Raw genomic sequence first — 57,671 nt, forward strand, 5'->3', positions numbered from 1 at the left:
GGTACATAAGCAGATCCCATGTAAAATTGTTTTATAAAGGAGCTTAATATCTCTTTTCTGTCTTCATTATAATTATCTTCTAAAATAAAATGTTCTCTACCAACTATTTTTCCGCCTCTAATAAAGAAAATCTGTATGCATACTTCTTCTATTCCTCTAGCCATACCTATTATATCCTGATCCACTAAATTAGTTGATACAATTTTTTGCTTCTCATGAAGCAGTTTTAAAGAATTTATTTGATCTCTATATTTAGCTGCACTTTCAAAGTCTAAGTTTTTGGAGGCCTCTTTCATTCTTTCTTCAATTACTTCAACTAACTTATCTTCTTTTCCATTTAAAAATAAAAGTATTTCATTTATCATATCCATATATTTTTTTTCATCTACATTACCTTGACAAGGTCCTAAACATCTACCTATATAGTAATTTAAACAAGGTCTAGTTTTTCCTATATTCTTCTCTAAATTTAGCTTACAAGTTCTTATAGGGTACAAATTCCTTATTATCTCTATAGCATCATTAACGGCATATCCACTAGGATAAGGTCCAAAATATTTCGCTCCATCTTTTAAAACCTGTCTAGTTTTTAATACTCTTGGATATTTTTCATTTGTAGTCACTTTAATATAGGGATATTGCTTATCATCCCTTAAGAGTATATTATATTTTGGCTTATGTTTCTTTATTAAATTGGCTTCAAGAATCAGTGCTTCTACTTCATTATCTACAATAATATATTCAAATTCATATATATTTTTAACCATAGCATTGACTTTAGGAGGATTATTTCTTGAAGACTGGAAGTATTGTCTTACCCTTTTTCTCAAAGAAATAGCTTTACCTATATATATGATTTCTCCTTTTTCATTCTTCATTATATATACACCTGGTTTATCAGGTAGTTTTTTTAGCTCTTCTTCTATGTTAAACACACTATCATATCACCTTTCAATTAATATTGTTAATATTATAATACCATAGTTTTATATCATATATTTAAAAATAAATAAAGTAGACATTTGTTTGTTTCAGAATATTTATAATTTATATTCTTTTGTACAAAAGTATGTTATTATATAACCAAAGAATTTATCCTAATTTCTGGGAATAGATTAAATTACAGGGGGTGATTTTGTGTTTTTTAGCAAAAAACTAAAAAATTTAGACATTTTAGTAGAAGATCTAAAAGATAATGAAATCTACTTGTGTATTTCTAAAAACAAAAAAGGGGAAGTATTAGATGAAGAACCAGTTGAAATTGTAGGTAAAGAATTAAAAGCATTAGTAGAGATGCAGGGTCAAAGAAGGGGACTAATACGATATGGCAGGGAACTTTTTTATGAAGTCATAGGTACAAAAGAGAAGGCTGAAATATAGCCTTCTCTTTTGTATAATTTGAAAAATCTATAAAGAAAGATTATTTATTTTGCTCTTCTGATCGAATTATATCTATTATTTCCTTCATTGCTTTTATACCATAATCTCCAAATTCTTCTTTTTGTATTTCTATATCTGGTATTGTACCTGTTTCATATTGAGAAGTTCCATCTTTATTCAATAACATTTCTGCTTCAAACCTTAACATTAATCCACTATTAGGAAGAATCATAAACATAGTATTATTTCCTCCTGAGCCTGTTGTTTTAGTTCCAGCCAAAGTAGCAAAATTACTTTGGTTACAGAACCTTGCAAATTCATCTGCTGCAGAATAAACATTTTCATCAACTATTAAAAATATTTTTCCATTGAATCCTATGGAATTTCTTTCTTCAAGTTCTTCTTGCATTCCTGTTTTGATATAGTATTTAAAATTATCCTTCACCTCTTTAGGTATAGAATTATAAAAATCTAGTTTTTCTATAGAATTTTGTTTTATTTCAGGAAAGTGATATTCAAAATATTTCATTGTATAATCTCCACCCCGAATAATATTTATAGCTTCATAATTAATATCTTTCATATCTTTATTTGATAATGGGCTTACTAAAGATTCTATCCAATATTTACTACTTCCGCCCCCATTTCCTGTAATATCTATGATTAGATATGGATAATCTTTTATATCATTAAGAAAATTTGTTATTTTATTTTTTTCTTTTTCATATCCTTTTTCATTATTACCATAATCTATAAAAAAAGATTGTATTTTTAGATAAGCTATTTTACCTTCTTCTATAACATGAGCTTTTATGTTATCTTTAGGTTTGTTTCGAGATGCTAAGTCTACATTTTTATTTATATAAATATCTGGGTATTCTTCTAGGAATAATTGATACCAACCTTCATACTTTTTTCCAGCTTTTTTAAACATTTTTTCAAAGGGCTTAAACGCTTCATATGCATCTTCATATACTTTCATGACATCTAAATAAGTATTATAATAACTTGGATCTAAAATAAGTGTATGATCATCATGAAGTTCTGTTATTAAAATTCTCTGCATACAATGATAAAATTCCATATTATCTTTTGTTTTCCTAATTTCCTTTTCAAATTCTTCTTTATGACTAAGCCAATCATATCCATATATCTTTTTTATCTCATAAAAGTGTGAATAATTATCCTTTAAAATTTCATACATATATTCGAAGTCTTCTATCTTTTCTTCTACTGTTAAATCTTTTAGCCCTTCTTTGTTGGCAAGTATATAGAATAGTATGGTAAATATCAACAATATGATAACTCCTGTTACGAACAGATATTTCTTGTTTTTCATTAACTACATACTCCTTTTATCTAAATAAGTTATGTAGATATTCTTATAGTAAATTATTATATCTAGTAAGCCTAAGATAATCTTTAAGTTTTTATGAATTTTATTTTTTACCTAAATACTTAAATTCACTTTTAATTTCATAGAAATATCCATACCTTTGCAACATTTCATATATAACTTGATTATTCATGAATAATTTAAGGACTTAATAGATGCTAATAATCGACATTTTTTCTACAAAATTACCCTTTTCAGTATCCTATCGCACTCTTAGCAACATACATTCAACTGTAAACAACTAAAATTGCAACAATTACAGTTATACTCATAATAAAATAAACCCTATCTAATTCACAAATCATAATTAATATGTTTAATAGTAATCCTGATAAAATATATTTTAATAAAGGGTTTGATATAAAAATTATTTAGGTATAGTAATAAAAAATAATCACTACATATATACAAAATAATGAACTAGGAGTGAAAAATATAACAATTAAATATATAATCTATTTTAAAGCCACGAACTACCTTTTGGGGTAAATACATCATTGTATTTAAAACAACCTTTTGTATTGCCATTTGTCTTCCCTATCCATACATAGTCTTCATAGCAACTTTTTTCACAACGAGATTCTTGTCCTTTAACATCTAAGTTGTTTATTTTATCTAAAATTTTTTGTATCCTAAAGTTAATTTTTCTTTTCACCTCCCTAAAATAAAATCTTTTTTACCACTCTAGCAATAATAATCTACCATATATTAATTATCCTTATTTCTTTCATTTACAAATAGTAACTCTGTAAATATAAGCTAATGAATATAATTTATCACTCCTAATTCAGAAAAGATACTTAACTATAACTTTTTCTTTCACTTTTTATCCTTCTTATCTAACTAGGAACTGTGCTAAGAAAAAAATTATGCTTTTTTCTATTCAGATTAATATTGCCTATTAACTATACTTCTTTGACAATTTGCAGCATTTATCTTTATTTGATCAATCATTTTTAAAATAATATTTTAAGTTTTATTATAGAGTTGAATTGTAGTCATTCTTCCTAAAAATATATATTTAAAATTCTCAGCTAACATTTTTCATATATAAGTTATAATATATATTTTTTAACTTCATTAACTCATCATGAGTACCTTTTTCGACAATTTTTCCATCTTTTAAAGTGTATATAATATCTGCATCTTCTACCGTTGAAAGTCTATGGGCGATTATAATTACTGTTTTGTTTCTAATAAAAGATTCTAAGTTATTTTTGACATGGAATTCAGAAATATTGTCTAAAGAAGATGTAGCTTCATCTAAAATGATAATAGGAGTATCTTTAAGTATAGCCCTTGCAATAGAAATTTTTTGTTTCTGTCCTCCTGACAATATTAACCCTCTTTGCCCTACTACAGTATCGAATTGTTCAGAAAGTGACATAATAAATTCATATATATCTGCCGCTTTTGTAGCTTGTATTACATCACTCATTTCTATATTTCTATTAGATAGTATTAAATTGTTTAATATTGTATCATTAAATATAAAAACATCTTGAGAAACAACACTAATATTCCTTCTTAGAAACTTTAAATTATATTCTTTAATATTCTTACCATCTAACAATATCTCTCCCTCGTCCACATCCCACAGCCTTAACATAAGATTAATCAAGGTTGTTTTACCTGAACCACTAACTCCTACAAGAGCAGTTGTCTTTTTTTCTTGAAAATTAATATTCATATCTTTGATTACGTAATTATCTTCAGTATATGAAAACTTTACATGTTTAAATTGAATGTTGCCAATTATGTAATTCGGTCTATATCCATGATTTACCTGTTTTATATCAATAGGCTCATCTAGTACTTTAAATATTCTTTCAATTGCTACAAACGCACGCCTTGTGTTAGTTTTCAAGTGTGCAATTCTAAATACTGGTCCCAATAGTCTTTGAGAATATGTATTAAATGCTATTAATGTCCCTAAGGTCATATCTCCAAGCATAACTTTGTATCCTCCATATCCCAAAACAGCTATTGTAATCAAAGAGCTTATTATATTTGCACTTGCCATACTAAGTGAAAAATTTAATTCAAGTTTAATTTCATTTTCCAACAATTTCCTAGATGTGGGAAAATATCTTATGAAAAAATGTTTTCTTGCATTTTGAACTACAAAGTTCATCATGGAAGATATAAATTCCTCTATTATTGATGTAAATTCTCCATATTTATCCCTCAAGTTAATAACTATTTTATTAATTTTTTTACTAAACTTATTTTGAAAATAAAACATAACAGGTTGTAATATTATGGCAACAATTAATAAATCAAATTGTAATCTACATAAAAATATAAACATTACTATTGATGTGCATATATCAGATATGATAGAAAATAACATTTTCGTAGAAAAATGTTCTATTGTATCTACATCACTATTAACTGTAGTAAGTAATTCTCCTGTGTCTACATTTGAATAATATGTCCCTGAGAATTTCTGTAAACGTCTAATCAATTTCAACCTCAAATCATAAACAATTTTCTTCCCTATAATCGAATACATATAATCTGATATTATTCTACTTCCATTTTCAAATAGCATTACCACCAGATATATAATCATAAATTTAATAAGAAGCTCTAAATTTTTATTAGGTATAGCATCATCTATTATTTTCATAATAATATAAGGTGATAGAATTGTTAATAGTGAGTTAACAAGCATAAAAAGTGCAGCTAAAAAATGCTGTTTTTTATATTTAAATATAATTTTAAAAAGCTTACGAATATTCTTTTTATCAGTTCTATCTATAATCATGGTTAACCCTCACATTTATAAAATCTAATAAAGAATATATAGATTCAAACGTACTAAAAGAGAGCAATTTGTAGTCTATCTTAATATTGAATTCTTTCTCAATATTCTTTATTATTTCATAAAAATCTTTAGACTTGTAATAAATCTTATCATTGGGAAGCATATATTTATATAATAATGGAATATCTTGTTGTGACAAATTTAAAACTTTAACAAAAATTTTTTCTAGCTTCATTAAATTCTTCTTAGAATAATTACTTTTCCAATCTGATATTTCGCAAAAACATGAATTTATATTATTAGTATCATCATCTTTCCAAAAATTTTTTACTGCTTTATATTCTAATAATTGATTTAATTCTTCAAAAGAAATATTATCATTTTTATCTAGCATATTTAATACTAACCCTGTAAATAACGATGTAGCTTTACTGTTTCCTCCAAACATTTTATACTTATTATCTAAAGTTGGAACTAAAACAGGTGTTATATCAGCCACACATTGTATTTTCTTTGCACTATTGTACCAGTAATTATATGAATTGGTGAACGGCATACCCCTGACCCCTATTACATTTTTAAAAACAGCTGGAAAACTATCGTTATTACTATTTTCTAAAGAGCATATTATTATTTTTCCTTGCTTATACAATTCATTACATACTTTATATAATTCATCTTTATATTCTTCATTTATAGTAGCAACACTTAAATTCACAACTCTTATATCTATATTTTTAACATACTTTAATGCTTCAATTAATGCTTTTGAATGCGTTTCCGCTTCTTTATTTAGTATTTTAACTACAAATATGTTTACACTAGAAGATACCCGCTGTATCACTGATGCACAAAAAGTACCATGCCCATTTTCATCATTATAACTATCTTTTTTAATCACTAGTTCTTTGTTATTATCATATTCAAAACTCAGTCCACCAATAATACATTCACTAAAATCTTTATTATTTATATCAATACCACTATCAATTATAATGACATTATTCTTAAATTTTTTTAATATATTATTCATTGTGTATTCACCCACTTCATCTTTATCCGTATTCTCCTATATTTTATAAGATACTACTATAAGTGTCTAAGCTACATATACTTTAAGTTGTTTTTTTAAGCAATACTCTTTTTAAAAAACATATTTGTCTTCTTTCTAATGGGCTCCTATTTACTATCCAACCATTAAGCACCATTAATACAATCATGAAACCAAGTAAAAATATCTTAGATCTGTCATAATCATGGCGATTTGAAAAAGAAAATATATTAAAGATTGATGATCTTCTCATATTAATATTCCAATAAACCCAATACATTAATGATACTATATAACCAGCTTGAACTATAGAAAACAAATTTGCTACAGTCATTGAAAATACTCCTAAGAAGATTGTTCCAGTAAATCCAATCCATAAAAATTCCCAATAAGAAAATAAATATCCTTCATATATATTTCCATAAGGTGTAAAACCAAGATAAACCAATAAAAAAGGTATAATCATGAAAAGCATCAGAAGAAAGCCAACAAATAAAAATCGCACCAAAAGAATTTTTGTCTTGTTCTCTCTCGTTAAAAAAAGTATTTCTGATGTATAACTATACTTATCTACCAGCATAATATCTGATACCATCACTATCCCTACAAAAGGCATGTATATTTCTGAAAGATTCATAAAGTCCAGCAATGTTGGACAGTAAAAAGCAATAGGAATAATTGCCATAAATAATGCACATAACAGCCACTTTATTGGTGAAAATAGAATTTTAGTATTATATTTTAAATAATCAATCATTTTATACAACCCTCCAAGACTTTTTATCCGACTTCTCCCATATTTTGCAGGATACTATAAGTAGCACAACAGTCAGTGCCATGTATATAATTCGATTTTGTATAATTACATCATTAATAGATTCTACAATCAAAGTACGGATTAAAAATTTATATAATGTAACAGAAAAATTCCCACGCCCTATAAAAACTCCTTCTGTAACATTAAATATAAAGTATAATATATATATAGGAATTACTGCCATACCATTCTTAAATACTAAAGATAATGTTACTATTAATGCACTTGCAAATAATAACGATGGTAAAACATAAATAAGTATTTGGACTATCATATCAAGAAATCTTGTGTTCCAACCAGCTCGTCCAAACTTAATACATATAATAGAGTCCACACATATTCCAAGAATAAATACACTTAAAAAAAATGATAGGAAACATCCAAAATATCTACCCAACACGTACTCATGAGATTTAACTTGCTTTGTATGTATTAGTTCATTCATTCTATATCTTCTATCCTTCGAAAATAAAAGTGCAAAAATGGGTAATATCAATATCCCCCCAACCAATTGAGCTAAATCTGCGTAATTCATAGAAACTTCATATGTATATGCCTTATCTCCTAACCAAGAACGTAAGTTTTTATTTACCTCTTTAACAGTACCTAATCTCTCTTTACCATTATCCATAAAAGCTTTTATCCATTCTTCTATCCATTCTGCTGTCTCAGTATCTTTTTCCTTTCTAACATAATTCATAATCTGTAAAATGCTGAGTCCTTCTTTATCCATTTTTTCACCAAGTTGTATCATGTACCCCTCGACATTTACACCTGCTTTTTCCATACTCTTAAGCCTATATATAACATATTCTCTAAGTTCTTCTTCAGTTCTATCTACATAAAGATATTCATGGTATCCTTTAATTGCTCTAATATCTGCATCACTTTTTACAGGAAGATAAAATATATATGACATTTCACTATAAGTAAACCCAACAAATAGTAATACACATAGCCAAAATATGATGCTCTTTACCTGCTGTTTCATTTCAAAACCTATAATGTCAAATATCATTATTTAGCTTCCTCCTTTGAGGACAATAGCATATATGCATCTTCAATAGAAGGTTCTACTTCTATACAATCAAGACTAGGTTGATCTTTAGATACAATTCTTGCTTCTATTTTCCCCTGCAAATGCTGACTTGAAATTACCGTGTAATTTTGTTTAAGCTCATCAAGTTCAGTAGTATTATATAAAGTACATTTCCATGCACTCCCTTTTGCCTGCTGGATTAAGTCTTCTACGGAGCCTTTATATATAACTTTTCCATAGTCCAGAACAGCTAACATTTCACATGTACTAGCTATATCTTCTACAATATGAGTAGAAAGCAGAACTATATTATTTTTCGAATATTCACTTAATATATTTCTTATTCTAACTCGTTCTTCTGGATCTACACCAGATGTTGGCTCATCAACAATTAATATCTTAGGTTCATTCAAAAGTGCCTGTGCAATGCCTAATCTTTTTTTCATTCCACCTGAAAGTTGTCGAAACCTTTTATGAGACTGTTGTTGTAAATTTAACTGTATTAGTACTTCCTCAATTCTTTCTTTTCTCTTTTTTGGCTTCATTTTATTTAACATTCCCATATAATCCATAGCTTCATAAACAGTTAAATTGTTATAAAAACCAAATTCCTGTGGTAAATAACCTAATAAAGATTTAATAGACAAAATATTTTTCTTTTTAAGAGGTATACCGCATATTTCAACTGAACCCCTAGTAGGCTCTAATAAGGCAGTAAGAATTCTCATCAAAGTAGTCTTTCCTGCACCATTCTTGCCAAGTAACCCAAACATACCTTGTGATATATGCAAATCAACATCATTGAGTGCAGTAGTTTCCTTACCATATATTTTGGTAAGTTCTTTTATTTTTATATCCATGCTTATTAATCATCCTTTCTCGCATAATCTTGAAAACTTTTAAGAATATTTCTATATGTCTGTCTAATTATATTCATATTTTTTAAATAAATATCTTTCAAAAACTATTTGTATGAAGGATTCTATGGAATCCTTCATACAATTAAAACAGACTAGTTATTTAAATACTCTTATTTTATCTCCATGGAATATTTAATATCTATGTGGGATTACATCCATGTTGATTTTTTAGGAGTGTACACATCTTCATATTTATAGCAGCCTTTTACATTACCATTGGTTTTTCCTACCCATACCATGTCTTCAAAACAATCAGCATCGCAAGGTAAGCCATCACCTTGTCCTTTTACATCCAAATTATCTATCTTGTCTGAAATCTTTTGTATTTTTAAATCCATCAAATTTCCCCCTTGTTTTTTATAATTACTAAAAGAAAGGATTGCCTCTAGCATTATATCCTTCATCATTGTACCAGCATGATGAACTCTCTTCTTTTGATCTCTTACCTTTCCAAACAGTAACTTTACAGTTAAATTTACAATCGCCACCCTGTCCTTTAACATCTAGGTTATCTACCTTATCTGAAATCTTTTGTACCTTTAAATTCATTAATATTCACCCCCTTATTCAAATAATTAATACTAGTCTGTTTTAGGCATTTATTAGCTTTTAATATATTAATAATTCATTGTGATCATTCCCATAAGAGTTCATTTAAATGAGGCTTCATATAATTACAACGCTCTTTGAATAAATCCGCATCATTTTGTAATCTATATAAATCATGCAAACATCGCCAACAGAAAAAATTAACATTACAATCACAACAAAGAGGATGTTGATCGGGTTCAAAATCAGATAAGCAACTATGTGTACATGCTATTTCATTTTTTCCTTCAAATAAAATGTGTAAATCTTTAACTTCATCTACATTGCCTAGCTTAAATTGTTCATCAGTAAACAAATCACATGGAAATATATCTCCATTATATTCAATGGTCAATTCATTAACCCCTGCCTTACAAGAACATCCTATTATTTCATGTTTATTTTTTAGTTCTGGAGGAGAAGAGATTTCTTGAGCATTTGAAACAAATTGAGTTAATATATCAGAGTTTCTTTCTGCTCGTCCTAAAAGCGCTAATTGTCTAAGCATAGGCTTAGTACCTAATTCCTCATTAAGCTTATAAAATTTATTAACTACATTTTGATTGTTTTTAGTGAGAACCATTGAAAGACTAATCTTTTTATAATCATTTTTATGTAATAGTTTAATGCTGTTAATTACTTGCTGGAAGACCCCTTTTCCTCTGATAATAGAACATGATTCTTCATCTGCCCCATCTATACTAATATCAATATTATGTGCTAAAGCAGCTAAGGGTTTAACATTATCAGTATTTATAAGTGTTCCATTTGTCATTACTGATATTTTCCCATCATAATTACTTGAAGTATGTTTTAAAATATCTATGAAGTCATCCCTAAGCATTGGTTCACCACCCGTCAAGGTTATATGGGAAGGTTCTAAAGCCTTTACTTTATCTATTATTTGAAAAATTTGGGAAGTAGTGTATTTATCGTGACTATTCACTTTATCTGCATCAACTATACAGTGTATACATTTCAAATTACACCTTTTGGTAATAGAAATGCTAACATCATTTATTTTATTGTATTCTTTCTCAGTTTCACTATTTAGCTTATGTAACTTGTCCAACAATTTTTTAAAATATAATTTATCTTCATCATCAGCTAAGCTATCTAATAATTCTTCTTCTGTATTTTGATTATCAATACTATTCTTTAATATATCATAACATTCTCTAGAAATTTTCATCCATGAGCCATTTTTACGATTAAAAACTATGACTCTATTATCATTAAAAAGAAACTTGATTGATGGTGATAAATATAAATCCATATTTATATCTCCTCTCATTTCAATTTCTAATTTATCTCTTTTTTTCTTTTACTAATACAAAATTCTTCTATTAATTTAACATTTATGAAACTTTTAAATTATATTTTGAAAATTTATACATTATATTCTCCATCGCACACATTACTGGTGAAGGTATATTAAAATTATTCGTTAATACTTTATTTATTAACTTACATCTTGTAGCTGAACAGTAATTATAGTAACTACAGTCATTGCATATTTCATTTTTGGTATTAAAAATACTATGAATTTTTTGAAGCTTTACTTTATTTATACCTGTATCAATATTTCCTATTCTATATTCCTCGTCTTCAACAACATAAGTACAAGGATATATGTCCCCATCTGGATCGATATTTAAAGTTGTTATTCCTCCTCCACAATTCCCTTTTTTATATATTTCTACATCAACAATGGAGATGCTAAGATTGCTATTTTTTTCTTTCTCTCGTTTAAACATTTCGAAAATCTTTTCTGCTTCTTTGTGCAGAATATCTATATGATGCTTATCCCATCTATCATCAAAATAGTCAGCAACTGGTATAATTGTATTAAATCCTATTTTCACTAAGTGTTTTACACTTTCATATAGATTATGTACTGTATCAGTATTAAATGTCATTCTAATTCGAACATCTTGCCTAATTTTTAATAAAGATACAAACTTGTCGATTATCAAGTCGTAAGTCCCTCTACCATTTTTAAGCATTCTATTTGTATCATTAATTAATTTATTTCCATCTAAGCTTGCAGAAAGAGAATAATAGAAATTCTTACACAAATATTCTTCTATTTTTTCATCTAACAGAATTCCATTTGTTGTTAACCCGAACATTAATCTTTTACTACTACTAGAAAAAATTTGTTTAAATTCCTCTGTTATATATTTTATTAAGTCAAATTGTAACAAAGGTTCTCCACCATGAAAATTAATAATAAGTGTATCCTCATTTAATTCATTAAAATGTTTCATAATATATTGTATTGATTTATCAGCAGTTTCTATACTCATCATCCTATTAGTCTTATCATGACCCTCATAACAGTACCTACATTTCATATTACATTGCGTGGTTACCCATAATGTAGCTAACATTTTAATTCCCCCTTATCCCATATATAAGAGTATTTAATTTATTGTTTTATTCTTAGAATTAGTGAACTTTTTACTTTCTTAAAAAATAGAAAATACATGAAAATATAAATAACTACATAATTATATTTATCATTAAAACAACTTCTTTTTCCAGATATTATCCTAATTGTATTTTTAATTTTAAAACTGAAACATGTTAAATTCATGAAAATATTTAAATTAAATCATATTTCTTTTTATAACTTAATCCTCTATTTTATTTACGCAATCAGATATAATTTTAATAAAACAAATAATAGCAACAACTTATCTGAAATAAATGATGATTAAATTTATTAGAGCCAATAATAATATGTTCAACAAAGAAAAACAACCTAATTACAAGATCTAATAATAACTATTAGGTCATAAGTTTCTAACTTGAAAAATTTTACATACTTTGAAATTAAAATATGCAATTGTTATACATAAAACATTAAAATAAAATATTTTCATCGATTAAATTATTAAAAGACAAATATTTATTAAGATACGAGTTTAAAAAATATATTAAAACTTACAAGGTAATTTCTAAGTACATTAAATTATATAATAGGACTATAAAATATAATAACTCCAAAGCAAGTACTAAGCCTTTAATATATATTCTTTATTCTTAAATGCTAGGATTTTAATATTTATCTTAAATCAATAGATCAATATACTATGTTGTTTCTCCTGGTTATAAAATGTAATATGATATAATCACCTTTTCTCAGTTCTGATGCTATTAACATACTTTTGAGCAAATTAATATATTTAGTAAATGATGAAGCCATAGAAATAATTAAAATAATTGAACATTTTTTAACATATCTATCCATCTCCTTTACATATTTCCTATTAATTATTATAATATATGGTATATCTTAACATTACAACCAGATTTAAATCGGGTTGTATATATAAGGATGTGAGTGTTTTGTACTATAATCTTGATGACTTTGGCAAAAAAGTACGCATCATTCGACAACGTTTAAATCTCACTCAGAAAGAAGTGACACTAATAACAGGAGTTAATATAGATACATTAAGAAAAATTGAAAATGGCAAAGTAATCCCTAAGCACGAAACTTTAGATCTAATGTCATTAGCTTTAAAAGAAGATTTAAACCCACTCCTATTAAAATATAGGATTGATAACTATTCTGAATTTCATGAAATGAAAAATAAAATCGAATATAAACTTGAAAGTGGGAATTTTAATGATTTAGAAGTAGAATTAGTTAATTTTAAAAAATTACTTGATTGTAATATAAACTCATATTTTATGAATCTAATAAATCAACTCCTACTTTCAGTCGAGTCTGTAATATTAAAGGTTAATTATGCAGATTATGATAAATCTTTATTAAAATTAGTTGATGCCATGAAAATTACCATACCCAAATTTTCTCTATCTAAGTACAAATCCTTTGCATACAACAATATAGAATTAAGAATCTTAATGAATATAGCTCTTATATTAGATAAAATTGAATCTACTGAAAAAAGCTTAGAACTTTTAGAATTCTGTATGGATATGGCAGAGTATAATCAAGATATTTACTCTAAACTATGCTATAACTTATCTTATACCTATCACAGACTAAGATTTCATGAAAAATCATTGTATTATTCTAATTTAGGTATAGAAAATTGTATAAAACACAAAACTCTTAGTTATCTTAGCCATTTATATTTTAGAAAGGGCGTTGCCGAATATTGTCTTGGATACAATAATTATAAAGAATCTTTATTAAGATCTAAAAACTTTTCTAAATTACTAGGACAAAATAAATTAACCGATATGCTTATATAACTATAAAAATTTTATAATATAAATATATAAAAAATAATATACGATTGTATTACATACCTAAATTTTGTACAAACAAAGCCCTAGTGTTTTCCAAGGCTTACCATGAAAGTATTACCAAAAAACAACTAAAGGTGAGAATAGCCCACCTATAGAAGTATTTTTCATCCACAAAAAATTCTACGAAAGGCAGTATCTCACCTATGAAAAGTATATCATTTAAATTAGATGAGAATAAAGTAGTAAATACTTCTGCTTGGCTTGTTTCTTTAATTCAATTTGCTAATAATCTTAATTTCTTTGATGTTTTTAAATCTTTTAACCTGAAAATGAAAAGTGTCAACTATACAAATCTCAACAGATTACAAACTCTTGTTACTTCTATCGCAATGGGTTACAGCTACACCAATGATATTAATGAAAAACTGGTTCCTGATACAACAGCTTCTAAACTTTTAGGGATGGGTAAATTTCCTGACCAATCTCAAATTAATCGTTTCTTGAATAGGTTTGATGAAACAAATATAGACCAACTCGAATTTATTCATCATACTCTATTCATGGAAAATAGCTTAGCTTTATCAAGTAAAGACCCTATCATTGTAGATTTTGATATGAGTGGTCTTGTAGCTGGTGGCAGAACCTATGAATTAGCTGAAAAGGGCTATTTTCCTGGAAAAAGAGGCGAAAAAGGATATCAATTATCTGCTGCCTTTATAGGGAGTACAGCTGAAACAGTTTCTATGTTTTTTGATCCAGGCAATACTTCCTGCACAAGTAGGTTTGAAGATTTATTAAAAGCAACTACCTTTAAGTTCAAGGAACATCTAGACAAAGATAACTTGATTATTCGAGCTGATTCAGGATATAGATCTTTTGATAATATACAACTACTTAAGGCCGCAGGAGCAAAGTTTGTTGTAAAAGGTTTTTCAACTCAGCAATCAAGAAATTTTGCAAAGTCAGTACAAAAACATCAATGGCAAAAGATTAATATCCAAGTACATGTTGCAGAAGTCCCTACTTCTACAGATTTAAGAATCATTGTCTGTGAATTTATTGGTAAAGATGGGCAAATTAAATACTCCCACTTGCTCACTAACATAAAGGCTGAAGAAATGAATGGAGTAGAGTTGTTTCATTTTTACAACAAAAGACAAACTATAGAAGCCTTCTTTAAAACCTGTAAAGAGGTATATGACATTAAGAATTTAAGAACATCTAAATTCTATGGTATCTACGGCTTTTTATGGCTAGTGTTCATAACCCATAACTTAATTATCTTAATGAAAAGTACCACATTTAGTTCATCTAAGCTTCAAGATATGGACATTCAAACATTGGTTAAAAAGCTAGGAAGCATTACTGTTAGAGTAATAGAACTAAAAGATCACATTGAGATTGTTTTACCAAGTCTATCAGAACTAGTAAAATTATTTGTTGAGGCATTACAACCTAAATATACCCAATTGGGCTTCCATGATTTGTTAAATACAGCTTAGCTATTTGTACAAAACTTAGGTACATAATAGTAAATCACTCAATATAAGAAACATAGTGAATTAATCAAAGAAGCTAAAAAGAAGCTAATGGTAAATATGAAATCATGTATATGACTTGAAAACATTTTTTTGTAACAATATTATAATTTGAAATATTTAACAAATGAAAGTATAATGTCTATAGTATACTTAGAAAATAATAGATGGGAGAGATGATTATGGAAAAAATGACTATCAAAGAATGTGGAAGATATGCAAACTTTCTGGATAGAACAATCTCAAACCTAATCCAAATATCCAATTATAACCTTAATTCAAAAATTTATTCAGTTACAGAAATCCATAAAAAATCAGCATCATACAAAGAAGCAGAGGATGAAATAGTTGAAGTTGAATATGAAGATACTCTAGATATTGACATACCTGAACTTACCAATCTATTAGAAAATCTAGTCGAAGAAAAAGCACAGCTTGCTGATAAAATAGCTGAAGCTAAAAAGGATATATCAATCGAATTAGAAGGGAAAAAACCAATGAATCTGGATTCTTCTATTGAATATGCTAAACTACTAAGAAGACTATCTTCTGATTATCTTAACAATTTAGCAACCAAAAAAGATAAAAAGTCTAAAGAAAAAAGAACAGGATATGCCTTTAATGTAGAAGGAAATCAAACAGCTTACTATTATGAAACAGAAATCATAACTTCAATAGTATACGATAAAGAGCCACTAATAAAGAAAGACAAAGAAACTAGAAAAATGGCAGACAAAATATCTGAGAAAATTGAACAAGCCATGAGTAAAAATATAGTAGATTTTGAACCAAAATATAGTTATCTTGATAGTATTGAAGATATAGTAGAAAAACATTTAGAAAAATAACCCTTTTATTGAGGGTATTTTAGAGAACTTCAAGGAGTTTGAAAAATAATTAGTAGATGCTGCTTATTAGATTATTTCAGTTTAGCACAAAGCTTAGGCTAAGTGTGAATTAATGTAATCTAAAAAAGTTAGGGATCATATCCCATTATTTATTAAGACCTAAAAGGTCTATTATTGAAATTAATAAGCATTACAGTATTCAACATTCAATCGCTATTCAAAAATCAAAAATTCACAAATTCAAAAAATCATCAATTAGCTAAACATCATTCAATATCTCAATTCACTAAACAATAGTACGTTAATAATTATAATAAATTAAATCGCATGGTAGTGTAGTTTTAAAATAAGCAAAATCAACTTAATTATTGAGTAAAATGAATTGAAGTTTTCTAAAATGCCCTTAATATAAATAAATAGTATTACTCCTGCTATAACGATATTTGCCCCTAGCGGATGATTTAATTCTTTTGCTATAGTTAAGCAAGGAGTATTTTCATTGCTAATAGTATATCTGGTTTTCTTCCTATAAATATATATATCTTAAGGGCATTTTAAGTATAGAATTTTAGTTTATTAATTTGAGATTATATGTGTAAACTTCCTTTTTATCTTTAACAATTATAAGAATTATATTAATATTTTATCCTTGTTATATTATTTTTCTAAAAACTTCCTGTGCTCTATTTAAATCATTAGCATTAGGATGTTTTTTTGCTTCTTCGTGTCTCTTTCGCTTTTCTTCAGTCATAGGATTAGAATGGTCTGGACCTCTGTTTTTATATCTTTCTAATAATCGCTCATCTATCTTTCCCTGACAAATAAATTCTGCTATCACTTCATTTCTTGGTTCTAAAAGTTGTCTAGTTCTCTCTAAGGTCTTCTTTCCCCTCTCGGAATCGTTATAAGCTCCTGAAGTGCCAAATATTCCAATCTTCTTTCCTTCTATATTTTCCATATATTTTAACGTTTTAACATCAGGTAATCCTTTATCTACCCAAAAACCAATAATTATCATATCATAATCTTCGTAACTTGGATTGTCATCTACGGGACAAATTACACTCCCCTCAGGTAAAACTTCATATATAGCTTCAGCTACTTTTTTGGTATTTCCAGTTCTGCTTGAATAAATTAATAATATCTTCATATAACACCTCTCTTTTTATAAAGTTTATTATGTAACTATATTATATCATTGATTTATTGGTTCCTATATCCTAAAGACCTTAGATAGATATCCTTTTTAAAACAAATACTCTTTCCTAGTAAGAACAAAATATAATTCAAACTAAAAAAGAGTATTAAAATAGAATATAATTACAATTTTACATCTAATGCTCTGCCCTTTTTTGTTAACAACTTTTCTTCCCTTAATGTGCTGAAATTTTTATTGTTTTTCTCATAATAATCGGATTCAGCCTTTTTAACTGCTTCCGTTAGCAAGCCTCCATATACTAAATCGCTCCTATCAGCAGCTAGGCTAGCCTCCATCTTTGCTTCCGTTAAAATAGCTTTTGCTTCTTTACGATTTTTGGCATCTTTAAGCTTCTTTTCTATTTTTTCTCGCCTTTTATTTGTCATCTCAGCTTTTCTTAATTTTTCTGGATCAATTCTTCTAATAGTCTCTTTCTCTTCTTCTGTTAATAGTTCTCCTCTAGCTATTTTTCTTGCTATTTTATCTGCAACAAGATCATCATAGATTTTTTTCTGTAGTACAGAAGCCGCACTTTCTTGATTTTCTATTTTGATATTATTTTTATTCGATTGTTTTTTGGAAATATCCCATAGTTTCTTAACCTCATTTTGATTAAATCCAAATTGATTTATTGTAATTTTCAAAATATCATCTCCTAAAAATATGTAATATCATTCTTGTATTACATATCGGCAGACCATATGTATAGTTTTAATATATTACTCCTTTAAATATATTTACCTATTTTATATCCTTAATAAAACAAATAATTCTGTTGACTTCTTCAAATCCAATTTTTCTATGAAAGTCATAGCTAACATTATTATCCCATTCAATATCAGAACCTATTTGAATACATCCATTAGCTTTAGCCCAATTCTCACCAGCCTTAAATAACAATCTAGCAATACCTTTATTCCTAAACTCAGGTTTAACATAAATCCCTTCTATATATGCTACAGGACTAGAATCTGAACCTTCCACATAATCAGTTCTAACAGACATATAAATAAATCCAGAAGTATTTTCATCAGTTATTGACATTAATAAAATATCTTTGTTTACGTCTATTAAATCTAACATTTCAGTTTCTAAGCCTTCAAATGTATTATCAGACCATAGATCTAAAGCCATTGTTACTAGTTCATTTAAATTATCCTTGTTTGCACTTATGATTTTAGTAATCATAGTAATCCTCCAAAATATAAAACTATTATTTCAAGATACTTAAATAGATACTTAAAATTTATGATTGCTTTAAATTATATATCTATATATTCGATATAACTATTAAAATTCCTTTTTACTATACTCTTTAAATTTCACCAACTAAATTCATTTTTAAGCATTAAAAAAGCAATAGAAAATATCTTCTTTCCTATTGCTTTCATTTCTTCTTATTTTTCCTTTGCCATATCTCTAGATTTTTCTGCACATGTTCTCATAGCTGAAATAATTGAATCTCTTAAACCTCTTTCTTCTAAAACTGCCACTGCTTCTATAGTAGTTCCTCCAGGTGAACATACCATGTCTTTTAGTGCACCTGGATGCATTCCTGTTTCCAATACCATTTTTGCTGAACCTAGTACAGCTTGAGCAGCCATTCTATACGCCTGATCCCTTGGCATTCCTTCAAGAACAGCACCATCTGCCATAGCTTCTATAATCATATAAATATAAGCTGGAGAAGAACCACTTACAGCAATTACAGCATCTATTAATTTTTCATCTATAACTTCAACTTTTCCAAAGCCTTTAAATATACTTAAAACTTCTTCAAACTCTCCCTTATTTACCATAGGATTTGGACAAAGAGCAGACATGCCTTCTCCTACGAGAGCTGGTGTGTTCGGCATAACTCTTACTATTTTTATCTTCTTTTCAAACATCTCCTCAACATCTTTTATGGATACTCCTGCTGCAATAGATACAACAACAACATCTTCTTTTATACTATCTTTTATTCCTTTAATCACTACTGGATATAAATTGGGTTTAATTGATAGAATTAAGATATCCGCAGTTTTAGCCACTTCATTGTTATCTGTTGTTATTTGAATACCATATTGTTCAGAAACCATCTTTAGACTTTCTTCATTTAAATCACTCACGATCATATTTTCTGGAGAAAATACCTTATCTTTGATAATTCCCCCCATCATAGCTCGCCCCATGTTTCCGCATCCTATAAAACCTAATGTTTTAGACATTTTCATTACACTCCTCTTTAAGTATTTTTTACAAGTCTACTGATTTCATTTGTTGTTCATCACTAAAAGGTCTGATCAGTTCTTTCTATTATTTCATCTTGTAATACTTTGCTAAGATTACAAAAGTAATCACTATATCCAGCGACACGAACAATAAGATCTTTATATTCATCTGGATTTTTTTGAGCATTTACAAGAGTCTCTTTACTTACAATATTAAATTGAATATGATGACCATCTAACTTAAAATAAGATCTTACTAAGTGAGCTAAGTTGTCTAAACCCTCTTCTCCCTCTACTACAGTTGGAGTGAATTTTTGGTTTAGCAAGGTTCCCCCTGTAATTATATGATCCATTTTTCCAGCTGATTTTATAACACCAGTAGGACCATTTCTATCTGCTCCCTTTGATGGAGAGATACCATCTGCCAATGGTAAGTAGGCCTCTCTGCCATCAGGTGTAGCCCCTATAACAGATCCAAAATACACATGGCAAGTAGTTGGAAGCATATTTATTCTATGGACACCGCCTCTTCCATTAGGTCTTCCATTTACTTCATTATAGTAAGCATAAAATACTTCTTGCATAATCTCATCTGCATAATCATCATCATTTCCATACTTAGGTGTTTTATTTTTTACTAAATTTTGAATATCTTTATATCCTTCAAAATTACATTTCATTGCAGCTAATAATTGGCTCATAGTAAAGTTCTTCTTATCAAATACATTGTATTTAATGGAAGTTAAACAATCTGTAATGTTTCCAATACCTACTCCCTGAATATAAGTGGTATTATATCTAGCTCCACCTCCATTATAATCCTTTCCTTTAGAAATACAATCATCTATAATAACCGAAAGAAAGGGCACAGGCATTTTAGTGGCATATAATTTTTCAATTACCCTATTTCCTATTACTTTTATATCGATAAAATAATGTAATTGTTTTTTAAATGCTTCAAATAATTCTTCATAGCTTTCAAATTCTGTTGGATTTCCTGTTTCAATACCTATTACCTTGCCACTGGCTGGATCTAAACCATTGTTTAAAGTGATTTCTAGAATTTTAGGCAAATTCATATACCCTGTAAGTATATAAGCTTCCTTTCCAAAGGCTCCAGTTTCCACACATCCACTGGTACCACCACATCTTGCATCTTCTATGGTTTTTCCTGCTCTAAGCATTTCTTGGACTACTGCATCTGCATTAAATAAAGATGGCTGCCCCCAACCTTTTCTTACAATTTTTAATGCCCTTTTTAAAAACCTCTGTGGCGTTTTCTTACTAACTTGGACGTTAGAGCTAGGTTGAAGAAGTCGCATCTCATCTATTACATCTAATACAAGATAACTTACTTCGTTTACTCCATCAGAACCATCTGCTTTTAATCCACCACTATTTATGTTAGCAAAATCTGTATAAGTTCCACTTTCTTTTAATGTAACTCCTACCTTTGGTGGTGCTGGCTGATTATTAAATTTAATCCAAAAACACTGTAATAATTCTTCTGCTTTTTCACGATTTAGCTTTCCGCATTCCACTTCTTTCTTATAAAATGGATATAGATGTTGATCTAACCTTCCTGGATTAAAAGAATCCCAAGGATTAAGTTCTGAGATCACACACAAATGAACAAACCAATACATCTGAAGAGCTTCTTCAAAAGTTCTTGGAGCATTGGCTGGTACCCAACTACAAATTTCTGCAATATGAAGAAGTTCTTCTTTTCTATTAGGATTTTTTTCTTCCTCCGCCATTTCTATAGCCAATTCTGCATAGCGTTTCCCTAAAATCATGATAGCATCACAAGCAATACTCATAGCCTTTAATTGTTCTTTTTTATCTAATGCTTCATCATCATTATGAAAATCTAAGTTTTGGATAGATTCTTGAATTTCTTTTTGAAATTCTAAAAACCCTTTTTTATATATTTTATCATCTGCAACAGTATGCCCAGGTCCTCTTTGCTCCATAAATTCTGTAAATATTCCTGCCGCATAACAATCTTTCCACTCTTGAGTCATATTGTTTAAAATATGATAACGCATAGATCTTTTTTCCCAATAAGGTATAATGACTTCCTGTTGAATCTTTTTTGCTTCTTCACTAACCTTAAAAAATATTTTTTCACGATCGTTCATTACTTGAAAATCTTCAACGGTATGGCAGCATAATTCAGGGTATGTTGGTGTCGCTACAGGCTTTTCTCCTCTTTCTCCTACAATAAGTTCTCCATCATTGATACAAAGTTTTTTTTGAGACATTAATTCTTTCAAAACCAGTGCTCTAAGAACAGGAATAGAAACTGATCCTTCGTTTTTTTTATAAACTTCATCTACTATTTTTGCTCTCTCCATGGATATATAAGGTATTGCTTTTAAACTTTCTTCTCTAAGTTTTCTTACCCTTTCTGTCATCATAACCCTAGCCTCCTATCTTTATTTTCATTCCAGAACTTTTAAATTCATTTGCTATTTCAATCATTCTTTCATCAGTAGGTTTCTCCATGCCAGATAGATTGTAATCTAATCCAAGTCTTTTATATTTATCCATACCCATTTTGTGATATGGAAGTAAATTTATTTGCATAATATTGAGACTGGATAAAAATTTAATACTTTCAATAATATGTTCATTATCATCATTTATCCCTGCTATAATTGGCATCCTAATGAAAATATTAGCTCCAATATCAGATAATTTTTTTAAATTCTCTAGTATACTATTATTTGGTACTCCTATGTATTTTAAATGTTTTTCATTGTTCATTAATTTTAAATCATATAAAAATAAATCTACTTTATCAATAATTTTATTAAAGTTTTTCCAATTTGTATATCCACTTGTGTCTACGGCTGTATGAATATCCATATCTTTGCAATTTTTCAATACTTCATTTAAAAAGTCTATTTGCACCATAGGCTCCCCACCAGAAAAAGTAACTCCACCACCTGATTCTTCGTAAAATATTTCATCTTTCTGTATTTCTTTCATAAGATCTTTTACAGTTATATTCTTTCCTACATATTCTCTAGCATTATTTGGACAAAAATTAGCACATTCTCCACACAGAATACACTTTTTCCGATTCACAATAGGGAAAGAATCATTTATCCTTATAGCCTGCTGTTGACACTTTCCTTCACAAGCCTTACATTTTATACATCTTTCTTCAAAAAACATAATTTCCTGTTTGTAGCTTTGACTTTCAGGATTATGGCACCACCAACACTTTAAAGGACAACCTTTCAAGAAAACAGTAGTTCTAATCCCTGGTCCATCATGTATAGAATATTTTTGAATATTAATTATGGTTCCACTAGTCATAGAATCACTTCCTAAATTTCATCTTTTTATTAAATTACTCATAATATTTTTTCTGATAGTAGGATTTTAATTTTTTATCTTAATTATAATCAGACTTTTTACTTACTTTAAAATTTTATCTTAATTTTTATTTTATTATTTGTAGCCTAATTATATCAAATTCTATGGATTTCATCACAAAATATTAATATTTTACTTATTTTTTCACTTATATTATAATATATTTTATATATAAAGTCTAAGATATTTTAAGTATTTATAAAATTATTTTCATTTTAATGAAAATAATATATTAAGATTATATGCTATTAAGACAAAAAAAGAAGGCTAATTTTAGCCTTCTTTATTAAATACTTCTAGTTTCTTCTCTTAGCCATTCTTTCTCTTCTTCGTTTAAATAAGGTGATATTTTATTATATACATCCTTATGATAATCATTTAGCCAAGCTCTTTCTTTATCAGTAAGTAATTCTACATCTACACCTTCTAAATCTATTGGACAGAAGGAAATGGTTTCAAACTTCATGAATTGTCCTGAATCCGTTTTAATATCTTCATCTACAACTACTACATTTTCTATTCTAATACCATGACTGCCAGCTTTATATACTCCTGGCTCAATGGTTACTATCATGCCTTTTTCAAAAGCTACATTATTTGGTACTGTAGCTATTCTATGAGGTCCTTCATGAACGTTTAGTAAAAATCCTACACCATGACCAGTGCCACATTTGTAATCTATACCTTCCTGCCATAGAGGATACCTACATAATACGTCTAAATTAGATCCTGTAGCTCCATATAAGAATCTAGCACTAATTAAATTAATATGTCCTTTTAAAGTTAAAGTAAAGTCCCTTTTTTCCTCTTCAGTAATATCTCCTAAAATTACAGTTCTTGTTACATCAGTAGTTCCATCTAAATATTGTCCACCAGAGTCTACTAAATACATCTTTTCTTTTTTTAGTACATAATTGGATTCAGCATTAGCCTTATAGTGCATCATAGCAGCATTTTCTTTATAAGCCGAAATAGTATCGAAGCTTGGTTCTATAAATCCTTCTTGTTCTCTTCTAAATTCTTCTAATTTTTCTTCAGCAGATATCTCAGTAATTTCAATATTACCTACGTTTTTATCTAACCAATGTAAAAACTTAACTAAAGCCACTCCATCTTTAATATAAGCATTCTTTTGGTTTTTTACCTCTACTGGGTTTTTATTTCCTTTTAACTTAGTAGTTATATTCATACCTTCTACAATTTTACATTCTTCTGGTATTCCATTATATAACCATCTATTTACTCTATCTGGATCTAAGAATACTTTACTTCCTTTTTCAATATCTTTTACATAATCAATTACCTTCTCATAATCATGAATTTCAATTCCATTTTCTTTCAAGAATTTTTCAACTTCATTGTCTATTTTTTCTTTATCAACAAATAGATATGCTTTATCTTGCGATATTAGAGCATAAGATATTACTACTGGATTATTTGCTACATCTCTGCCTCTTATATTGTAAAGCCAAGCTATATCATCAAGGCTTCCTAGTAGAAAATAATCTGCTCCTAGTTTTCTCATTTCTTTTCTTACTTCTTCAACTTTTTCTTTTCCAGTTTTACCAGTATATTTTATTTCATGGATAAAAGCTTTACTCTTTGGCATTGGTGGTCTATCCGTCCAAATTTCACCTACTAAATCATATTCACCATTGAATTTAATTTCCTTTTGTTTAAGAGCCTTTTCCAATCTTTCTACATCGGATTGAGGAAATATTTTTCCATCAAAACCAAGAGTATCTCCTTCTTTTAAATCTTCCTGTAACCATTCTGTATAAGTTGGAAATCCTGGAATTCCCATTTTAAACAGTTTAAATTCAGAACCTGCTAATTCCTTTTCCGCTTGAATAAAATATCTTCCATCAGCCCAAAGAATAGCTTCCTTATCTGTTACTACTACAGTTCCTGCAGAACCAGTAAAACCTGATATCCACACTCTTGCTTTATAATAGTCTGCTACATATTCAGATTGATGTGAATCATAGGTTGGTACTATATAAGCTGTAATACCCCTATCTTTCATAAGATTTCTTAAGTTGCTTATTCTTTCATTAATATTCATATTTGACCCCCCTTTTAGGTTTTTGTTCAAATTTTATTAATAAAATTGCTACGAGAATTGCAGCTAGTCCTGCTATTAGCTTACTTATAATAAATGGGTTTACTGCTGATGGAGAAATACTCGATATATATCCTAATTGACCACCAAAAGTAAAAGAGCCACTAACTGCAAAAGCAGCATTAATTACTTTACCTTTCCAATTCATTTTATCATAAATTCCTAACATTGGAATACAATTTGCCAAAGAAGTTATTAATCCTAATAAGGAATGTTCATCTATACCTAGTTTCTTAGTTACTTTAGATAAAATCCTATTTAATTTTTTTGAGATAAAATGAAATAGAGGATAAGCACCAGATAACACTATGGCTATATTAGCTACTAAAATAACTCCTTCTTCAAAAGATATGATATTATCTATTAACTTTATACCTAAAGTGAAATCCAAAATACTAATAAGCAAACCAATTGTACTAATAATTATAATTCCCTTACCTAAAAGATTAAAAATGCCTATTATTTTTTCTTGAGCTTTTATCAGTCCAACAACAATTAAAATAGAAAATATTATAACAGGTATTAGATTTAAAAAGATATCTCTAAAAGATACTTTCATCATAATACCACCTACCAACATACCTAACGGAATAGTTATAATTCCTGCTAATATTCCCTTAGCAAAATAAGCAAAATCGTCTTTAGATATTAAGTTTACTGCTACTGGTATAGTAAAGGATATAGTAGCCCCCATCATAGATGCTAATATAAATCCATTAAATTCTCCAATATGTCTAGAAGCTGCAATTTCTAAACTAGTTGAATAACCGCCCATGTCTATAGCCAATAGACTACTTATAAAAACAGAAGGATCTGCTTTAATTACCTTTGCTAAAGGATTTAATATAGGTATTAGTACTTTTCCAATTATAGGAGATAAACTGTAAATACCTATTACAGTTAGAGCTAGTCCTCCCATTGCTTTAAAGCCTTCATCAAATTTTTCTCCTAAACCAAGTTTATTACCAAATATTTTGTCTATTCCTCCGACAATTGAAAACAAGATCATTATGTATAACATTAATCCACCTCAAGATAATTAATAAGAAAAGCGTCTATCAACACGTTATTAAGGTAGCTTTTCTTGAAACTCATTTAGGTCAGAACGAGTTCCTTCATTGAAAAAAGAAAAAAAGTCGAACTTTCCTATTCGTTATAAAAATATAATAATTCATATTATACTATATAGATTATCCAAATACTATATAGAACTAATCCATTAATGATACTATAAGTATTTGATATTTTTATATCAATATTTGTTTATTTATTTTTTGAATAGGGTATATTTTATATGACTTATAATATTTCATTATAGGAGGTATATATATGTTTGGAAGAATGAAAAACAAAGTAGCTATCGTTACTGGAGGTGCTAGAGGCATCGGTAGAGGAATTTCTAAAGTCTTTGCTAAAGAAGGAGCAAAGGTGTTAATTGTAGTTAGAAGTGAAGAGCATGCTAAAAAAGTAGTAGATGAAATTAAGGACTTCGGTGGAGAAGCTAGCTACTTTTTAGGAGATGTTAGTAATGAAAAAGATATGGAAAACATGGCTAAAACCTGTCTCGAACGCTATGGTAAAATAGATATACTTTGTCATAACGCTGGTATTTTCCCTGAAGTTAGATTAGAAAACATGACTGTAGAAGACTGGGATCATGTTCATAATGTAAATTTAAAAGGAACTTTTTTAGCTGTAAAAGCTTGTATGCCAAACATGATGGAAAATAAATATGGTAAAATTGTAATTACATCATCTATTACTGGTACAAAAACTGGAAATCCAGGATTAGCCCACTATGCAGCTACAAAAGGTGGAGTTAATGGATTTATAAAGACTGCTGCTATAGAATTGGCTCAATATAACATTACTGTTAATGGTGTAGAACCAGGTAATATTATGACAGAAGGTATGGGAAGCCAATTAGGAGAAGACTATATTAAGGCTCAAGAAGCTTCAATACCAATGGGTAAACTAGGAGAGCCTGAAGATATAGCTTATGCAGCATTGTTCTTAGCTTCGGATGAGGCAAAATATATTACTGGTGAAACTATAACTGTTGATGGTGGTCAAACTCTACCAGAATCAAGATTTGCAGTTAATTAAATATAAGGGTTAGTCTAAACTAACCCTTATATTTTTAGTAGGATTCCTCTTACAAAACCATCCTTATCCAGAACCAATCCAACAGAATCTCCTACTTTTAAATCTTCAAAATCTATATTCATTCTTTTATTTTTTCTTTCTGCTATAATTATTACATCATTTTTAATATTTACCTTAGGAAAAATTTCTATGCTGTTATCATCCATATGCTGATTTACTAATATTGTTCTTGTATCATATTTAATTTTTTCTATAGTTCCATAGACAAATATTTCTCCTTTTAATGGATCTGCTTCTTTAAAATCTACATAATCTTTAACTTCTAGTAAACTTCCTTCTTTATTTATCTCTCCGCCTATTATTTCAATAATATTGGCTAGAGGTACATAGATACTATTATTATAACTAATTGCTTCCATTTCTCTTGTCTTATCATTTTGCTTTATTGATATTTTTTCTAAAATAAAATCCAATTTTTGCTGTGAAAATACTATAGAAGTGGTAGAAGTCAATATAATAACAGTTAAAATCAACAAAAAAAATCTCTTATTCATCTTAATCCCTCCTAAAAGAAATTATTGACAACTAAGAGAATTTTAATCAATTCTATTAACTTAGAAATAAACAATACATTCAGCTACCTCTAATAATTAATAAGCCTAATCTTCTTTGGCAAATACATTTTTTAAGTCCTGGATAACTTTATAAGTTTCTTCCGATTTTCTAAAAGATACATCGCTTTCTGAAATAAATCTTTTTATAGCTTCTTGGTTATCCTCCAGTCTATCTAGACGTTCTATAACCTCTTTGTGATTATTTTCTACTTTTTCTAGCCGTTCTATTACTTCTTTGTGGTTATTTTCTACTTTTTCTAAACGTCCTATTACTTCTTTATGATTACTTTCCACTTTCTCTAAACGTCCCATTACTTCTTTGTGATTACTATTTATTTGCCCCTGCATATTATCCATTCTTTTTTGCATGGTACCCATTTGATTTTGCATATTGCTCATTTGACTTTGCATGCTGTTCATTTGGCTCTGCATATTATTGACCTGATTTTGCATAAACAGTTGATTTTCTAAAATTTGCTCTAGTATTTTTTCAATGTCCGCCACTTTTACCCCCTCCTATTTACCCGTATCATTATTCTTTAATTAATTATATAATTAAACCAAAATAAAGTCTATTTATTCAATCTCTTTTTTACATATTTTATCCATACAGTATCTTACTTAACTAATATTTCCAAAAACAATACTAACACTTTAGTTAATTACATAATTAACATATTGACTTTAATTGATAGAGCTGATATTCTAAAAGAGATAATTTTGAAAAATCAATACAATTAAACCAGCATTTTGTTTCTGCTAAAAGTATAAGGAGTAAGTTAAAATGAAGTTAAAAACATTTAAGTTTAACTTATTATATTTATTAATTTTCATCGTATTCTCCCTATTATCTTCTTTCCTAATGTCTAATCCAACGAATTACCTTAAGCAAACTACTAACGAACATTTCACTATACTACTTATTTCTACTTTAGTTAAAATTATATTTGGTATTTTATTAGCATTAGAATTCTTTTTAAAACAAAAGAAATTAAGAGGACCTTGGAAAATAGACAAGTTCAAAGTATTATTTTTAGTTCTACCATCTCTCATTTTATCTATTTATCCTTTGCTATATATTTCCTCTATATCTTTCTTACCAAAATATCTAGAAGAATTCATACTCAATAACACAAATTCTACTATAACATCGTTCTTTTCAATAATCTTAGGTCATTCTCTTATGACATCATTCTATAAGAAATAGTTATGAATAATTCTAATTAACTTATTATCTAAATTACATAACTCTTAATAAAAAGAAGGTTAAATTTAACCTTCTTTTTATTAATCCGATAATATTTTCTTTAAAAAATGTCCAGTATAAGAATTTTTATTTTTACTTACTTCTTCTGGAGTTCCTGTAGTTACTATTGTACCTCCTTTATCTCCACCTTCTGGTCCTAAATCTATTATATAATCTGCTGTTTTTATTACATCTAAGTTGTGCTCTATAACTAAAACAGAGTTTCCGCCTTCTACTAGCTGACTCAATACTTTTATTAGCTTATGAATATCAGCTACATGAAGACCTGTAGTTGGTTCATCTAATATATATATGGTTTTACCTGTACTTCTCTTACTTAGCTCTGTAGCTAATTTTACCCTCTGGGCTTCTCCACCCGATAATTCTGTAGAAGGTTGCCCTATTTTTATATATCCTAATCCTACATCAAATAAAGTTTGTAGTTTTCTTTTAATTTTAGGAATATTTTCAAAAAATTCTACCCCCTCTTCTACAGTCATATCTAATACATCAGATATGGTTTTTCCTTTATATTTAACTTGAAGAGTTTCTCTATTATATCTTTTACCTTTACATACTTCACAAGGTACATAAACATCGGGAAGAAAATGCATCTCCACTTTTAATATTCCATCTCCATTACAAGCATCACATCTTCCACCCTTAACGTTGAAACTAAACCTCCCTTTACTATATCCTCTCATTTTAGCTTCTGGAGTCATAGCATAAACATCTCTAATATGATCAAACACTCCTGTATAAGTGGCTGGATTTGACCTAGGAGTTCTTCCTATTGGAGATTGATCTATTACTATTACCTTATCTAAATTTTCTAATCCCTTTATTTCTTTATGTCTACCAGGTTTAACTTTTGCACCATTAAGCTTTTGAGCTAAAGATTTATATAGTATTTCATTTACCAAAGTACTTTTACCTGACCCAGAAACTCCTGTAATACATGTAAATACCCCAAGAGGAATCTTTACATTAACCTTCTTCAAATTATTTTCTTCTGCTCCAATTACTTCAACCCATTTTCCATTAGGCTTTCTTCTTACTTCTGGTACCTCTATTTTTTTCTTTTTAGAAAGATATTGTCCTGTTATAGAATTCGGATTATTCTTTATATCTTCTACTGTACCTTCAGCTACAATATGCCCACCGTGGACTCCTGCTCCTGGACCTATATCTACTATATGATCAGCCATAAACATAGTATCTTCATCATGTTCTACTACTATTAACGTATTGCCTAGATCGGTTAAGTTTCTTAGAGTCTTCAGAAGCTTTTCATTATCCCTTTGATGAAGCCCTATACTAGGCTCATCTAATACATAAACAACTCCTACTAAACTAGACCCAATTTGAGTAGCTAACCTTATTCTTTGAGATTCTCCTCCTGAAAGAGTTCCAGCACTCCTAGATAAAGTTAAATACTCAAGACCTACATTTTTTAAGAAACTTAATCTTTCATTTATTTCCTTTAATATCTGATGTCCTATAAGCTGTTGCTTTTCTGTTAACTCTAATCCTTCAAAAAATTCTATAGCCTTTGCTATAGATAAGTCAGTAGCTTCAGCAATATTTAATCCATTAATCTTTACTGCCAATACCTCATCTTTTAACCTTTTACCATTACAAGTAGAACAAGGATTTTCTGTCATAAATCCATCTATTCTATCTCGCATATAATCTGAGTTAGTTTCCTGATATCTTCTTTCAAGATTTGGAATTACACCTTCAAAAGTACCTTTATAATTTCTCAATCCATCAAAATGGCTTTCAAATTTAAAAGAAATAGTCCTCTTAGTTCCATAAAGCACTTCATCTAAAAACTTTTTAGGTGCATCTTTTAAAGGTTTATTCATATCAAAACCATTATCTTCTGCTAAAGTTTTGAAAATTTGATAATAATAAGTAGATTCATTGGAATTACTATGAGGAGCAATTCCACCTTCATTTATACTAAGATCTGGATTAGGAATAACCAATTCTGGATCAACTTTTTTATAAAACCCTAATCCGTTGCATGTAGGGCACATACCAAAAGGGCTGTTAAAAGAAAACATTCTAGGAGATAATTCCTCAATAACAACTCCACAATCAGGACAAGAAAGTTTTTGGCTAAACATAATCCTTTCCTTATCTATTATATCTACAATAACCAAACCGTCTGCTAACTTTAAAGCTGTTTCTAAAGAGTCAGATAGTCTTCCATCTATGCCTTCCTTTATAATTATTCTATCTACTACAACTTCAATATTATGTTTTTTATTCTTATCCATTTTTATTTCATCAGTTACTTCATACATTTCACCATCTACTAGAACTCTAATAAATCCTTCTTTTTTTATAGTTTCTAAGATCTTTATATGTTCTCCTTTTTTCCCTCTTATAACTGGTGCTAATATTTGAATCTTAGTTCTTTCTTCTAATTCCATAATTTTATCTACCATTTGATCTACGGTTTGACTTGAAATTTCCCTACCACATTTATAGCAGTAGGGAGTTCCTATACGTGCAAATAAAAGTCTTAAATAGTCATATATTTCTGTTACAGTTCCTACTGTAGATCGTGGATTTTTACTAGTGGTTTTCTGATCTATGGATATAGAAGGAGATAATCCTTCTATATATTCAACATCCGGTTTTTCCATTTGTCCTAAAAATTGTCTAGCATAACTAGATAAACTTTCTACATATCTTCTTTGCCCTTCTGCATATATGGTGTCAAATGCAAGAGAAGATTTACCTGAACCACTCAAGCCAGTAAATACTATAAATTTATTTCTAGGAAGGTCTAAGCTTACATTTTTTAAGTTATGTTCCTTAGCTCCCCTTATGATTATTTCGTCCTTTGTCATCTATTTCACCTCAATGTTTTAACATCTTTTTTAAATCCATGATTTTATCTCGAAGCTCTGCTGCTTTTTCAAAATTTAATTCTTCTGCTGCCTTAAGCATAGATTCTTCTAATCCTTCAACCATTATTTCTATTTCTTCATTGGAGAAGGTTTCTTCATATTTAACTTCCTCTTCTGCTACTAAAGTAGCTTCTATTATATTTCTAATACCCTTCTTTATAGACTTTGGTTCTATATTATGTTCTCTATTATATTTATCCTGGATTTCTCTTCTCCTATTGGTTTCAGAAATAGCTTTATCCATAGATTTAGTTATGGTATCACCATACATAATAACCTTGCCCAATACATTCCTTGCTGCTCTACCAACAGTTTGTATTAAAGAAGTTTCAGATCTTAAAAAACCTTCTTTATCTGCATCAAGTATAGCAACTAAAGATACTTCTGGTAAGTCTAATCCTTCTCTCAATAGGTTTATTCCTACAAGAACATCATATTTTCCTAGCCTTAAATCCCTTATTATCTCCATTCTTTCTATAGTTTGAACATCTGAATGAAGATAAGTAACCTTAATTCCTATTTCTTTAAAATAATTGGTTAAATCCTCCGCCATTTTTTTAGTTAAGGTTGTAACCAGTACACGTTCCTCTTTTGCTACCACATCTCTTATTTCCCTTACTAAATCATCTATTTGATGTTCTGTAGGTCGAACTTCAATAACAGGATCTAGTAACCCTGTTGGTCTAATTATTTGCTCTACAGTATTCTGAGAATGATCAAACTCATAAGGTCCTGGTGTTGCACTTACATATATTATTTGATTTATTAATTTTTCAAACTCATCAAATTTTAATGGTCTATTATCTAATGCTGAAGGTAATCTAAAACCATATTCCACTAAATTGGTTTTTCTCGACTTGTCCCCTTCATACATACCCCTTATCTGAGGAATTGTCACATGAGATTCATCTACAATTATTAAAAAGTCTTCAGGAAAATAGTCAATCAAAGTAAAAGGCTTACTTCCTGCTGGTCTGTTGCTTAAATGTCTAGAATAGTTTTCTATTCCTTGACAAAATCCCATTTCGCTTAACATTTCAATATCGTATCTAGTTCTTTGTTCTATTCTTTGAGCTTCTAATAGCTTTTCTTTACTTTTTAATTCCCTTAATCGTTCCTCTAATTCTTCTTCTATAGTAACAATAGCTCTATCGATTTTATCTTGAGTAGTAGCAAAGTGAGAAGCTGGGAAAATAGATACATGGTTCCTCAATCCAATTACTTCTCCTGTTAAATAATTTACTTCTACGATTCTGTCTATTTCGTCGCCGAAAAATTCAACTCTTATAGTGTTTTCACTAGAAGAAGCAGGAAATATCTCTAATACATCCCCCCTAACCCTAAAAGTTCCTCTTATGAAGTTAATATCATTTCTAATATATTGAATGTCTATTAGTTTTCTCATTATTTCATCTCTATCTTTAATCATTCCTGGACGCAAAGACACTACAAGATTTTCATAGTCTATAGGATCTCCTAACCCATATATACAAGATACACTGGCTACTATAATAACATCGTTCCTCTCAAAAAGAGCTGCTGTTGCAGAGTGTCTTAATTTATCTATTTCATCATTAATAGAAGCATCTTTTTCAATATAAGTATCAGTTTGGGGTACATAAGCTTCAGGTTGGTAATAATCATAATAGCTGACAAAATATTCTACAGCATTATTTGGAAAGAACTCTTTAAATTCACTGGCTAATTGATAGGCTAAAGTTTTGTTATGAGCGATGACTAAAGTTGGTTTTTGAACTCTTTCAATTATATTAGCCATAGTAAAAGTTTTACCTGATCCTGTAACACCTAATAAAGTTTGATGTTTTAAATTATTTAAAATTCCTTTGGTTAAATTTTCTATAGCATCTGGTTGATCTCCTGTAGGTTTAAAACTTGATTCTATCTTAAATTTATTCATTTTATCACCTCATTTGAACATCAGTTCGTTCTATTATTTAATTATAATACATTATATAATAATGTCAAAACTTTTTTATTTAATATAAAAATATTGAACTAATCCTATTAATATTATAAACTAATAGGAAAGGAGGCAAAGATATGAAGCGTATATTATTCTTCCTAGTAATTACATCATTAATAATAATTGTAGCTGGATGCGGCAGTAGCGATCAAAAACCTTTTTTAGCTGTAGAGTCTAAAGAAAATATTGAACAAGAATTAATTAACTATGAAGTAGAAAAAATAGTTTTATCTAAAGGTTTCCAATCTATTGAACCCAATGTGGAAGTGCTTAAAAAAACTAATAAAATAAAACTATTGACTTCTTTAGGTTTAGTTGAAAGTTCAGGAGTAACTATTAATAAAATTGTTAAAGATGGAAAACAAATAGACATATATGTTAATAGTTTATTTGAAGAAGACAAACTTCAATTAGCCGTTCCTCAAGTAGTTATTGAACTAAAAGATTCTCAACTAGGAAAAATTGAAGATATGAAATTTAATATTATAAATGAAAATTATAAACCTATAAATATTAAATTTGGGAAAAATCAAGTTTTAAATAAAATATATTCCCACTTTAAAATATCTACTAATTCTATACCTACGGTTAATTTAACTCGTCTAAAGGATAAAGTTTTATGGAATATCTCTTTTAACACTATCTTTGATAAGCAAAGTTCAAAGGCTCCTTTAGTAAATTTGTCTGTTCAAATTGATGCTAATACTGGGGATATTATTAAATCAGAAAAAAATATTGTTTCCAACTATATTGATGAAGGCAATATATTAGATTATGTTCCTGGAAATTCTTTACTATACAAAAGAACACAAGAAGTCGAAGGTAAAATTATGGATAGTTTATGGTCTTATGATACGAAGAGTAAGGAAATAACTAATATATATACATCCAAGGATAAAATAAGTTCTGCAGCATTTAGTCCAGATCTTAAATTTATTTCAATTATTGAAACAGATGGTAATTTATCCGATTTATATATTATTCCTAGTTCTGATAAAAGAGCTTACAGAGTTACATCTGAAAATCCTATAAATCCTAAAACAATGATGTGGAAAAATGGAAATACTTTATTCCTTATTAACAATAATGAAGATAACTCTAATATCTATAGTTATAATGTAGATAAAAATGAATCTCAATTAGTCGCTACCTTAAACATGAATATTGAAAATTTACAGATACATGATGATAATTTCTTAGTAGTTGAAGGAGAAGAAAATGAAGTTAACAAAAAAATATCTATAACTAAAAATTGGCAAGATTTCAAATTTAAAGACTCAGGATTTAATCCAAAGTTTATAGATAAGAATAAAATTGCATATTTAAAAAATAAAGAAAGCGAAGATAAAAATCTACTTTATATCTATGATGTAAATACTAGTAAAATTTATGACATATTAGATTACAATGTATCTAACTTCTTAACAATTTCAAATAAATCATTAATCTTTGTAGAGAAGAATACTTGTAATAATGATTATACATTATATAGCTATGAGTACAACAATAAAGAGGTTCAAAGTATTGCTAAGATCAATGGGGATAAAATTTATTACGATTCTAATAATAACTTAATTTATATAACCTTAATACCACCTTTTGAAAATGAAAAAGCTGAGATTATATACTCTTTAGATTTAAATAAACTGAAATAAAGCAAAAAGGACTAATTAGTCCTTTTTGCTTTATTTAATATTCTCTTCCTCCAGCTATTTTTTTCTTGAATTACAATAGCAAACTCAGGAATCTTAGGTACTATTACCAGCCCTAAAGATTTATATTCCTTATTATTCCCCTCATAAGTTTTAATCGTTAAACCTTTATTTCTATTATAAAATTCTAATCTTAATTTATCAGGCTTCATGAATAATATGTCTTCAATATCTTTTTTATCTCTTATTTTGATTCCATTAATAGTCAATAATATATCTCCAGTCTTTATTCCTAATTTTGAACCAATGCCATTAGGAAGAACTTCTAGCACTTTTACTCCTTTTATTGAAGGAGTAAAAAGAGGAATTCCCGATTTTTCCTTCTTCTTATTTCTCAAAATTATAAACTCATGCCCTACTAAACCAAAGATTGGCGAAAAGTACAGAAACGATGGTGTCTTAGAAAGAAACAATAATATTAAACTATATAAAAATAAAGTAAAAGAAGTTTTTTTAGTTTTTCCATTAGGATATGTAGATATAGCATAATCACTATAACCCAATATTGCTATTAAGGTTACAGGGAAAATGAAATCATTTCCTATAAAAATAACAAAGGGAATAGGCCAAAATCTGTTCATATTAAATGCACCTATTACTCTAGTTCCTTCTTCCATAAAAACTGGAACTCTATTTCTATTTCCATCTAATAAAACTAAAATACTTTCAACTAAATGCAATACCGCTACAACAGACATAACAGATGATACATCTATTTTAGGAAAGCCAAAAATAAGGTTCATTAAAGAAATAATACTGCCTCCGTAAGAAAAACACATATATCTAGGATTAATTAGAGATAAAGTAATCGCAGCAACTAAAATATATATAAAATCTTTAGGGTTAATTACTATGCCTAAATAAATAAATATTATACTAGCTATAGTACCTCCAAATATACCAAATATTGTAGATGTAAAAACCTTTATTAAAGAGTTTTTTCTGGATCCTAAAATTTCTTTTTCCATTTCTCCTATTTTTCTATATTGGAAATAAATAATTCCAAGAATAAGCAGAAAAAAAGGAGATTTCAAAGTATATAAGATATCTTTTATTGTAAACAATACAATTTGATATAATCCGTACACACTCAACTCTCCTTTTTTATTTCTTACTATTTAATTTTTTCTTTCATTGTCTCTATTGCTTTCTTAAGTTGTATATCTTTACTTAAATTATCTATTCCTATTTCTTCTACATCTTCTGGCAATTCGATTACAATATCTGGCTCTATTCCTATGCCATGAATATTGGTTCCATTTGGTGTAAAGTATTCTGATACCGTAAGTTTAAAACCAGATCCATCAGAAAGTTGTTTTATTCTTTGTACTACTCCCTTTCCAAAAGTTTTAGTACCTATTAGTGTACCTCTATTGTGATCCTTAATTGCTCCAGCTAGAATCTCTGAAGCACTGGCACTACCACCATTGACTAAAACTACTAAGGGAGTATCTATTTGTTTTTTATTGGATTTTAAATACTCTCTTTCCCCACTTCTAGTTTCAGTATATACTATAACTCCTTCACCTAATAATTCATCAGCTATATCTGCACATACATCCAATAATCCTCCTGGATTGTTTCTAAGATCTATTATTATCCCTTCTACATTTCTATTCATTAACTTATTTAATTCTTTTTTAAAATCTTCATAAGTTAAATCATCAAAAGAAGTAATCTTTATATAGCCAATATTATCATCTATAACGTTAGCTTTTACAGTTATAAGTCTTATTTCTTCCCTTACTATTTCCATATCTATATATTCATTATTGCCATCTTTTCCTTTTCTTAAAATAGTAATAGTAACTTTTGTTTTTGGCTCTCCCTTCATTATTTTTACAGCAGAGTCCATATTTTCAGCTGTAAATTCTGTACCATCTACTTTTATGATCTTATCTCCAGTTTTAATGCCTGCTCTTTCTCCAGGAGTTCCTTCAATAGGCGATACTACAGTAATTAAGTTATCATCTCCAGGAGTTACTATAACACCAATACCTCCATATATACCCTTAGTATGCTCAATGAAGTCTTTAAATTCTTCTTGAGTCATATATTGAGAATAAGGGTCTTCTAATGCCTGCATCATTCCTTTAAGTTCTCCATCTATTAATTTTTTTTCATCAACTTCTCGTAAGAAGTTGTTCCTTACATAATTCTCTAGACCTATAACCTTGGAATACCTGTTATAAACTGATACTAATTGTTCATATTCTTTTTTAGGAACATAAACCTTATCTCTAAGCTGCACTGAAAACATGTTTGAAACACCAAAGGTAATTATGTTGGTTACTAAAACTAAAACTACCATTAGGGTTATGGCTCTTTTTTTGGACATTTTCTTCACCTCTATATTTTATGGTTTATGTAATCTATTTTATTAAATACACACAAACATTATACCATTAGATTTCTTACAATACAAAGAGAACAAAAGAAAAAAGGGGATTATTTCCCCTTCAACCATGGTATTGGATCTACATATGCACCATTTTTTCTTACCTCAAAATGGCAATGTGGTCCTGTAGAAATTCCTGTACTACCTATTTTAGCTATGGTATCTCCTCTACTTACTTCTTGTCCATCAGAAGCCGTTAAGGAAGAATTATGTCCATAAAGAGTTACTATACCTCCTCCATGGTCTATCATTATAGCCTTTCCGTATCCGCCTAACCATCCAGAATAAATAACTGTACCATCAGATGCAGCCTTTACACTAGTACCAGTAGGTGCAGGTATATCTATTCCTGTATGTAGTTTTTTGGTCTTAAATACTGGGTGAACTCTATATCCATAGTAAGAACTAATTCTAGAATGTCCAGGCACTGGCCATGACATAGTGCCTCCTGAATATGGTCCTGTTTTTCTCTGTAAGCTTACTATTTTAGATTCAATTTCTTTAGCATAGTCGTTTAATTTATCATACTGCTTTTCAGCCTCTTTAATATCTTGTTGAAGCCTACCCATTAAATCCTCTTTTTCTCTACTAACTTTTGCTAAATCTTTTTTTCTAGATTCTATTTTCGACTTTGCAGCTTCAGCAGAAGCTCTTTGTGCTTGTAATTCTGTCTTTTTCTTTGCTATAACATCCCTTTGTTCCTTCATAAATTTAATTAAACTAGCATCATGATCTGCTATAGATGTAATCATTTCTTTTCTAGTTAAAAAATCTCTTATATTTGCAGAAGAAAGTAAAACTTCTAAATAGCCTACATTACCATTTTTATACATTACCCTTAATCTTGAATTAAAAGTCTCTTGTTTATCACTAATTTTATTTTCTGCTTCCTCTAATTCTACAATAGTTTTTTTGATATTCACGTTTAACTTTTCTAATTCCTTTTCTACCTTATCTAATTGTGTGGCAGCAACATCCATTTTCTTATCTAATTCGTCAATTTCTTTTGAGATATCCTTACTTTGACTTTCAAACTGCTGAATTTCTTTCTTTTTCTCGTCTATCTGTTTTTTCACATCTTTCTGCTTGTTTTTTAATTCATTTACGCTTTCATCTGCATAAGCCATCATAATATTAAATGTAAATATAAAAGCTAATAACAAGTAGAATATCCTTCTTTTTTTAAACATAAAACAAGAATCCCCCTTTTTATACATTTAAGAAACGTTTTAAAGATACTAAACTTCCTAGTGCTCCTATACCAACACCAATTGCAGTAAATATAATGGTTATATCTTTGATTAACGCTGCTGGAGATACTAGATATACTGTAAACAATACATATAGTTTATCACTTACTGCCTTGAAGAAATAATCATAACCATAATTTACTATTAATATGGATAAGGCTGCTCCTATAAGCCCAAAGAGTATACCTTCAATAATAAAAGGTCCTCTTATATATCCATTAGTTGCTCCAACATATTTCATTATATTAACTTCTCTTTTTCTTGCTGTTACTGTTAGCTTAATAGTATTAGAAATAATAAATACAGATACAAATACCAATATACCTATGACTACTACACCACCAAACCTTACATAATTAGCAAATATTATAAGTTTTTCTATTATATCTTTATAATATTTTACTTCCTCTACCCCTTCAATATTCTTAACCTTGTCCACTAAGTTATCAGCATATTTAATATCTTTTAATTGGACTATATAAGAATTTGGAAGAGGATTTGGTTCTAATCCTTCAAGAAGATAAGCTTCATCTTCCCATTCTTCCTTCATAATCTCTAAAGCTTGTTCTTTAGATTGATACATTACTGATAAAACACCCTCGTTATCTTTTGCTGCTTTTTCAATGTCATTTAACTGTTCTTCTGTTAATTCATTTTCTAGAAATATTTGAATTTCATCAAACTTAGTTTTAGTTTCCAATACTACGTTATTAATACTTAGAATCATTATTAAAACAATTCCTAATATTACAAGTACTGCAGAAATAGAACTAATAGACGCTAGTCCCATTCCTCTATTTCTCCACATACCTTGAAACCCTTGCTTTAGAATATTTTTAAATATTCGAAACTTCATTTTCATACCCACCCTTCTCTTCATCTCTTACTACTTTTCCTGCTTCAATAGCTACTACTCTTTTTTTCATAGAATCAACTATATCTTTGGCGTGGGTTGCCATAAGAATTGTCGTTCCCCGTCTATTGATTTCTCTTAGAACTTTCATTATTTCCCAAGCTGTTTCTGGATCTAGATTTCCAGTTGGCTCATCAGCTATTAATACAGGAGGATTATTTACAATAGATCTTGCAATTGATACTCTTTGATGCTCTCCTCCCGATAATTGGTCTGGATAACAATCAGCTTTTTTACTTAAATCTACCATACTAAGAATCATTGGAACTCTTCTTCTTATTTCTTTAGGATGAGCTCCTATGATTTCCATAGCAAAAGCTACATTCTCATATACTGTCTTATTAGGTAGTAATCTAAAATCCTGAAAAACCACACCAATATTTCTCCTGATAAAAGGTATTCTTCTATTTTTTACTTTTGTAATATCCATATCATTTAGATAAATTTTTCCTTCTGTAGGATCTTCTTCTTTTAATAACAATTTAATTAAAGTTGATTTTCCAGCTCCACTAGGACCTACTATAAAAACGAATTCTCCTTTTTTAATATTAAGATTTATATTAGACAGAGCTTTAACTCCGTTTTTATACTCTTTACCTGTATTAGTAAATTTTATCAAATCTTTCACCTCTATGTATTTTCACTATAAGTATTCCTTCAATATACTTTCTCTTTATATTTTATAATTCCTCTATTTTTTTGTAAATATGTTTAAGTTATTTATCTTAATTTTACATATGCTTTTGATATTATATTATAATATAAATTGAAAGATAAATAAACTGTAAGAGGTGGTTTTTTTGGATAAAAAAGCATTAAGGAAAGAATTACTAATAAAAAGAGAAAATTTAACAGAAAAAGAAATCCTAAAAAAGAGTAATCTTATTACTAATTCTATCTATAATTCAAAGGTTTATAGAGATGCTAAAACTATAATGACTTATATTAGCTTTAAAAATGAAGTCTATACTCATAACATAATAAAAAAATCTATAATAGAAAATAAAAAAATTGTTGTTCCTATAACCATACCTGAGACTAAAGAACTAAAAATTTCTCAAGTATTAGACTTTAGTGAATTAGAGATTGGTTATTATAATATTCTTACTCCTAAAAAAGAGTTCTTAAGATATATAGATCCTAAGGATATAGACTTAGTTTTAGTACCAGGAGTTGCTTTTGATAAAAATGGGTATAGAATTGGTTATGGGGGAGGCTATTACGATAGATTCTTAGATAAATTAAGAAAAGATGCTATTAAGATAGGCTTAGCCTTTGATTTACAATTAATAGACAAGGTTCCAAAAGATAATTATGATAAACCTGTAGATATTATTATTACTGAAAATGAAATAATTAATTGTTCTGGAAAAATTTAATACCGCCCTATTAATTTAAAATATTAGTGGTATAATATATAAGGAATTTTAATTTATTAGATTTAGGAGGAATATGCATGGTTAGAACTGTGGGTACTACAGTGAGAGGTATTAGAACTCCAATTGTTAAGGAAGGAGACGACTTAGTTAACATTGTAGTAGATTCTGTTTTAAAGGCTGCTAAAAATGAAAATTTTGAAATTAAAGATAGAGATGTAATAGGTATTACTGAATCTTTGGTGGCAAGAGCTCAAGGCAACTATGCAACAGCTGAAGCTATTGGAAAAGATATAGCAGCAAAATTTCATGAAGACATAGGAGTTGTTTTCCCAATACTTAGTAGAAATAGATTTTCGATTATTTTAAAAGGAATAGCATTAAGTGGTAAAAAAATTCATCTATTATTTAGCTATCCTTCTGATGAAGTAGGAAATCACTTAATGGACATAGATAAAATGGACGAGCTAAAGATAAATCCTTATACTGATGTTTTAACAGAAGAGGATTATAGAAAAATGTTCGGAGAAAAAGTATTACATCCTTTTACAGGTATGGACTATGTACAAATGTATAAAGAATTATGCAATGGAAATATTGATATTTATTTTTCCAACGACCCTAGAACTATTTTAAACTATACTAAAGATGTATTAGTAGCTAACATTCACGATCGGAAAAGAACCGAAAGGATGCTAAAAGAAGCAGGAGCAAATATAATATACGGTTTAGATGAAATTCTAAATGAGCCTATTGATAATAATGGATACAATCCAGAATACGGTCTGTTAGGCTCCAATCTTGCATCAGAGACTGAAATTAAGCTATTTCCAAGGGATTCTCAAAAATATGTAGATGCTATTCAAAACAAGATTAAAGATGAAACAGGCAAAACTGTAGAGGTAATGGTTTATGGTGATGGAGCATTTAAAGACCCTGTAGGTAAGATTTGGGAGCTAGCTGATCCAATAGTTTCTCCTGGATATACTAAAGGGTTAGAAGGGACTCCAAATGAGTTAAAGCTAAAATATTTAGTAGATACGGAATTAGATGATTTACGTGGAGAAGAAGTTGTTGAAGCAGTGAGGAAGAAAATTAGTAGTAAAGATATGGACTTAATAGGACATTCTGAGTCCTTAGGTACTACTCCTAGAAGACTTACTGATTTATTGGGAAGCCTATGTGATTTAACTAGCGGTAGTGGTGATAAAGGAACACCAGTAGTTTTAATTCAAGGTTATTTTGATAACTATGCAACAGAGTAGCTTTTTAAAAGCTACTCTGTTTTTGATTATATTTCTGACTCCTTGTTTAACATAGAATAGTATTCTAATTTTTTTTGAACCAAAGAGTTTATACTACCTTCCTCATATTTTCCATTTTCCTTTAAACTTCCTGCTTTTAATCCTGTAAGTATTTCCATCCCTTCATCAATAGTTCTAACAGCATATATATTAAACTTACCTTCTTCTACAGCCGTTGTGACTTCTTTATCAAGCATTAAATTTTCAATGTTTTTTTCTGGTATTATAACACCTTCATTTCCTTTAAGCCCTTTTAACTTACATACTTTATAAAATCCCTCTATTTTTTCATTAACCCCACCGATAGGTTGAATAACTCCTTTCTGATTTACAGAACCTGTTACTGCTATAGCTTGATTTATTGGCACCTCAGCTAAGCTAGATAACAGTGCATATAACTCTGTGCTAGAGGCACTATCTCCATCTATTCCACTATAGGATTGCTCAAAAGTTATACTTGCTGTTAAATATAACTGAGTATCTTTTGCATACTTTTCTCCTAAATATCCAGTAAGAATTAAAACACCTTTATCGTGTATATTTCCACTTTGATCTGCTTCTTTTTCTATATTAATAATTCCATCTTTACCGAAATAGGTATTTACTGTTATTTTATTAGGTCTACCAAAAGCATATTGACCTAAATCTATAATGGAAAGTCCGTTTATTTCTCCAACTTTTTCTCCTTCAGTATCGATCAATATAGTACCTTCTTCTATTAATTCTAAAAGTTTTTCCTCATAAGAATTATTTCTATTAGTCTTCTTCAAGATTGCCATTTCAACATCTTCTTTAGTAATTACCTCTCTTCCATTCCTCGTAGCCCAAGCATCAGATTCATAAAGAATCTCTACCAATTCATTAAAGCTGGATGTAAGCTTATTTTTATTTTCTGCTATCCTGCTGCTTAAATCTATAACTGCTCCTAAAGCAGATTTATGAAAGGGTTTTAGTCCTTCTTCTTTACATTGATATGCTACAAAAGATCCAATCTTTAGTATATTTTCTTCATTTCTATCCATTTCAGTATCAAAATCTGCTTTAATCTTAAATAGTTTCTTAAATTCTTCATCATAGGTATATAATAAATGATATATTAAATAGTCTCCTATTATTATAACTTTAATATCCAATGGTATAGGTTCTGGTCTTAAAGTTTCTGAAATTATGCTTAATCCCGTTACATTTTCTATCTTTAGTTCTTCTGTAGATAAAGCTCTTTTCAAACCTTCCCAAACTAGTCTACTTTGAAGTATATCCTTAGCTTGTAGTATTATATATCCTCCATTTGCTTCATGTAAAGAACCAGCTATTATTCTAGTATGATCTGTCTTTAATCCTCCCAATTCATTGGCATATTCTATCTTGCCAAACAAATTATGATAGTTTGGATTCATTTCCCTTACAACTGGTGCTCCTTTTTTTCCATCGTTGTCTATAAATAGATTTATTTCATATCTTTTTAAGAACTCCTCTTTCTTATTGCCCGGGAAAAATATGTTTTCCACTATAGACTCTTCTTCCTTATCTAAGAACATTTCATAGTTTTCAACTATATCATCTTGAATATCGCTAAAGAATTTTATAATATCTTCGTTATCCTCATATTTTTCTTTTAAAGGCTCTAGATAAATTTTTACTACATCTAAAACATTACTTTCCCTTAATTCATTAATTTCTTCTTTCAAATTATTTTCAACTTCTTTAACTCTCTTAACGTAGTCGTAAGCTTTTTGGCTAAGTTCCAAAGATAGATTTTTTATTTCTTCCAATTCATCATCTGTTAAATTATCTATTTCTTCATCAGTCATTGGTCTATTTTCCATTAAAGGAATGCTTAATATTCCTCTTTCTGTCTGTTTGAATGTAAAATTATAATCTTTAGCTAAAGTATTCAATTCTTTAATAATCTTCTGAGCCATTTCTTGATGCTCATTATATATTTTATTTTTCTTGTCTTCATAATCTTTTGAACTTAAAGCCTTTGATATTTCAGAATCAATGGTTTTTATAGCTTCTTCAACATCTATCTTAAAAATCTTTCCTTTACCATGAGTTAAGCTAATAGGTTTTGGTGAATTTGGTTTTTTAAAATTATATACGTAACACCAATCTCTAGGTGTATTTTTCTTATCTGCAAAATCTTTAGCTACTAAGTAAGAATAACTGTTTCTTCCTGTACCAGTAAGACCTGCAACAAATATATTATATCCTTTACGCTTAATTGAAAGTCCATGTTTTAAAGCTTCCATTGCTCTCTCTTGTCCTATTAACTCTCTATATACTATTATTGTCTCCGTAGTATTATAAGGAAATATATTAGGATTACAGCTATTGTTTAGTTTTTCAATGGGAATCCTATACTTCTCTATCATAAAGGTTCCACCTCCATAAATTGACTTACATATACCCTATTTACTTCACTAATATATTCAATTATTCTTAATTGTTTCCTATAAATCTATTAACTGATTAATTACTTAGTTTAATCAATAAAGAATATTTAATATTAATCTTTTCAAAAAATAAAAAGATTTGGATAAGGAAATAATATCCTTATCCAAATCTTATGTTTATTTTATTCCTGCTGCTATTTTTATCATTTTTTGATGTTCTGGATCTTGTTTTCCATCCATATGGCGTTTACTACCTACAAAATGTATGTCAAAATGACCATCTATTCCATTACCCTTTATATAATCAAAGTTAATGCCTGGACCATATCCTCCACTTCTCCAGCTGGTATTGACTCCTCCTTTTTCACTGTCATTACCGGCATGAGGCATAAAAGTAACACTACATGCTATTCTTCTGCCATTATATTCTATAATAGCTGGTCTTCTCTCCCAGCTAAAACCTCCCCAAATGGATTTCATAATGTCAGTATCCTCTTTAGTCAAAGTTTCACAATCTGCATGGTAAGATCCTACAGATCTTCTAGCCATATATGATTTTCCAGTATAAAAGTCTATTACTTTAAAGTCTGATCCTCTAGGTATTAGTTTTTCTACTTCATCAAACCAATTAAGATATTCTCCATACTTACTCTCTACTTTATCTTCTTTTTTTACTTCTTCCTTTAAAGGAAGATTTATAACTTGTCCCACCTTAAATATAGTATCTTTAGTTAATCCTTCATTAATCTTTATAATATCCTCTGCAGATATTAAATATTTTTCACTTATAGTCCAAAGATTATCCCCTTCTTCTATAGTGTAAGAAATTGTTTTAGGAACTTCCCTATGTATTTCTCCTCTTGATGGACTTGAATTCAACTTTATCTTTTCTGGTACTTGTATGACTTGTCCAGGATATATAATAGTATTATCTGTGGCATTATTCTCTTTTAAAATACTTTCTAAAGATACTCCATACTTATTACTTATAGTCCAAAAAGAATCTTTTGGTTTTACAGTATAAGGTGCTGCCACAGAAGTCGTAGTAATACCTACTGTTATTGCCATTGCAGCAATAGTTGCTTTTTTTAGTCTTTTCATTTGTATTTCCCCCTTCAAAAATTAAAAAAAGTACATAGCATAATACTTCTATATACTTTTCTTATTTCCTTTAGGTAAAATTATGTAATTTAATCTCTTTTTTCCAAACCAATTTTTAGCAACGAATAGCCCCTTAGATGTAGACTAAGGGTTTATTCAATATATTCAATATCTAAATGTACTTTATCTGGCATAGTTTTAAGATTTGTTTTTACTATGACAAAAGGATAATCATATTCTTGAGAAACCGCCTCATTGGGTTTGGGATCAGTAAATTTAGCATAAACTACTAAATCATAATGATCTTTTGAAGCATTTTCCTTAATCATTTTATCTATTTTTACAAAGTATCCTTTGGTACTCTTTTCTCCTCTAGTAACTATTACATATATATCGTCTTTTAGTTTACAGGTCAAAGCTCTTTCTTCTGTTAAATATCTCGGAAGTATCTCTTTAATTTTATCTGGAATATCTGCTGCTTCTACAGTTTTAAAACTAACACTTCCCTCACTTTTCTTTAGAACTTTAGGTAAAAATATACCTCCGATAATTACTATTACAGCTAATCCAATTATCAAATATTTTTTCAATTCAATCCCCCCAAGAACTAATCTTATATAATTTTTATTCCTTGGGAGTTAATATTATGTATCTAATATAATTTAAATACATTAGAAAAGCACCCTTTTCATTAATTGAAAAAAGGTGCCTCTAATTTTCTATTTAGATAATATTTCCTTTGCTTTAGCAACTATATTTTTTATATTTAATCCATATTTCTCCAGTAATTCATCTCCATCTCCTGATTGTCCAAAGGTATCTTCAGTTCCTATTCGAACTACATGAGTTGGATAGTTTTCTACTACTACCTCAGATACAGCACTACCTAGACCACCTATAATACTATGTTCCTCTACAGTCACAATCCCTTTAGTTTCTTTAGCTGCTTTAATTATAATTTCTTCATCTATAGGCTTAATACTAGCCATATTGATAACTCTTGCTTTAATACCTTCTTTTAAAAGTTCTTCATGGGCCAATAGAGCTTTTTCCACCATAACACCAGTAGCTATTATAGTTACATCATTTCCTTCTTTTAATTCTACACCTTTTCCTATTTCAAATTTATAGTTTTCATCAAAGATTACTGGCACTTTAGATCTGCCTAATCTTATATATACTGGTCCATTATGTTCGGCTGCTTTAAATATACATTGCTTTGCTTCTACTGCATCTGCAGGATTTAATACTATCATATTTGGAAGAGTCCTCATTATACTTAAATCTTCTAAGGCTTGGTGAGTAGCTCCGTCTTCTCCTACAGTTAATCCAGCATGAGTTGCAGCTATTTTAACGTTAAGTTTAGGATAACATACAGAATTTCTTATAATTTCAAAAGCTCTGCCTGTAGCAAACATAGCGAAAGTACTAGCAAAAGGAATTTTTCCAGTAGTAGCTAATCCTGCTGCTGTTCCAATTAAGTTTTGTTCTGCTATACCTACATTAAAAAATCTTTCAGGAAATGACTTTTTAAATACAGATGTTTTTGTGGAACCAGAAAGATCTGCATCTAATACTACAACATCCTTATTTATATTACCTAGCTCTTTTAATGCTTCACCATAAGCATCCCTAGTAGCAATCATATTAGCCATTTAATCCACCTCCTAATTCCTCTAAAGCTTTATCAGCTTCTTCAGCTGATGGAGCAGTTCCATGCCATCCTACTTGATTTTCCATAAATGATACGCCTTTACCTTTTATAGTTTTAGCAATAATAATAGTAGGTTTCCCTTTAGTATTTTTAGCTTCTTCAATAGCTTTAAATATTTCTTCAAAACAATGTCCATTAATGTTTAGCACATTCCAGCCAAAAGCTTTAAATTTTTCATCTATTGGTTCTATATTCATAACATCTTTATTAGCACCATCTATTTGTAATCCGTTATGGTCTAAAAATACTGTAATATTGTCAAGATTATAATGAGCAGCAAACATGGCAGCTTCCCAAATAATACCTTCTTGCACTTCTCCATCTCCAAGAAGAGCATATACTCTATAATCCTTATTATCTATTTTACCAGCTAGAGCCATCCCATTAGCTGCTGCTAATCCTTGTCCTAAAGAACCAGTAGTCATATCTACTCCTGGAGTTCCTTTCATATCGGGATGTCCTTGTAGCATTGAATCAATTTTTCTCAAATGATCTAATTCTTCCATAGGAAAATATCCTTTTTGTGCTAAAGCTGCATATAAAACTGGAGCACCATGGCCTTTAGATAAAACAAATCTATCCCTATCTGCCCAATGAGGATTTTTAGGATCTACCTTCATTTCTTTAAAATATAAAGCAGTTAATATCTCTGCTGCTGATAAAGAACCACCTGGGTGGCCTGATTTTGATTTTTCTAACATTTTAATTATATCTACTCTTATATTGCATGCAATTTGTTTTAAATCCATGTACTTATCCATCATATCCCTCCTACTATTTTTTTATTTCATCAAAGCCTTCACCCAATACTTCATACATTTCTGTTACCATAATAAAAGCACTTTTGTCAATTTCACTAACAATCTCTTTGGTTTCAGTAAATTGGGATCTATTTACAACACAAAGAAGAATGTCTTTTTCCTCTTTGGTGTACATGCCTTTTCCTTTAAATAAGGTTACACCCCTATCTAAATCCTTCATCAATTTTTCACTAATTTCTTCTGGTTTATTAGTAATAATTATAAATCCTTTTAAATAACCTATGCCTTCAAGAATTAAATCCACTACCTTTATTGTAACAAATAATGCAATAATAGAATATAGAGAAGTTTCTATTTTCTTGTCCACAACTCCGGCAAAAACTACGACACATAAATCAATCATCATCATGAAAGTAGATAATCCAAACTTAGGAAAATATTTATTTAGAATAGCACCAGCTAAATCAGTACCTCCAGTAGTTCCTCCAAACTTAAATACTATTCCTAATCCAATACCAGTTAAAACTCCTCCAAATATAGAAGAAAGAAGTAAATCATGAGTTAAAAATAATGGCGGCAAAGTTTTTAAGAAAAATGACAACAATAGGGTAGCATAAAGAGTTTTCCATCCAGAATTTTTCCCCAAGGTTTTTACACCTAATATAAATAAAGGAATATTAATAATCAAGTTTGTTATATAAACGGGTATATTAATAGTCTTTTTTAACACTATAGCAAAACCTGTAACTCCTCCTGGAGCAATGGTATTTGGTTCTAGAAAATAATTTAATCCAATAGCCATCAATAAAACACCAACAGCTATTCCAATATAAGAAAATATATTCTTATACCAATTTTGACCTTTTACCATAATTTTTCCCCCTATTTATTCTATTACGCCTTTTCTAAAAAGAACTGTGAGCATAAATTTGGGTAAGACCATTTGTCTTTTTATTCTAGAAGGCTCTTTAACTAGTCTATAAAACCATTCTAATCCTAATTTTTGGAATACCTTTGGAGCCCTTTTAGCATTACCTGAAAGTATATCCATTACACCGCCATTTCCAATTATTACTCTCCCTTTGATCCTATCTTTATTGGTATCTATCCATATTTCTTGTTTAGGAAATCCAAGACCAACAAAAATAATATCGGGATCCACATTATTTATATCTTCAATAATTGCCATTTCTTCTTCATGGTCTTTCCTATCTATATGACTACCTTTAAAATACCCATTATGGTAACCAGCTATTCTTATATTTGGATAAGTTTTTATAATATTTTCAGACGCTGTTTTAGCAACACCGTCTTTTCCACCTAATAGATATAAACTATAGCCTTTTTCATTAGCTATATTAAGCATTTTAATAGATAAATCAAAACCTGTAACCCTTTCTTTCAAAGGTTTCTTTTTAATTCTTGATCCGTATATTAAACCGATTCCATCAGGAATAATCAAGTCTCCTTTATTTAATAAGTTTCTTAGGCTTTCGTCATCTTTAGCCGCCATTACTATTTCCGTATTAGGAGTATATATAGCCCTTAGTTGATCTCCTTTTAAATATTCTCCTACTTCAGTAGTGGCATCTTCTAACGTTGTATTATATACTTTGACACCAAAAATTTTTATACTATCCATTTAGTCACCTACTTCTAGTAAATCTAAAGCCATAGTAACATTGGACAAGGCTTTATCTTGTAAATCTTTATCCAGCTTTCTTAATGTTTCTTTTAACTCTATTCTATTATTCCACACATAATCTATATTTGAAATTAATTCCTCATAAATCAAATCTTCTACAGAACACATATGATCCATTTTAAGAGACCTTAATATTCCTTCTATTTTAGGATCATATACTAATCCTACCATGGGTATGCCTTGAGTTGCTGCATAAATTAAAGAATGAAGCCTCATAGCCACTATAATTTCTAATTCCTTAATTACTCCCATTATTTCCTCAACACTATATTTATCAGAAAGTAAATAACAATCATTAGAATTTACCTTCTTTATTATTTCCTCACTTATTTCTAGATCTTCAGGATAATGCATAGGAATTAAGATTACATTAACATCATGTTCTTTTATAATATAATCTATAGCTTTAGAAACTACTTCCGTTAAATTATTAGCTTTTTTCCATTGTCTAACGGATATTCCTATCATCTTCTTATTCATAGGAATTCCTTCTTTTTTTAATATTCTATCTATTGAATCCTTAGGATCAGGAGCTAGAGTAAATACTGGATCTGCCGTTACATGAATGTTTTTATTTCTTACTCCTAGCCCCTTAACATATGCTTTTGAATCTTCATCTCTTAGAGTTATTAAATCTACTTTATTTAAAATTTTTCTAGCTAAAAACCTATTTATTTTCTTGTTTATTGGTCCTATTCCATTTGCATATACCATTACAGGTTTTTTAAAAATCTTTGCTAGTTTCATTAAAGTTAAATAATATAATAATGAGCGAGTACTAGTTATATCTTGTAATAAGCTACCACCACCACTTATAAATAAATCCGTATTTTTCATTTCTTTTAACACTTCTTTAAATTTAAAGCGATTGACAGCCTTTACACAATACATCTTCTCTGTCTTAGATGGATTGTTAGAAAGTACTGCTATACTAACCTCACTATTATATTGTTTTATATCCTTAACAATAGCTTTTAAAATAGCATCATCACCACTATTGTCAAACCCATAATATCCAGAAATGAGTATTGTATTAACTCGACTCATATATATTTCTCCTTTTTAACTAATCTCCTTTGATCCGTCAGATATTCGCATAAGAGCTAGTATAAAAGCCACTAAGGTCCAAAAAGTAATTATAATTTTTGGTAAATAAAGGACGTTTTCCACAGCACCATGAGCTAATAGACCACCAATACCTGATAGGACTCCTGCTGCCATAATTCTAATATAGTTATCCTTACCGTCTACTAATTTCCTTATTGCATATTTATATAAGATAAATATAAACATTAGGAAAACTACCAACCCAGGTATCCCCATTTCAGCAGCAATTTCTAAATAAGAGTTATGGGCATGGTAAGCAGGCATAGTTCTTATATAACTTTCAAAGGTTTGCTTAAAGGGAACATATCCAAAGCCAACTCCAGCTACCCAATAATCCCTAATTATATCTAAAGTAATCCTCCAAATTTTTATTCTGTAGGCATTAGAAGAATCTCCAAGGTTTTTAATACTAAGTATCCTATTTAAAATAGTTGGTGGCAGAAAATATACTGCACCTAATCCTAAAGGTATTAGAGATAGAAGTAGTCGTTTTTCTACCAACAGTACAAAGACTAACATACCAAAAGCAAAACCTACCCATCCGCCTCTTGAAAGAGTCAATATCAAAGTTAACATAAGTATAAAGCTAGTTCCTAAAAAGATTATCTTTTTATGAAGCCTTTTAGAATACCAAAATAAAGATACTGATATAGGAATCAACATGATTAAGTATTCTGCCAATATATTAGGATTTCCAAAAACAGAGTAAACTCTTGTAGTTATTCCAGGATTATTGGCTGTATCTAACCATTTATCTTCCATCTCTACTCCTACTACATATTGGTACAACCCATATAAGGCAACTAAAGTGCCTGCAATAACTATAATGGTTACTAATTTATTAAAATCCTCTTTAGTTTTAATATTGTTTATCAATACTACTAGAAAACCTAACCCAGCTAAATGAATAGCTAAGTCCCTAAAACTTCCTGTTATATTTATTGATGTAATTGTAGATAGTATTATAACTATGCCAAATAAAATTATAGGTAAATCTACAGAATCTTTTGTTAGAGGATTTATCTCTTTAAATAACCCCTTGTAAAAGAACACTCCCACTAAGAAAATCATATAAAGTAAATTTAACATATCTGGCAAAAAAGGTACTATAAATACTCCTGCGAAAATTCCTACCCTAATGTCATATAAAACCATAGCTACTGCAATAAATCCAATCATTGCGACAGCAAAGTAATTTAAAGGTAATTTATAATATATTAGAGAAAACAATATTCCAAAACCAACGGGAAGGATTAGTTCTCTTCTTTTAAAATATTCTACCACCAATTAGTCCCTCCCTCATCAATAGTAAATATGCTTTCTATAAATTTAAAAAGCCAGCTATTGCTTAAAACCTCTTTGTAATTTTCTTTTAATGTTAATCCTATAATAGAAACTATAATTAGGAAGAAGGCAACTATATAAGATTTTCCTGCATAGAATCCTCTAACTAAGTTATTGATTAATAAGCCAATTCCAAAAGAAAATATAAAAACACAAGATGTTCTGATAGCCTCCACATCTTTTGAAAATAATTTATAGACATTTCTATATATTAAGCTATTATCTCCAATACTTTTTATATAGTTGTTTACTTTCTTAAATCCATTATTTACAGTTTTAATTATACTAGCATAAATTTTATAAAAAACACTTTCCTCTGTAATTCTCTTGTTAGATGTAAAAAAACTGACTACGTTAGACCCTTTAGAAAGATGTTTTATACCACCACTAATAAAGTCTACAACCCTTTTAATGATACTGTGATTATATCCAAGTACCATTATGCGCCAAAGTTTAACAAATATTGATACAACAACGCTATTATACATAGTACCACTCCTAGAATTCTACTCTACTTCTATGCCAAGAACTGTACCAAATACTGCAACCCTTTTATTCTTTAACCTAAATTGAGCTCCAATTCTTGTCTGTTCTCCACCAACGACAACTACGTCAGGATTATCTTTAACTTCTGCTTCTACTTTAAAAGAAACTACATATTTACCTGGTATTTCTGCGTCAACCCATCTTCCATCTCCACTTTCAACAGGCTCTTTATAAGGCTCATAACTTGTCTCAACTATTGTTCCTAATAATCCGCCTTTATCATAATGATAAATTGGATCTCCAACCACTATATTTTCAACAGTAGCCATTCTAACATCAGAAACCTCGAATGTAACTATAGCTTTAGTATCTTCATTTACTGTAATAGGCTTTGCTTTCATTCTTTTAGTACCACCAACTACTAATAAAGCTAATACTAGTAGTACTGTTAAATCAATGACATTGATTATTCCAAATAACTTTCCTTTTTCATTTATTATTTTCACTTTTTTTACCTCCTGTTACTAATTATTTCATTATAAATTTTTACATGTTCTTTTGCCATTGTATTGGAAGAGTAATTAGACTCTACACTATTATATAAGTTTTCTCCCATTATTCCAATTTCATTTTTATCTTGAAGAAGTATATTAATTTTCTCGGCTAATGCCTCTATATCACCAACTTCTATTAGATATCCATTGTGACCATTTTCAATCAACTGACTAATACCACCAACATTAGTACTTATTACTGTTTTTTTAAGTCTTGCTCCTTCTAAAATTACATAAGGAAAACTTTCGCTAATAGATGTTAGAATATTTATATCTATAGCGTTAAAAAAAGAGTATTGATCTTTAACAAATCCTAAGAAATAAACATTATCTTTAATTCCAAGGTCATCTACTAAAGATTTAAGTCTTTTTTCATCATTACCAGTACCTGCTAATAAAAATACTATATCCTTTCTTTTCTCTAGCACCTTTCCAGCAGCTCTTATAAAGGTTTCGTGATCCTTTACTAAATCTAACCTAGCAATTATGCCTATTATAGTTTTGCCTTCATAATCAATGTTATATCTACCTAAAAATTCTTCTTTAGAAACATACTCTAATTCATCTTCTAAATCAATTCCATTATAAACAGTAAATATCTTTTCTTTTTTAAAGCCTCTATTTATAAGCATTTCCTTAAATGTATCAGAAATTGCTATGTAATAATCAAACCTTTTTAAAGCTATAGTATTTATAGCTGTATACACTATTTTTTTATAAAAATTGTCTTTAAAATCCAGCTTATAATCACTATGCACTGTAGTGATCATAGGTTTTTTTATCTTATGTTTTAAAAACACACCTATAAAATTAGCCCTTGCCCCATGGCAGTGGATTATGTCATAGCCTTCTCTTTCAACTTCTTCTTTAAGTTCGTGGACTACAGACATATCAGACCTTTTCTTTTGCTTATACACTTCAATACTGATACCAGCAGCTTTAGCATCTTCATAAAATGTATCTTCAATAAAACAAATTACCTTAGCATCTATTAATTTATTAAGTCCTTTTATTAAAGAGATTATGTGAGTTTTAGCACCTCCCGTATCTCCCCCACTTATTAGATGAAGTACCTTCATTTTAATTGAGCTCTAGGTAGAGCCTTCCTCCTTTCAATAAGAAATTTGCATATCAATAATTATACCACACAAATTATTTTCATTGCACATTTCTTTTAGTTCCTAGCTTCTTCCATATCTAAAACTTTTTTTACTTCTTTATTATATAAAGATTTAAGTTTTCTACCTTGTTTAAAGGATAATACAAGAGTATACTCACTACTTAATTGTCTAAATTGTTCAGGTGCAAATCCTACCTCGTCTAAAGATTTTAATATTCCCTTTGCACTTTCTAAGTTTGCCTTTACAAAAATTTCTGCACCATATTCTTTATTTAAAAACATTTTTTTTCTCCTATCCAATAGGGAAAAGACAGTAAAATCCATTGCCCATTGTGAACTAAAGGTATCATATACCTTATTCTTATCATTGTATAATGCTTCATCCATAGGACTAATACAATTGACTATAATAGGGTCTATAGGACAATTGACCTCATACATATATATATTTTCAAACTCACTATCCCATTTTTCCAATGCTTTTATTAAAGATTTTGTAGTTTCTACATGATCTTTATGACCATCTATTAAGAAAGGAGTGTATATTATATCTGGATTTTCCTTTTTAAGAATCTCAACAAGATTTTTTATTAGTTCTTCTTTGTCTGAACTTAGTTGTCCATCTTTTTCATCTAAAAAATAAAGTCTATCAAATCCATATAGATTTTTTATTCCTTCTCCTTCTTCTTTCCTTATCCTTATAACCTCTTCTTCAGGTAAACTACTAGTACTTCCGCTACCATCAGTTAGATATAAAAGCACCATAGAGCTATGATTCTTTTTATGTTTAAACAAAGTTCCCCCCAAACCTATAGTCTCATCATCTACGTGAGGAGCAAGAACCAATATTTTCTTTCCATCCATCATTGAATCAACTAAATATTCATCTTTTTTATCTTTAGTTCTATAATAAAAAAAGGTATAGATTCTATTTAAGAATAAAATAGGGTACTTTAATATCGCTTTAACGATTTTCTTAACCAATATTTCACTTCCTTTTAATAAATATCAGACTCTATTGGCATAATATACCAGTTTCTTTCATCAATAATCAAATTTTCTAACTCGTTATTACCAATTAAATCCTTAACCACAAAGGGTATCTCACTCTTAGTTTTAAAAAATCCTAACTTCATAAATAGATCTTTATATTTCATAGAATCTGTTGCCCAGCAAACTACTAAATCAGTTTTAATATCCTTAAAGTATTCCTTAGATTTATTATAAAGACCCAAAATAACATCTTCATTTATTGCTATCATATCTACGATACTACCTAATTTAATATCGAATTTTCCTTTTACTTTTCTATTTTCTACTTTCAAAATCATATATCCCTTTAGTTCTCCATCTTTATATGCACCAAAAGTCTTATATTGAATATTAGGATGATCTTTTATTCTCCAATTTAAAAACTTACTATCTCTATTAGACATAATAGGACTATCTATTTTGATTCTATCCCAAAGCTTATCAAAATCTTCATTAAAATTTTGAATTTCTTTCATTTCATATTTTTCTTTTATATTAATTTTGGTTTCTCGATAGATTAATCTAACTAAAAGCATACCTGGTATAGCTAAAATCTTTGATAAAAACTTTAATTTTATTATGCTAGCTAAAAAATTATCTAATCTATAGACTTTTAAATAGAGAGGAATATCTGCTATTAAAGTACCGCCTAGTTTTTCCAATAATCCTTGTAAAGCAGGTTTACTAGGAAAACCAAACCTTATTTTAATTCCCCTTTCAATTCCCATATCATAGGATGTAAAAGCCATTTTTTCATAGATACCTTGTCTTCTATAATCATTGCTAACCATTGTATCTATGGACTGACCTCCTAAAATTTCTTCTCCTTTAACGGTCATCTTTGAAGGCAATAAAGTACATTGTCCCACTACTTTTGAATCATCCTCAGCCACAACTATAATAGGCTTTTCAGCAGGATTTTCCATGAACTGCCAATGCCAATAATCTTCCTGTCTGTTGGTATCAAAAACCTGATTGAATAAAGGGATTATTCCTTTTTCATCCCCATTTTTATACTCTCTAATAT

51 protein-coding genes (2 of these 51 running past the window's edge) are annotated in these 57,671 nt (G+C 28.9%); 8 read left to right on the forward strand and 43 right to left on the reverse strand.

What is annotated here, in order from left to right:
• Window positions 1-935 carry the 5' portion of an excinuclease ABC subunit UvrC gene (gene uvrC / locus KQI42_RS10580; protein WP_216519583.1) on the reverse strand. 925 nt of this gene lie to the left of the window's left edge, so 935 of the gene's 1,860 nt are visible here — the first part of the coding sequence; the start codon lies at window positions 933-935; its stop codon lies off the left edge, out of view.
• A 202-nt stretch (window positions 936-1,137) separates the two neighbouring features.
• Between uvrC and KQI42_RS10585 the strand changes: the two genes are divergently transcribed.
• Window positions 1,138-1,380: a hypothetical protein gene (locus KQI42_RS10585; RefSeq protein ID WP_216519584.1), complete on the forward strand. Its 243-nt coding sequence runs from the start codon at window positions 1,138-1,140 to the stop codon at window positions 1,378-1,380.
• Between the two features lie 40 nt (window positions 1,381-1,420).
• Here KQI42_RS10585 and KQI42_RS10590 read toward each other — a convergent pair whose 3' ends face one another.
• The 11 genes from KQI42_RS10590 to KQI42_RS10640 form a co-directional block, all read right to left on the reverse strand.
• Complete coding sequence (locus KQI42_RS10590) at window positions 1,421-2,719, reverse strand: S41 family peptidase (protein ID WP_216519585.1); 1,299 nt, start codon at window positions 2,717-2,719, stop codon at window positions 1,421-1,423.
• Window positions 2,720-3,236: 517 nt separating this feature from the next.
• On the reverse strand, window positions 3,237-3,431 hold the full coding sequence (locus KQI42_RS10595; RefSeq protein WP_216519586.1) for a hypothetical protein: 195 nt from the start codon (window positions 3,429-3,431) through the stop codon (window positions 3,237-3,239).
• A 375-nt stretch (window positions 3,432-3,806) separates the two neighbouring features.
• On the reverse strand, window positions 3,807-5,546 hold the full coding sequence (locus KQI42_RS10600) for an ABC transporter ATP-binding protein (RefSeq protein WP_216519588.1): 1,740 nt from the start codon (window positions 5,544-5,546) through the stop codon (window positions 3,807-3,809).
• Window positions 5,533-6,579: a S8 family serine peptidase gene (locus tag KQI42_RS10605; protein WP_216519590.1), complete on the reverse strand. Its 1,047-nt coding sequence runs from the start codon at window positions 6,577-6,579 to the stop codon at window positions 5,533-5,535. Before KQI42_RS10605 ends, KQI42_RS10600 begins: the two co-directional genes overlap by 14 nt.
• A gap of 82 nt (window positions 6,580-6,661) precedes the next feature.
• The gene (locus KQI42_RS10610; RefSeq protein ID WP_216519592.1) at window positions 6,662-7,354 is read right to left on the reverse strand and encodes a hypothetical protein; all 693 of its coding nucleotides are present in this window, start codon (window positions 7,352-7,354) and stop codon (window positions 6,662-6,664) included.
• Window position 7,355: 1 nt separating this feature from the next.
• On the reverse strand, window positions 7,356-8,432 hold the full coding sequence (locus KQI42_RS10615; protein WP_216519593.1) for an ABC transporter permease: 1,077 nt from the start codon (window positions 8,430-8,432) through the stop codon (window positions 7,356-7,358).
• Complete coding sequence (locus KQI42_RS10620) at window positions 8,432-9,313, reverse strand: ABC transporter ATP-binding protein (RefSeq protein ID WP_216519595.1); 882 nt, start codon at window positions 9,311-9,313, stop codon at window positions 8,432-8,434. The genes KQI42_RS10615 and KQI42_RS10620 overlap by 1 nt, the downstream gene beginning before the upstream one ends.
• A gap of 209 nt (window positions 9,314-9,522) precedes the next feature.
• Entirely contained in the window at window positions 9,523-9,711 is a 189-nt protein-coding gene (locus KQI42_RS10625) for a hypothetical protein (protein ID WP_216519597.1), read from the reverse strand.
• 28 nt (window positions 9,712-9,739) lie between these two features.
• A complete protein-coding gene (locus KQI42_RS10630; RefSeq protein ID WP_216519598.1) occupies window positions 9,740-9,922 on the reverse strand; it encodes a hypothetical protein in 183 nt (60 codons plus the stop codon).
• An 85-nt stretch (window positions 9,923-10,007) separates the two neighbouring features.
• Window positions 10,008-11,237: a radical SAM/SPASM domain-containing protein gene (locus KQI42_RS10635; RefSeq protein WP_216519600.1), complete on the reverse strand. Its 1,230-nt coding sequence runs from the start codon at window positions 11,235-11,237 to the stop codon at window positions 10,008-10,010.
• An 82-nt stretch (window positions 11,238-11,319) separates the two neighbouring features.
• On the reverse strand, window positions 11,320-12,354 hold the full coding sequence (locus tag KQI42_RS10640) for a radical SAM/SPASM domain-containing protein (RefSeq protein ID WP_216519602.1): 1,035 nt from the start codon (window positions 12,352-12,354) through the stop codon (window positions 11,320-11,322).
• 952 nt (window positions 12,355-13,306) lie between these two features.
• Between KQI42_RS10640 and KQI42_RS10645 the strand changes: the two genes are divergently transcribed.
• The 3 genes from KQI42_RS10645 to KQI42_RS10655 all read left to right on the forward strand — a co-directional run bounded on the left by KQI42_RS10645 (window position 13,307) and on the right by KQI42_RS10655 (window position 16,577).
• Window positions 13,307-14,194 (forward strand): helix-turn-helix domain-containing protein, encoded by an 888-nt coding sequence (locus KQI42_RS10645; protein WP_343231683.1) that lies wholly within the window; start codon window positions 13,307-13,309, stop codon window positions 14,192-14,194.
• Window positions 14,195-14,394: 200 nt separating this feature from the next.
• Entirely contained in the window at window positions 14,395-15,693 is a 1,299-nt protein-coding gene (locus KQI42_RS10650) for a transposase (RefSeq protein ID WP_216519606.1), read from the forward strand.
• A 218-nt stretch (window positions 15,694-15,911) separates the two neighbouring features.
• Window positions 15,912-16,577 carry a hypothetical protein gene (locus tag KQI42_RS10655; RefSeq protein ID WP_216519608.1) on the forward strand — a complete coding sequence of 222 codons (666 nt, stop codon included), beginning with the start codon at window positions 15,912-15,914 and terminating at the stop codon, window positions 16,575-16,577.
• A 652-nt stretch (window positions 16,578-17,229) separates the two neighbouring features.
• On the opposite strand, the gene KQI42_RS10660 is transcribed toward KQI42_RS10655, so the two are convergent.
• The 8 genes from KQI42_RS10660 to eutH form a co-directional block, all read right to left on the reverse strand.
• On the reverse strand, window positions 17,230-17,727 hold the full coding sequence (locus tag KQI42_RS10660; RefSeq protein ID WP_216519610.1) for a flavodoxin family protein: 498 nt from the start codon (window positions 17,725-17,727) through the stop codon (window positions 17,230-17,232).
• 170 nt (window positions 17,728-17,897) lie between these two features.
• Entirely contained in the window at window positions 17,898-18,419 is a 522-nt protein-coding gene (locus tag KQI42_RS10665; protein ID WP_216519612.1) for a hypothetical protein, read from the reverse strand.
• 97 nt (window positions 18,420-18,516) lie between these two features.
• A complete protein-coding gene (gene aac(6') / locus KQI42_RS10670; RefSeq protein ID WP_216519614.1) occupies window positions 18,517-18,963 on the reverse strand; it encodes an aminoglycoside 6'-N-acetyltransferase in 447 nt (148 codons plus the stop codon).
• Window positions 18,964-19,172: 209 nt separating this feature from the next.
• The gene (proC, locus tag KQI42_RS10675) at window positions 19,173-19,985 is read right to left on the reverse strand and encodes a pyrroline-5-carboxylate reductase (RefSeq protein ID WP_216519616.1); all 813 of its coding nucleotides are present in this window, start codon (window positions 19,983-19,985) and stop codon (window positions 19,173-19,175) included.
• Between the two features lie 62 nt (window positions 19,986-20,047).
• On the reverse strand, window positions 20,048-22,408 hold the full coding sequence (gene hypD / locus KQI42_RS10680) for a trans-4-hydroxy-L-proline dehydratase (protein WP_216519618.1): 2,361 nt from the start codon (window positions 22,406-22,408) through the stop codon (window positions 20,048-20,050).
• 4 nt (window positions 22,409-22,412) lie between these two features.
• Window positions 22,413-23,315 (reverse strand): trans-4-hydroxy-L-proline dehydratase activase, encoded by a 903-nt coding sequence (locus tag KQI42_RS10685; RefSeq protein WP_216519620.1) that lies wholly within the window; start codon window positions 23,313-23,315, stop codon window positions 22,413-22,415.
• 346 nt (window positions 23,316-23,661) lie between these two features.
• Window positions 23,662-25,440, reverse strand: a complete 1,779-nt coding sequence (locus tag KQI42_RS10690; protein ID WP_216519622.1) for an aminopeptidase P family protein — start codon at window positions 25,438-25,440, stop codon at window positions 23,662-23,664.
• A complete protein-coding gene (gene eutH, locus KQI42_RS10695) occupies window positions 25,430-26,518 on the reverse strand; it encodes an ethanolamine utilization protein EutH (protein ID WP_216519624.1) in 1,089 nt (362 codons plus the stop codon). The genes KQI42_RS10690 and eutH overlap by 11 nt, the downstream gene beginning before the upstream one ends.
• A gap of 308 nt (window positions 26,519-26,826) precedes the next feature.
• Between eutH and fabG the strand changes: the two genes are divergently transcribed.
• Window positions 26,827-27,603 (forward strand): 3-oxoacyl-ACP reductase FabG, encoded by a 777-nt coding sequence (gene fabG / locus KQI42_RS10700; RefSeq protein WP_216519626.1) that lies wholly within the window; start codon window positions 26,827-26,829, stop codon window positions 27,601-27,603.
• A 26-nt stretch (window positions 27,604-27,629) separates the two neighbouring features.
• Here fabG and KQI42_RS10705 read toward each other — a convergent pair whose 3' ends face one another.
• The 4 genes from KQI42_RS10705 to uvrB all read right to left on the reverse strand — a co-directional run bounded on the left by KQI42_RS10705 (window position 27,630) and on the right by uvrB (window position 34,305).
• Window positions 27,630-28,157: a hypothetical protein gene (locus KQI42_RS10705; RefSeq protein WP_216519627.1), complete on the reverse strand. Its 528-nt coding sequence runs from the start codon at window positions 28,155-28,157 to the stop codon at window positions 27,630-27,632.
• Between the two features lie 105 nt (window positions 28,158-28,262).
• The gene (locus KQI42_RS10710; RefSeq protein WP_216519628.1) at window positions 28,263-28,721 is read right to left on the reverse strand and encodes a hypothetical protein; all 459 of its coding nucleotides are present in this window, start codon (window positions 28,719-28,721) and stop codon (window positions 28,263-28,265) included.
• A gap of 783 nt (window positions 28,722-29,504) precedes the next feature.
• The gene (gene uvrA / locus KQI42_RS10715; protein WP_216519629.1) at window positions 29,505-32,327 is read right to left on the reverse strand and encodes an excinuclease ABC subunit UvrA; all 2,823 of its coding nucleotides are present in this window, start codon (window positions 32,325-32,327) and stop codon (window positions 29,505-29,507) included.
• A gap of 10 nt (window positions 32,328-32,337) precedes the next feature.
• Entirely contained in the window at window positions 32,338-34,305 is a 1,968-nt protein-coding gene (gene uvrB / locus KQI42_RS10720) for an excinuclease ABC subunit UvrB (protein ID WP_216519630.1), read from the reverse strand.
• A gap of 143 nt (window positions 34,306-34,448) precedes the next feature.
• Here uvrB and KQI42_RS10725 point away from each other — a divergent pair, with 143 nt between their 5' ends.
• Window positions 34,449-36,026: a TolB family protein gene (locus KQI42_RS10725; protein WP_216519631.1), complete on the forward strand. Its 1,578-nt coding sequence runs from the start codon at window positions 34,449-34,451 to the stop codon at window positions 36,024-36,026.
• Window positions 36,027-36,037: 11 nt separating this feature from the next.
• Here the strand turns inward: KQI42_RS10725 and KQI42_RS21680 are convergent, their stop codons facing one another.
• The 5 genes from KQI42_RS21680 to ftsE form a co-directional block, all read right to left on the reverse strand.
• The gene (locus KQI42_RS21680) at window positions 36,038-37,171 is read right to left on the reverse strand and encodes a PDZ domain-containing protein (protein WP_216519632.1); all 1,134 of its coding nucleotides are present in this window, start codon (window positions 37,169-37,171) and stop codon (window positions 36,038-36,040) included.
• Between the two features lie 26 nt (window positions 37,172-37,197).
• Entirely contained in the window at window positions 37,198-38,421 is a 1,224-nt protein-coding gene (locus KQI42_RS10735) for a S41 family peptidase (RefSeq protein ID WP_216519633.1), read from the reverse strand.
• Between the two features lie 110 nt (window positions 38,422-38,531).
• Window positions 38,532-39,671: a murein hydrolase activator EnvC family protein gene (locus tag KQI42_RS10740; RefSeq protein ID WP_246566376.1), complete on the reverse strand. Its 1,140-nt coding sequence runs from the start codon at window positions 39,669-39,671 to the stop codon at window positions 38,532-38,534.
• 19 nt (window positions 39,672-39,690) lie between these two features.
• Window positions 39,691-40,587 (reverse strand): permease-like cell division protein FtsX, encoded by an 897-nt coding sequence (gene ftsX, locus KQI42_RS10745; protein WP_246566378.1) that lies wholly within the window; start codon window positions 40,585-40,587, stop codon window positions 39,691-39,693.
• A complete protein-coding gene (gene ftsE, locus KQI42_RS10750) occupies window positions 40,568-41,263 on the reverse strand; it encodes a cell division ATP-binding protein FtsE (protein ID WP_216519637.1) in 696 nt (231 codons plus the stop codon). The genes ftsX and ftsE overlap by 20 nt, the downstream gene beginning before the upstream one ends.
• 181 nt (window positions 41,264-41,444) lie before the next feature.
• Here ftsE and KQI42_RS10755 point away from each other — a divergent pair, with 181 nt between their 5' ends.
• Window positions 41,445-42,023, forward strand: coding sequence for a 5-formyltetrahydrofolate cyclo-ligase (locus KQI42_RS10755; protein ID WP_216519638.1), 579 nt, complete (start codon window positions 41,445-41,447; stop codon window positions 42,021-42,023).
• Window positions 42,024-42,100: 77 nt separating this feature from the next.
• Complete coding sequence (locus tag KQI42_RS10760) at window positions 42,101-43,285, forward strand: coenzyme F420-0:L-glutamate ligase (protein WP_216519639.1); 1,185 nt, start codon at window positions 42,101-42,103, stop codon at window positions 43,283-43,285.
• A gap of 26 nt (window positions 43,286-43,311) precedes the next feature.
• Here KQI42_RS10760 and KQI42_RS10765 read toward each other — a convergent pair whose 3' ends face one another.
• The 14 genes from KQI42_RS10765 to KQI42_RS10830 form a co-directional block, all read right to left on the reverse strand.
• Window positions 43,312-45,699 (reverse strand): ATP-binding protein, encoded by a 2,388-nt coding sequence (locus tag KQI42_RS10765; protein ID WP_246566380.1) that lies wholly within the window; start codon window positions 45,697-45,699, stop codon window positions 43,312-43,314.
• 198 nt (window positions 45,700-45,897) lie between these two features.
• Entirely contained in the window at window positions 45,898-46,821 is a 924-nt protein-coding gene (locus KQI42_RS10770) for a LysM peptidoglycan-binding domain-containing protein (RefSeq protein ID WP_216519640.1), read from the reverse strand.
• A gap of 152 nt (window positions 46,822-46,973) precedes the next feature.
• Window positions 46,974-47,411 (reverse strand): protease complex subunit PrcB family protein, encoded by a 438-nt coding sequence (locus KQI42_RS10775; RefSeq protein ID WP_216519642.1) that lies wholly within the window; start codon window positions 47,409-47,411, stop codon window positions 46,974-46,976.
• Window positions 47,412-47,540: 129 nt separating this feature from the next.
• Window positions 47,541-48,476, reverse strand: coding sequence for a transketolase family protein (locus tag KQI42_RS10780; protein WP_216519644.1), 936 nt, complete (start codon window positions 48,474-48,476; stop codon window positions 47,541-47,543).
• A complete protein-coding gene (locus KQI42_RS10785) occupies window positions 48,469-49,296 on the reverse strand; it encodes a transketolase (RefSeq protein ID WP_216519646.1) in 828 nt (275 codons plus the stop codon). Before KQI42_RS10785 ends, KQI42_RS10780 begins: the two co-directional genes overlap by 8 nt.
• 13 nt (window positions 49,297-49,309) lie before the next feature.
• Window positions 49,310-50,167 (reverse strand): YitT family protein, encoded by an 858-nt coding sequence (locus KQI42_RS10790; RefSeq protein ID WP_216519648.1) that lies wholly within the window; start codon window positions 50,165-50,167, stop codon window positions 49,310-49,312.
• Between the two features lie 15 nt (window positions 50,168-50,182).
• Complete coding sequence (locus KQI42_RS10795) at window positions 50,183-50,938, reverse strand: WecB/TagA/CpsF family glycosyltransferase (RefSeq protein WP_216519650.1); 756 nt, start codon at window positions 50,936-50,938, stop codon at window positions 50,183-50,185.
• Window positions 50,939-52,048 (reverse strand): polysaccharide pyruvyl transferase CsaB, encoded by a 1,110-nt coding sequence (gene csaB, locus KQI42_RS10800; RefSeq protein WP_216519652.1) that lies wholly within the window; start codon window positions 52,046-52,048, stop codon window positions 50,939-50,941.
• A gap of 15 nt (window positions 52,049-52,063) precedes the next feature.
• Window positions 52,064-53,392 carry an O-antigen ligase family protein gene (locus tag KQI42_RS10805; RefSeq protein WP_343231681.1) on the reverse strand — a complete coding sequence of 443 codons (1,329 nt, stop codon included), beginning with the start codon at window positions 53,390-53,392 and terminating at the stop codon, window positions 52,064-52,066.
• Window positions 53,386-53,940: a hypothetical protein gene (locus KQI42_RS10810; protein ID WP_216519656.1), complete on the reverse strand. Its 555-nt coding sequence runs from the start codon at window positions 53,938-53,940 to the stop codon at window positions 53,386-53,388. Before KQI42_RS10810 ends, KQI42_RS10805 begins: the two co-directional genes overlap by 7 nt.
• 18 nt (window positions 53,941-53,958) lie before the next feature.
• Window positions 53,959-54,444, reverse strand: coding sequence for a DUF4330 domain-containing protein (locus tag KQI42_RS10815; protein WP_216519658.1), 486 nt, complete (start codon window positions 54,442-54,444; stop codon window positions 53,959-53,961).
• A gap of 5 nt (window positions 54,445-54,449) precedes the next feature.
• Window positions 54,450-55,571 carry a glycosyltransferase family 4 protein gene (locus KQI42_RS10820; RefSeq protein WP_216519660.1) on the reverse strand — a complete coding sequence of 374 codons (1,122 nt, stop codon included), beginning with the start codon at window positions 55,569-55,571 and terminating at the stop codon, window positions 54,450-54,452.
• Between the two features lie 95 nt (window positions 55,572-55,666).
• Entirely contained in the window at window positions 55,667-56,596 is a 930-nt protein-coding gene (locus tag KQI42_RS10825) for a PIG-L deacetylase family protein (RefSeq protein WP_216519662.1), read from the reverse strand.
• A gap of 14 nt (window positions 56,597-56,610) precedes the next feature.
• Window positions 56,611-57,671, reverse strand: partial view of a GNAT family N-acetyltransferase gene (locus KQI42_RS10830; protein WP_216519664.1) — the 3' portion only. 7 nt of this gene lie beyond the right edge of the window; only the last 1,061 of its 1,068 coding nucleotides appear in the window; the start codon falls outside the window, past its right edge; it ends in the stop codon at window positions 56,611-56,613.

The organism is Tissierella simiarum (assembly GCF_018917865.1).
Lineage (GTDB): Bacteria > Bacillota > Clostridia > Tissierellales > Tissierellaceae > Tissierella_C > Tissierella_C simiarum.

Bases quoted from the DNA above. Each gene is read 5' to 3' on its own strand.
- KQI42_RS10590 (WP_216519585.1), bottom strand. From the start codon at position 2,719: ATGAAAAACAAGAAATATCTGTTCGTAACAGGAGTTATCATATTGTTG.
- KQI42_RS10600 (WP_216519588.1), bottom strand. From the start codon at position 5,546: ATGATTATAGATAGAACTGATAAAAAGAATATTCGTAAGCTTTTTAAA.
- KQI42_RS10605 (WP_216519590.1), bottom strand. From the start codon at position 6,579: ATGAATAATATATTAAAAAAATTTAAGAATAATGTCATTATAATTGAT.
- KQI42_RS10610 (WP_216519592.1), bottom strand. From the start codon at position 7,354: ATGATTGATTATTTAAAATATAATACTAAAATTCTATTTTCACCAATA.
- KQI42_RS10615 (WP_216519593.1), bottom strand. From the start codon at position 8,432: ATGATATTTGACATTATAGGTTTTGAAATGAAACAGCAGGTAAAGAGC.
- KQI42_RS10620 (WP_216519595.1), bottom strand. From the start codon at position 9,313: ATGGATATAAAAATAAAAGAACTTACCAAAATATATGGTAAGGAAACT.
- KQI42_RS10625 (WP_216519597.1), bottom strand. From the start codon at position 9,711: ATGGATTTAAAAATACAAAAGATTTCAGACAAGATAGATAATTTGGAT.
- KQI42_RS10630 (WP_216519598.1), bottom strand. From the start codon at position 9,922: ATGAATTTAAAGGTACAAAAGATTTCAGATAAGGTAGATAACCTAGAT.
- KQI42_RS10635 (WP_216519600.1), bottom strand. From the start codon at position 11,237: ATGGATTTATATTTATCACCATCAATCAAGTTTCTTTTTAATGATAAT.
- KQI42_RS10640 (WP_216519602.1), bottom strand. From the start codon at position 12,354: ATGTTAGCTACATTATGGGTAACCACGCAATGTAATATGAAATGTAGG.
- KQI42_RS10650 (WP_216519606.1), top strand. From the start codon at position 14,395: ATGAAAAGTATATCATTTAAATTAGATGAGAATAAAGTAGTAAATACT.
- KQI42_RS10655 (WP_216519608.1), top strand. From the start codon at position 15,912: ATGGAAAAAATGACTATCAAAGAATGTGGAAGATATGCAAACTTTCTG.
- KQI42_RS10660 (WP_216519610.1), bottom strand. From the start codon at position 17,727: ATGAAGATATTATTAATTTATTCAAGCAGAACTGGAAATACCAAAAAA.
- proC (WP_216519616.1), bottom strand. From the start codon at position 19,985: ATGTCTAAAACATTAGGTTTTATAGGATGCGGAAACATGGGGCGAGCT.
- hypD (WP_216519618.1), bottom strand. From the start codon at position 22,408: ATGATGACAGAAAGGGTAAGAAAACTTAGAGAAGAAAGTTTAAAAGCA.
- KQI42_RS10685 (WP_216519620.1), bottom strand. From the start codon at position 23,315: ATGACTAGTGGAACCATAATTAATATTCAAAAATATTCTATACATGAT.
- KQI42_RS10690 (WP_216519622.1), bottom strand. From the start codon at position 25,440: ATGAATATTAATGAAAGAATAAGCAACTTAAGAAATCTTATGAAAGAT.
- eutH (WP_216519624.1), bottom strand. From the start codon at position 26,518: ATGTTATACATAATGATCTTGTTTTCAATTGTCGGAGGAATAGACAAA.
- fabG (WP_216519626.1), top strand. From the start codon at position 26,827: ATGTTTGGAAGAATGAAAAACAAAGTAGCTATCGTTACTGGAGGTGCT.
- KQI42_RS10705 (WP_216519627.1), bottom strand. From the start codon at position 28,157: ATGAATAAGAGATTTTTTTTGTTGATTTTAACTGTTATTATATTGACT.
- uvrA (WP_216519629.1), bottom strand. From the start codon at position 32,327: ATGACAAAGGACGAAATAATCATAAGGGGAGCTAAGGAACATAACTTA.
- uvrB (WP_216519630.1), bottom strand. From the start codon at position 34,305: ATGAATAAATTTAAGATAGAATCAAGTTTTAAACCTACAGGAGATCAA.
- KQI42_RS10725 (WP_216519631.1), top strand. From the start codon at position 34,449: ATGAAGCGTATATTATTCTTCCTAGTAATTACATCATTAATAATAATT.
- KQI42_RS10735 (WP_216519633.1), bottom strand. From the start codon at position 38,421: ATGTCCAAAAAAAGAGCCATAACCCTAATGGTAGTTTTAGTTTTAGTA.
- KQI42_RS10740 (WP_246566376.1), bottom strand. From the start codon at position 39,671: ATGTTTAAAAAAAGAAGGATATTCTACTTGTTATTAGCTTTTATATTT.
- ftsX (WP_246566378.1), bottom strand. From the start codon at position 40,587: ATGAAGTTTCGAATATTTAAAAATATTCTAAAGCAAGGGTTTCAAGGT.
- KQI42_RS10760 (WP_216519639.1), top strand. From the start codon at position 42,101: ATGGTTAGAACTGTGGGTACTACAGTGAGAGGTATTAGAACTCCAATT.
- KQI42_RS10765 (WP_246566380.1), bottom strand. From the start codon at position 45,699: ATGATAGAGAAGTATAGGATTCCCATTGAAAAACTAAACAATAGCTGT.
- KQI42_RS10770 (WP_216519640.1), bottom strand. From the start codon at position 46,821: ATGAAAAGACTAAAAAAAGCAACTATTGCTGCAATGGCAATAACAGTA.
- KQI42_RS10780 (WP_216519644.1), bottom strand. From the start codon at position 48,476: ATGGCTAATATGATTGCTACTAGGGATGCTTATGGTGAAGCATTAAAA.
- KQI42_RS10785 (WP_216519646.1), bottom strand. From the start codon at position 49,296: ATGGATAAGTACATGGATTTAAAACAAATTGCATGCAATATAAGAGTA.
- KQI42_RS10790 (WP_216519648.1), bottom strand. From the start codon at position 50,167: ATGGTAAAAGGTCAAAATTGGTATAAGAATATATTTTCTTATATTGGA.
- KQI42_RS10795 (WP_216519650.1), bottom strand. From the start codon at position 50,938: ATGGATAGTATAAAAATTTTTGGTGTCAAAGTATATAATACAACGTTA.
- csaB (WP_216519652.1), bottom strand. From the start codon at position 52,048: ATGAGTCGAGTTAATACAATACTCATTTCTGGATATTATGGGTTTGAC.
- KQI42_RS10810 (WP_216519656.1), bottom strand. From the start codon at position 53,940: ATGTATAATAGCGTTGTTGTATCAATATTTGTTAAACTTTGGCGCATA.
- KQI42_RS10820 (WP_216519660.1), bottom strand. From the start codon at position 55,571: ATGAAGGTACTTCATCTAATAAGTGGGGGAGATACGGGAGGTGCTAAA.